We start from the raw sequence: 55,565 nt of genomic DNA on the forward strand, positions 1-55,565 counted from the left end.
ACCTCCGACGGCGATGAACTCACTCTCGGCGCCCCGACGAACGGCCTGCGATACGTGGTCGCGGTGCGCGGCGGCATCCTCGTCCCTCCCGTGCTCGGGAGCCGATCCGCCGACACGCTCGCGGGGCTCGGACCCGCCTCGCTCCGGCAGGGCGATGTCGTCGAGGTCGGCGAGCACGCACCGCACGCGGTCGACCCGCATCCTCTGCCGCGCCCGCTCCCGGCATCCGGCGACCTCGTCGAGCTCGACATCACGCTCGGCCCTCGTGACGACTGGTTCACGCCGCAGGCGCTGCACACCCTCACCGGTCAGGAGTGGACGGTGACTCCGCGCTCGGATCGCGTCGGCATCCGCTTGCACGGCGAGGTCGCGCTCGCCCGGGCCATCGCGGGAGAGCTGCCCAGTGAGGGAGCGGTCACGGGCGCGATCCAGGTGCCGGCCGACGGGCAGCCGGTGCTGTTCCTGCCTGATCATCCGCTCACCGGCGGCTATCCGATCATCGGCGCGCTCACCGCCGGCGCCCTCGATCTCGCAGGTCAATTGCCCCCGGGCGCGCGCGTGCGATTCCGCGTGCGCCCGGCGCAGCGATAGCCGATCGGCTGATGCCCGACGGGCCGCGCGTGCCTAGGCTGACGATGATGGACACGATGGACGGCGTTCGCGGCATCCTCGCCCCGGTGCGATTCGGGCGGATGCTGCAGCTCGTGCTGCTCGCCCTGATCGCCGTGTGCGGCATCCGCTACGTGCTCCGACACGACGAACCGACGATGATGGCGATCGTCCTGTCCGGCGCCGTCGTCCTCGCTGCGGTCGCCGCGGTGCAGAGCCTCGTCCCGCGGCGCGGCGCCTGGCCCGCCGTCTGGACGCTCGTCGCCGCAGCGGCCTGGATCATGCTCACGCTCATCGCACCCTCGTTTGCCTGGTGCGCCGTGCCGCTCGCGTTCGCGGTGCTGCAGATCCTGCCGTTCTGGCCGGCGAGCGGCATCGTCGCGGGCATGACGGCGGTCGTGATCGTCGCACAGCTGCGGCTGGCCGCCGATCCTGACCCCACGATCGTCGCCGGCCCGATCGGGATCGCCGTCGCCACGGCCATCGCATACAGGGCTCTCGACCGCGAGGCGCGGGCGCGGCAGCAGCTCGTCGACGAGCTGACAGCCACGCAGGCCGATCTCGCCGCGGCCGAGCACCGGGCGGGTGCTCTGGCCGAGAGGGCGCGGCTGTCGCGCGAGATCCACGACTCGGTCGGTCAGGACCTCTCGAGCATCAACCTGCTGCTGCAGGCAGCGCAGCAGCAGTGGCAGGCGCAGCCCGATGAGGCGCGTGCGCAGGTGCGCTCGGCAGCGGACGCGGCGCGCGAGGGGCTCGACGCGGCGCGCCGCGTCGTGCGCGATCTCGCGCCTTCCGAACTCGACGGCGCCGCTGGATCATTGCCGGCGGCCATCGAGAAGGTCGTGGCGGATGCCGTCGGCATCGACGCCTCGTTCCGCAGTCACGGCGCCGTGGGCGAGGTGCCGCTCCCGGTCGCGGCGGCGCTGATCCGCACGGTCCAAGGGGCGCTCGCCAACGTCGCCGAGCACGCGCACGCCTCGCGCGCGGTCGTGAGCCTCACAGCTCACCCCGACGAGCTGCGGCTCGACATCCGCGACGACGGCGTGGGCTTCGACGCCGGTCCGCGGGGGCTGCGGGCGCGCGTGGCCGAGCGGCGTGCGGCCGGGCGTGGCCGCGGTCTGGCCGGGATCGAGGAGCGCATCGCGGTGCTGGGCGGCACGTTCGAGATCGAGAGCGCGCCGGGCGAGGGCACGACGCTGTCGGCCGTGTTCCCGGCATCCGCTCTGGTCGTTTCCGGCTCCGACTCCTCGGTGTTCGGCGAAGGAGAGGGAGACGGATGACTCTGCGACTCGTGCTCGTCGACGACCACCCCGTGGTGCGCGCCGGCCTTCGGGCGCTGATCGAGTCGAGCGACGACCTGCAGGTCGTCGGCGAGGCCGGTGACGCGGCGGCCGCGCTCGCGGTGATCGCCGAGACCGGGCCCGACGTCGTGCTGATGGATCTCAGCCTCGGCGACGGCGTGGGCGGCATCGAGGCCACCAAGCGCGTGAAGGCGCTGCCCGAGCCGCCCGCCGTGCTCGTGCTGACGACGTACGACACCGAGTCCGACATCCTCAGGGCGCTGGACGCGGGGGCCGCCGGATACCTGCTCAAGGACGTGCCTCCGCAGGACCTGTTCGCGGGCATCCGCTCGGTGGCCAGAGGGCAACCCGCGCTCGCGCCGTCCGTGGCCGGCGTGCTGATGCGCAGGGCGTCGTCGCCTGAGCCCCGCATGACCGAGCGGGAAGTCGAGGTGCTCGAGCTGCTCGCCGACGGGCTCGGCAATCGCGAGCTCGCCAGAGCGCTGTTCGTGTCGGAGGCCACCGTGAAATCGCACCTGTCGCACATCTACACCAAGCTCGGCGTCGACACGAGGGCCGGAGCCGTCGCCGCCGCGATCGAGCAGCGCATCATCCGGCGCTGAGGCTGTTCTTCCGCTTCGGCCGGGAGCGATGCTGCGCGTCCAGTCGTCGTGCCCCGATCCTTGAGCGGGCGAAGCGAGATGAAACGCCACCAACGTACGCTGGTGATCGCGCGGTGCGGGCCGTGTCGTCGAGGAGGGTGTGGTCATGCAGGCTGGGTGGTATGACGATGGTTCGGGTCGTCAGCGGTGGTGGGATGGGGAGCGGTGGACGGATGATTTCGCTCCCGCACAGGGGGCGGCGTCGGGGGTGGCGGCTTCTCCGGTGACGTCTTCTCCTGCTGCGGGTGCGCCTGTTCTCGGCTTTATCGGTCTGGGGTTGGCGGTGCTGGGTACCGTGCTCGCGTGCATCCCCGCGGTGTTCGGTGTCGGGGTGGCGGTGTTGCTGATCGGGTTCGTCGTGTCATTGGTCGGATTGTTCCGCAGGGGTACGGCGAAATGGCCCTCGATCGTCGGGATGGTCCTCGCGGTGGTCGGTGGGGCGATCGGCACGATCGTGCTGGTGGTCTCGCTGCTCGCGAACCTGCCATCACCGACGGATCCCGCCATCCCTACCGACGCACCCTCGACCTCCACACAACAGCCGACCGACACCCCCACCGCGAGCGCGGGGCGGCCGTCACCAGAGGAGATCGCGGATGGATTTGCCGCCGGGGTGCGCGCTGGCGGTGTCACCGAATATGACGACATGCTGACTTCTACCCATGCGTCGGTCAATTCCTCTACGACTCCGACCTGTCCGACGAAACGCTTCGGATCATCGCCGCTGGCGAGATCGTGACGGGTTCTGAGCGTGACGCGGTCGTGGAGGCGTCCTATGAGGCGACGTTGACCTGCGACCCGAACGGTGATGGTTCCAACTGAACCGCCGCCGGCGCCGTCAAAGGCTGGTCACCCTATGGGTAGTCCTCCCCATGCGGTGAGGGCGGGTTCGAGATTAGGCTTGTGACGAGCAGGTTTGTCAGAGGGGGGCGCCATGCCGAGAATTCCGATTCCGATTCCGATTCCATTGTTGGATCCGGTCATTCCGCTGATCAACTTCGTCGTGATGAACGAGGTTCAGGCGGCACAGCAGGTGAAGCTGGTGGAGGACGCGTACGCGGCGCTGGGGGCCTCCAGGAAGGCGCTGGAGGCGATCGCCCAGGGCCAGACCGCCACGGTGTGGACCGCCGACGGCAAGTCGGTGGAACTCGCCGCGATGCTGACCGCCCGCTACAACGCGACGCTGGCGTGGGGCGCCGCGCTTGAGGCGCAACTGGACAGGGCGAAGGAGAATCTCGTCCTCGCGATCGATTCGACGACGAAGTTCGACGAGGAGTCGCAGCAGCGGTACATCGATCGGCTGAACAAGGCTGACTCGGATTCCGCCTACGGCACGACGAGCGCCTGAGGCTGGAGAGGCAACGAACATGGGGCAGAACAAGGAACGTCTCGACCGGTTGCAGGCTAACCGAAAGAGCTTCTACGTCGAGGTTGCGCTTGACAAACAGGCCAAGCAGAGTCTCGCGGCGGCGGAAGCAACGAACGAGGCATCGGAGAGCGCCCTAAAGGCGGCGCACGCCCAGGGCTTCGAGGGAGAATACGGCGACCGTGCGTCAGAAGCGCTGACCACCCTCCACAAGGAGATCGACAGGTTCGCGGCGCATCAGGCGGCGTTGAGCAAGGCGATCGATGCGGCGAATCAAGCCTTGCAGGCTGCGGCGGCCAGTACCGGCGAACTGCCTGATGCCGGGTTGACGCAGGACCAGCAGGACACGGTGACCACGGCGCAGAACACGAACAGCCCTGTGCACGTGTCGCCTGGAGTGTTGATGACGCCGGCCGATGCGAAGCAGTATTACCTGGATCAGGCGGCGCTCGCGCAGGAGGAGGCGGCCGCGAAGGTGACGGCCACCCTCGATGCCACCCTGCAGGACATCATGAATTCGATGCCCGTGTCGGACTACGACGAGCCCGAGCCCACGCCCGATCCTTCGGGGGATGACGGCACGGGTGGAAACCGGCAGGTCGACGGCCCGGGTGTCAACGGCGGCGGCTCCGGCGGCGGCTCCGGCGGCGGAGGGGCAGGAACGGGATCCGGTGGGGGCGGCAACGGCGGCGGCGGGGGAACGATCATCGATCCACCGCTCATCCACCGCCCGCCGTTCGTCGACCCGCCCTACGTCGACCCGCCTTACGTGAACGACCCCCGCGTCCCCGACACGGACGGCACCGACCCCAACGTCGACGGCAGCACTGACGGCGTGGTCCCCGGTGGAGGAACCGGCGGTCCCGGTGGCGGTATCGGCGGCGGAGGTGCCGGCGGTAACGGAACAGTCGGCGGCGGGATGAACGGTGTTGTCGGCGGTGGAGCCGCTGGTCTGGCCGCGCGTCTGGGCGGACGCCCTGGCCTGGTCGCCGGTGGCGTGGGCGTGGGTGCTGGTGGCGTCGGCGGTGTCGGTTCGGCATCCGGTGCAGGCTCGGCCGGCGTCGTGGCTCAGCAGGGTGCGGCGAATGGCGGACGCGGCGGAGCCGTGGCCGGTGGCGCTGCAGGCGGGGGTGCGGGTGCCGGACGCAACAGCAAGCGCAATCGTCGCCGCGGGCAGGATCTCATGGCATTCCAGGTTGAACCGGACGACGAGACCGCGCCCGACCTCGGCGCTGCGGGCGATGCGGGGCGTTCGTCTTCCGACGGACGCGAACAGCTCACCTGGTAACTGGTCGTCTCACTTCTTCAGGTGAACAAGGATCCGGACCTGATGCCCGGTGAGGCCTGAGGCCCGGGCCTTTGAGGCGTCGTGCCCGCGGAGGATCGTTTCGTGGACGCGTGTCACGAGGCGGTGATGCCGATGCGAGATCCCGTTCGGGTGGCATACCACCGTCGTAGGCTGGTGTCCGCGCGGTCGGAGCCGTGTTGATGAGGAGGGTGTGGTTATGCAGGCTGGGTGGTATGACGATGGTTCGGGTCGTCAGCGGTGGTGGGATGGCGAGCGGTGGACGGATGATTTCGCTCCCGTGCAGGGGGTGGCGTCGGGGGTGGCGGCTTCTCCGGTGACGTCTTCTCCTGCGGCGGGTGTCGGCGTGTCGCCGGTTCTCGGTTTCGTGGGTCTGGGACTGGCGGTGCTGGGCACCGTTCTCGCGTGCATTCCCGCGGTGTTCGGTGTCGGTGTGGTGGTCCTGCTGGCCGGGTTCGTGGTGTCGCTCGTGGGGTTGTTCCGGAAGGGGGCGGTGAAGTGGCCCTCGATCGTCGGGATGGTCCTCGCCGTCGTCGGCGGAGCCATCGGCACGATCGTGCTGGTGATCTCGCTGCTCGCGAACCTGCCGGGGCCGGTCGATCCGGCCATCCCCACAGACACGCCCTCGACGACGTCCACCGAGCAACCGACCGACACGCCCACCACGGGAACGAGCGCGGGGCGGCCCTCACCCGAGGAACTCGCCGCGGGGTCGAAGGAGACTCTGCACGCAGGCGGAGTAACGAGCTATGACGACATGCCGGACTTCTATCCATGCATGGGGCAGTTCTTGTACGCCTCCGACCTCTCGGATGAAACGCTCCGGCTTCTGATATCGGGAGAGGACCCGCTCCCTTCCGAGCGGGAAGCAGCGCGACAAGCGATCGAGGACGGAATCGACACGTGCGACCCGAGCGGCGAAGGCGCCCAGGGATGACGACTCATCCTGAGTTGTCCCGACCTCGGCGCCGCGGGCGATGCGGGGCGTTCGTCTTCCGACGGACGCGAACAGCTCACCTGGTGACCAGGCGGCTCACGGCGTCGTGAAGAGGACACGGGCACGGACCTGACGCCCCTCCAGCGGTCCGCACCCGTGGGTCTATGAGGCGCCGAGACTGCGGAGGATGTCGCCGCCGAACAGCGAGAACGCCGTGAACCCGGCGGAGAGCAGCAGCACACCGGCGGTCGCGGCGATCGCGATCACCGAGACGCCGCCGCCGCCGAGGCGCTGCCCGCGCAGCCCCACAGAGACACCCGCACGCGCCGCGAGTTCCCCGGCGTCGTCGTCGCGGTACAGCTCGGTGCGCGCCGCGAAGCGGCGGTGGAACTCCTCAGCGATGACCACCGCGGCGGCCATCGTGTCTGCACGATCGAAGCGGGTGCGCGCAGGCAGATAGACGTACAGCCGATCCGAGACCAGCTCGATCTCAGCCCCGGAGCCGAGGTCGAGCACGCGTGCCATGAGGTCGGGCGTGAAGATGTACAGCGCATCCTGCTGGTAGCCCTCGGGCACGATCAGGCGGAACACCGTCGCGAACTCGCCCTCGAGTTCCATGCGGGCGGCTCCGCGGCCGAGGCCCAGAGTGGGGATGATGCTGCGCCGGCGGTTCGCCAGCACGATGTGCGGCACCGACGACGGCAGCGGCAGCTCGATGAAGGCGAACGGACGCTGGATGGTCGCGCCCTCCTGCCCCCGCGCGACGGAGTGATGCATGCCGAGTTCGAACGGCATCCGCTCGTCGTCGCATGCGACCACTGCGCGCTCCTGCCCGCGCGCCACACGCGCGAACGCTGCGCCGGGGCGACGGGTGTTCTCCAGGAGGTCGGCGTACGCCCATCCGTTCTGCCAGGCGAAGGCCGCCACCTTGGCCCTGCGCCCGAGCCCCACGGCGTACCAGGCGAATCCGACGGCCGCGAGCACCGTGTATCCGACCACGAACACGCCGAGGATCGGAGCCACCGCGAGGATGTCACTGCGCCCGAGGAACCAGAGCCCCGCGAGCATCGCGACAGCGAAGAGCAGCACCGCGACGAGCACGACGATGAAGCGCCGGTGCAGCGGCATCCGCACGATCCGCTCGTAGGCGAGGATGTCGCCGAGCCTCGCATTCCGGCGCAGCGGCTCGAGGTCGACCGCTACAGGCTCCACGACAGCGTCGCCCACGGGCCGTTGCGCTTCGCGGTGGCCGCGGCCTGGAAGTCGACGCATCCGTCGCCGAACTTGTCGAAGGCCTTCTCGTCGACCTTGCCGTCGCTCCAGTGCATCACGCGACCGGCGATGTAGCTGAGGCCGAAGTCCGCCCACGATGAGAACGCCGGCCGGCCCTCGACGTTGATGCGATGGATGATCTCGCGCGCTTCCGCGACGTCGCCGTGACCGAGGGCGACGCCCCACGTCGTCATGCCGACGGCCTGGCCGAGGGCGTAGCCGTCGAGCGTCTTCACGAACAGGTCGGGCGTCACGATGTCCTTGCCGACGCGCTTGCGGATCAGGCCCTCGGTGTACTCGATCGACGTGACGAACGTGCGGGCGTCGCGCTTGTCGCCGCCCTCGGCGACGATCGCGTTCAGCCACTCCTTCGTTCTGGGCACTCGACCGAGCTGCTCCGCGAGCTGTGCGCGCACGGCGAGATAGAGCACCCACATCTCGCGGCGGCGGCGCACGGTGACGAGGCGTTCGATGTTGTCGAGCCAGTCCTGACGCGTGTGCACGCTCCACTGGTCGACGAGCACCTTCTTCTCGCGATCGCCCAGGATCGATGCGGTCGGGTCGTTCCAGTGGCCCGAGGGCAGGTTCACGATCTGGAGCAGGCCGAGGGCGATCTCGTTCGCCTCGGTGTCGGTCGTGGAGTACCTCTCGTCGGCCTTCACCTTGAAGCCGGGCATGAGCCACACCACGATGAAGAACAGGGCTACGACGCCCACGATCACCCACACCCACCACTGCGAGATGAGCCACTCGATGATGGAGAAGACGTTGTTGAAGTCGACGCGAGCGGCGGCGCGCATGAGGGCTCCTGGGGCTGAGGATCTGGCGATCGGCTTAGATTGAACGAGTATTCAGTGAGTAATCTATAGGGAACAGGCCCGTTTCGCGAAGACCGTCGTCCGCATCGCAGAGGAGGATGCCGCATGGCACGCTCTGACGAGCAGAATCGTGTCGCGCGCGAGAAGGCGCGGGAGAACATCCTGCAGGCTGCGATCATGCTGTTCGCCGAACGGGGTGTTGCGGGGGCAAGCATCGCCGAGATCACGAGTCGCGCCGGCGTCGCACAGGGACTCGTGAACTATCACTTCGGAGGCAAGGACCAGCTCGTCTCGGCGGTGATCGACCGCTGGTTCGACACCCTGCTCTCGTTCGCTCGCGTCGAGGGCGGACCTGATGAGGCGCTTGCCGCGGTGATCGACGGAGCCCTCATGGCCACGGCCTTCGCCGTGCCGCTGCAGCGAGCGGTGCTCGCGATGCAGCAGCAGCCGGCAACCCACCGGCTGTTCGCCGAGTCGGAGCAGCGGCACGCCGAGGGCGTCGCCGCAGCAGAGGATGCCGTGCGCGACCTCTTCCGGGCGCGCGGCGCCGCGGACCCCGCACTCGAGGAGGTCATGCTCCGCAGCGTCCTCGAGGGCGTGTTCGTGAAGTTCGCCGTGTTCGGCGACACCTACCCGCTCGAAGACGCGCGGCGCTGGGTGCACCGGCTGTACGGACTGCCCGAGCCGCAGGATCCGCTTCCGCTGTCCGCTCCGCCCCGTCGCGGCGAGCCGAGACCCCGTGCGTCGGGCGCGGCGCGTGCGGAGGCCGGCGGGCCGCTGTGAAGCCGGCGCGTGCGGCTCGCTGCGCGTTCATAACTCAGGAAGAATCGTCGGTCCGGTGCGGAGACTGCGTGAGATCGGCGCCATCTGCTTCGCTGATCCTGAGTTGTGAACGCAGCCGGCGCGCAGGCCGCATGCGCAGAGATCCCGGATGCTGCCGCTTCTGCATCCGGGATCTCCATCGTCACTCAGACGGGGTCGCCGCCCAGGGGGCCGACCGCGGGGATGGGGCCGCCGTCATCCGCTCCGGTCTTGCGCCAGCGGGCGATCGCGTTGCCCAGGTGGTAGATCAGCAGAGCCGCGACCGTGCCCACGACGATCGCGCCGAGCTGGAAGTCTCCCCAGCCCATCGCGAACCCGGCGATCGCGATCACGAACGACACCGCGACCGTGTACTGGTTCACCGGGCGGGAGAAGTCCACGCGGTTGTCGACCCAGATCTTGATGCCGATCACGCCGATGAGGCCGTAGAGCGCGGTCGTGACGCCGCCGAGCACTCCGGCGGGGATGGTGTTGAACACGAAGCCGACCTTGGGTGAGAAGGCGAGCAGGATCGCGACGATGCCGGCGACCCAGTACGCGGCGGTCGAATACACGCGGGTCGCGGCCATGACGCCGATGTTCTCGCCGTAGGTCGTGGTGCCCGATCCGCCGAAGGCGCCGGCGATCGTGGTCGCGACGCCGTCGGCGACGAGTGCGCGGCCGGTGCTCTTGTTGATCGACGGGTCGTTGGTCATGGTGGCCACGCCGCGCACGTGCCCGACGTTCTCGGCGATCAGCACGAGGACCACCGGGAGGAACATCGGCACGAGCTTCCATGCGGCAGGGTCGGTGATCGCGGCGAGGTGGAACTGCGGCAGGCCGACCCAGGCGACGTCCTCGATTCCGTCGAACTTCAGCTGGCCGGTGAACGCGGCGACGATGTAGCCGACGATCACGCCGAGGAAGATCGAGATGCGGCCGAGGAACCCGCGGAACAGCACGCTGAACAGGATCACCGCGATCAGCGTGACTGTGGCGAGCTCGGGCTGCAGCTTGAAGTTGTTCCAGGCGGCCGGCGCGAGGTTGAAGCCGATCAGCGCGACGATCGCACCCGCGACGACCGGCGGCATGAGCCGGTCGATCCATCCGGTGCCGACGGCCTGAACGAGGAAGCCGATCGCGGCAAGCAGCACGCCCACCGCCGCGACGCCGACCAGAGCCTGTGTGATCTGCTCGGGGGTCTCGAGGGTGTTACCGCCGTTGAGCGCCGTGATCGGAGCGAGGAACGCGAATGATGAGCCGAGGTAGCTGGGCAGGCGGTTGCGGGTGAGCAGCAGGAACAGCAGCGTGCCGACGCCCGAGAAGAGCAGCGTCGTCGTCACCGGGAATCCCGTGATGATCGGCACGAGGAACGTCGCGCCGAACATGGCCACCACGTGCTGGGCGCCGATCGCGATCGTGGCCGGCCAGCTCAGCCGCTCTTCGGGCGTGACGACCTGTCCGGGTTCGACGGTGTGTCCATCTCCGTGGATCTTCCACAGGGGCATGCGGGCTCCTCAGGTTCGGGGGTGTGGGAGTGCTTCCGCCACACTACCGATTCCTGAGTGTTACCTGGGCGTGCTTCGACGGGCTCAGCAGCCCGGGGTCAGGCCCCGAGGCGCTCGATCAGCTCGAGGTAGCGGGCGGCGGTGCGCTCGACCACGTCCTTCGGCAGTGCCGGCGGCTCGCCCTGCTTGTCCCAGTTCGCGGCGAGCCAGTCGCGCACGATCTGCTTGTCGAAGCTGGCCATCCGCTCGTTCGGAGTCGTTCCGTTCGCCCAGGCTTCGGCGTCCCAGTACCGCGAGGAGTCGCTCGTGAGCACCTCATCGGCCAGGCGCAGGGTGCCGTCGGCATCCGTCCCGAATTCGAACTTCGTGTCGGCGAGGATCAGGCCCTTGTCCTCCGCGATGGCCGCGGCGCGCGTGTAGATCGCGAGCGACGCCTCGCGCAGCTGGGCGGCGCGCTCCGCGCCCACGAGCTCGACGGTCTTCTCGAACGTGATGTTCTCGTCGTGCTCGCCCATCGGCGCCTTGTAGGCCGGAGTGAACAGCGGCTCGGGAAGGCGGTCGCCGTTCTGCAGGCCGGCGGGCAGCGGGATGCCGCACACGGTGCCGCTCTCCTGGTACTCGACCCACCCGGACCCGGTGATGTAGCCGCGCACGACGCACTCGATCGGCAGCATCTCGAGCGATTGCGCGAGCATCGCTCGGTCGGCGACGGATGCGGGCAGCTCGCCCTCGGCGAGATGGTTCGGCACGTCCGAGAGCTGCGTGAACCACCAGCGGCTGAGTCGCGTGAGCAGGGCGCCCTTGTCGGGGATGCCGGGTGAGAGTACGAAGTCGAACGCGCTCACCCGGTCGGAGGCGACGACGAGGATGCGGGTGTCCTCCGCATCCTCCGAGGCGTACAGGTCGCGGACCTTGCCGGAGTAGACGTGCCGCCAGCCGGGGATGCTCAGTGCTTCGCTCACACAGCCATTATCGCGGTGCCGCATCCCACAATCGCACCAGCATGTCGGCGAACCTCTGCCCTTCGGCGTCGCGGCCGACGCCGATCGGTTCATCGAGGACCAGCGGATCGGCCGCGGTGAACCATTCCACCGAGCCATCGGCATTGATCCACGTGTGCCAACCGCGTTCGAGAAGCAGGGGCTTCATCGTGCTCGCGAAGGCCGAGATCGTGGCCTCGTCCGAGTTCGAGAACTCGAACCGCGCCGTCGGCTCCTGCTCATCCGCATCGGTCTCGCGGACGTCGACGGCGTCGATGCCGGGCAGCGAGTACGCCGCTTGCGCGATCGCGAGCGAACCCGGGAAGTCAGCCGGTCGATCGAAGACGCTGAACTCGGTATCGGCTGTGGACAGACCGAAGCCGCTCAATGAGCGGAACTCGGGGAGGTCGCCGATCGCGTCCAGGACGGTCTCGGCGTCTGCCGCCGCCGGCACCGTGACGTTCACGTAGTTGTTCGAGGTGCGGATCGCGGTGGAGACCTCGAGGTCGGCCAGCGCATCGGTGACGACGCTCGCGGCCTCTGTGGGCTCCGACATCGTCGTCACACCGCCTTGCACGTCGATCGCCAGGTCGGCGGGCGTGGAGAGGGATGAGACGAACTCCTGGAGCGCCGAGACGTCATCGTCGCTGGCGGTGCGCACGTGGAGCTCGTCGGGTGTGACGGCGGCCCCGGACAGCGTGAACCGCGTGCGGATCATCTCGTAGGCGGTGAGAGCGGGCATGATGTCGGGCGCGTCGCCGTCCCAGGACATGTCGTCGATTCCGAAGCCGGGCGACCCGGTGATGGCGTGCGCATTCGACCGGCCGTCGGTCACGCCGAGGCGCCGCACGGCGGAGGCTGCTGCCAGATACCCCTGTGTGAGCATCTCCGGGCTGTCCACCGAGACCAGCACCCGCTCGTCACTGAAGGCCAGCCCGACCTCCATACGTTGAACGTGGGGGACGGCCATGAGGTCTCGGGCGACCTCGAGGTGCTTCGTACCGCTCTCCTCGTCCTCGTCGACGCCCACGGTCACGGCGCCGGCGGTGAGGGATGAGTTCCACCCGACATTCGCGGAATGCGAGCGCATGTACTCCGAGAAGGCCGCGGCGAGCTCGTCGACCTCGGCATCCGACAGATCGGTCTCGGCCGTCACATGAGCGTCCACGCTTCCCATGAACGGCAGATCATTGTGGGCGCCGGTCTCGATCGAGGCGACCCCGTCGACGTCGGCGAAGTCCCGCTCGAACGCGTCTGCAGCGCTCGATCCTGCGTCAACCGGACCGCATCCGGTCAGTGCGAGCATCAACGCCGCGGCGACAGCGAGCGAGACGGCGCGCATCGTGGATGGGTGCGGCCGGCCCTTCCCGTTCTTCTTCATCGTCGTCCCCCCGGATCCGGCGTGCTGGATCCGACGATACCGGGAAGCCCGATGCCGTGGGCGGCCTGGACGCGGGCTGTGGACTGATATAGTCCATATGGACTAAACGGAATGGACTACTGATGAAGAGCTCTCGCGACCAGCTCACCCCGATGGGGGTCATGGTGCTGGCGCTGCTCCGCGAAGGCGACATGCATCCCTACGAGATGGTGCGCCTGATGCGCGGACGCCGCGACGACCGGCTTCTCACCATCACGAACGGGACGCTGTATCACACGGTCGCGCGGCTTCAGCGGGCCGAGCTGATCGCTGAGGTCGGCGTCGAGCGCGAGGGCAACCGACCCGAGCGCACGACGTACACCCTGACCCGCAGCGGCGCCGAGAACCTCGTCGGCTGGCTGCGCCGCGAACTGACGAGCATCGACCGGCCGTCCGACTTCCGCATCGCGCTCGCCGAGGCCCACAACCTCGAACGCGACGATGCGATGCAGAGCCTCCGCATCCGCCGGGCCGCCCTCGCCGACGCCTGCGCGCAGCTCAGCGACGGGCTCCGCGATGCACGCGAGAAGAGCGTGCCGGAACAGGTGCTCGTCGAGTTCGAGCGTCAGGAGGTGCTGCTCGACGCCGAGCTGCGCTGGCTCGACTCCCTTCTCTCCCGTCTCGAGGCCGCCGCGTTCCCCTGGGGTCCGCACGCCTTCGAGAACACCGACCGCTACCTCGCTCAGCGAAAGGCCGCCCAGCAATGACCGATTCCCCCTCGACGGCGCCCTCCGGACCGCCTGCCACCACGAACACCGGCTCTTTCCTGCATCCGAAGAGTCCCTGGCCCGCCCTGTGGGCGATGGTCATCGGCTTCTTCATGCTGCTGGTCGACACCACGATCGTCTCGGTCGCGAACCCCGCCATCAAGGCCGCGCTCGACCCCGACACGAACAACTTCGACAACGTCGTGTGGGTCACGAGCGCCTACCTGCTCGCCTACGCCGTGCCGCTCCTGATCACCGGACGCCTGGGCGACCGGTTCGGCCCGAAGAACATCTATCTCATCGGTCTGGCGACGTTCACACTCGCCTCGCTGTGGTGCGGCCTGTCGTCGACACTCGAGATGCTGATCGTCGCGCGTGCGGTGCAGGGCCTGGGGGCCGCGTTCATGACGCCGCAGACCATGGCCGTGATCACCCGAACCTTCCCGCCCGAGCGACGCGGCGCGGCCATGGGCCTGTGGGGCGGCACCTCGGGCGTCGCGATGCTCGTCGGCCCGCTCGCGGGAGGCTTTCTCGTCGACGGCGCCGGCTGGGAGTGGATCTTCTTCATCAACGTGCCGGTGGGCATCATCGGCTTCGTGCTCGCGTGGATGCTGGTGCCGCGGCTCGAGACCCACTCGCACCGCTTCGACATCCCGGGAGTCTTCCTCAGCGCGATCGCGCTCTTCCTGATCGTCTTCGGCCTGCAGGAGGGCGAGAAGTACGACTGGGGTGTGATCTGGGGTCCGATCTCGGTATGGGGACTCATCATCGCCGGCGCCGTGGTGCTGGGTGTGTTCCTCTGGTACCAGTCGCGCACCAAGAGCGAGCCCCTCGTGCCGATGGAGCTGTTCCGCGACCGCAACTTCTCGTGGTCGAACATCACGATCGCCGCCGTCGGCTTCACCGTCACGGCGCAGTCGCTGCCGCTCATGTTCTTCCTGCAGACCGGCCGCGGGCTCACCCCGACCGAGTCGGCGCTGCTGCTGATCCCGATGGCCGTCGCCGCAGGCGTGCTGTCGCCGTTCGCGGGCAAGCTGCTCGACCGCGTCGACCCGCGCCTGATGCTCGTGCCGGGCCTCACACTGGTCTCGATCGGACTCTTCCTGTACGCGGCGATGATGAACACCGAGACCGATGTGCTCTGGATGCTCATCCCCTCGGCGATCATCGGCATCGGCAATGCGGGCATGTGGGGTCCGCTCGCGACCACGGCCACCCGGAACCTGCCCCGGCACCAGGCCGGCGCCGGCGCCGGAATCTACAACACGACGAGGACGATCGGCTCGGTGCTGGGCTCGGCCGCGATCGCGGTGTTCATGCAGAGCCGCATCGAAGCCGCCCTGCCGGGTGCATCGGACATGGGCGCGAGCTTCGGCGGCGGGTCGCTGCCGGATGCCGTCGCGGGCCCCTTCTCTGACGCCATGGCGCAGTCGATGCTGCTTCCCGCAGGGTTCATCCTGCTCGGGGTCATCGCCGTCCTGTTCCTGCGCAGGCCGAAGGCGGTCGGCCGGCCGCATGCGGATGCCGAGCCCGTGATCATCGCGGAGTAGCCCGACCCTGCGGTCGTTCCCGTCGTCAAGCCTGGTCGTCGTCGAAGCCGGATGACGACAGAGTTCGCGACGGGAACGACGAGGGGAACCGGCGGGCCGAGTTGGCGAGTCGGCGGAGGGCATGATCTCATCGGGTGATGACCACTGCGCTCATCCGACCCACCGCCGACCTCTATGACAGCTGGGCCGCCGCCGTGAACGAGTTCGACGGCGTGCACATCGACGGCTCGGGTCTGCAGGCGCCGGTTGTTCCCGGCCGGGTCACTCTCGACGCGCTCATCCGGGATGCCGCGGTGCTCGCCGACACGACGGTGGCACCGCCCGAGGACCGCGTGCACAACGACCTCTACTGGATCGTCGACGACCGCGAGGTCGTGGGCTTCCTGTCGTTCCGGCACACCCTCAACGACTGGCTCCGCGAAGCCGGCGGGCACATCGGCTACGCAGTGCGCCCATCTCGTCGCCGCCAGGGATACGCCTCCGCGGCGCTCGCGCTCGCACTCGACCGCGCGCGAGAGATCGGCCTCGAACGGGTCTTCATCACGTGCGACGACGACAACGTGGCATCTGCGCGCACGATCGAGCGCGCCGGAGGCGTGCTGCAGGACATCAGCGACCAGACCGAGCGCGGCCACTCGCTGCTGCGCCGGTACTGGATCGCGCTGTGACGGCATCCGCTCGGCATCCGTCGGTCTGACTCCGGCCCGCCTCGTTTCCGCTCCGGCCCCAGCCCTGGTCGGCTTTCGGCCGGAATCACGACCAGGTTTGCGACGGGAAAGGGCCGGCCGAGGCGGAGGATAGGGTTGATCATCGGCGGCCGACCGGTCGCCTGATCCGATCCGAGGAGCATCCGTCGTGATCCGAAACCCCTCTTCCGCGATCGCGCGTCTGCGCAGAGTGAGCCGTGTCGCCGGCGCCGCCACGATCACGGCGTTCCTCGCCGTCGGTGCGATCCTCGGCGTCTCGACGAGCGCGACCGCCGCCGACGAGAAGTACATCATCGGCACCGACACGACCTTCGCGCCGTTCGAGTTCACGAACTCCGACGGCGAGCTCGTCGGCATCGACATGGACCTGCTCCGCGCGATCGCGAAGGATCAGGGCTTCGAGGTCGAGATCCGCCAGCTCGGATTCGACGCGGCCGTGCAGGCGCTGCAGTCCAACCAGGTCGACGCCGTCATGGCAGGCATGTCGATCACCGACGAGCGCAAGAAGACGTTCGACTTCAGCGATCCCTACTTCACCAGCGGCATCCAGCTCGGCGTGCTCGACTCCAGCGACGTGCAGTCGCTCGACGATCTCGACGGCAAGACCGTCGCGGTCAAGACCGGCACGCAGGGGCAGACCTTCGCCGAGGAGAACCAGGAGAAGTACGGCTTCAAGGTCACGCCCTATCAGGACACGACCGACATGGTGGATGCGGTCAAGGCCGGCCAGGCCGTCGGCTACTTCGAGGACTTCCCGGTGCTGGCGTACGGCATCCAGCAGGGATCGGGCTTCCGCCTCGTGGGCGAGCCCGAGCTCGGCGGCGAGTACGGCTTCGCAGTCAACAAGGGCCAGCACCCCGAGCTGGTCGAGATGTTCAACAAGGGCCTCGCGAACCTCAAGGCCTCGGGCGACTACGACAAGATCGTCGACACGTACCTCAGCGGCGAGGCCTCGGATCAGCCGACCGACATCATCTCGGTCGCCGTGAAGTACTGGCCTGCGCTCATGAACGGCCTCTGGCTGACGATCCTCGCGACGCTCGTCGCCCTCGTCGCCGCGTTCGTTCTCGGCATCGTGTTCGGTTTCGGCCGCATCTCGGGCTTCTTCCTGTTCAGATGGCTCGCGACCGCGTACGTGTTCGTGTTCCGCGGCACCCCGATCCTGGTCCAGGCGTTCTTCGTGTTCTTCGCGATCCCGCAGCTGTTCCCCGGTCTCACGTTCAACCCGTTCGTCGCCGGTGCGATCACGCTGTCGCTCAACACCGGCGCCTACATGACCGAGATCATCCGCGGCGGCATCCAGGCCGTCGACCCCGGCCAGAACGAGGCCTCGCGCTCGCTCGGCCTCGGCCATTGGAAGACCATGCAGAAGGTTGTGCTGCCGCAGGCGTTCCGCATCATGATCCCGTCGTTCGTGAACCAGGGGATCATCACCCTGAAGGACACCTCGCTGATCAGCGTGATCGGCCTGGCCGAGCTGACGTTCCAGTCGCGGCAGATCATCGCCTCGACCTACCTGTCGGCCCAGGTGCTGACGATCGTCGCCGTCATCTACTTCGTCGTGATCACGCTGCTGACGCTGCTCGCGAACCGCCTGGAGAGGAAGTTCAACGCATGAGCAAGATCGTCGTGAAGGATCTGCACAAGGCCTTCGGAGACAACGAGGTGCTCAAGGGCATCGATCTCGAGGTGGGCGACGGCGAGGTCGTCGCCGTCATCGGCCCGTCGGGCTCGGGCAAGTCCACGCTGCTGCGCTGCCTCAACAAGCTCGAGGAGCCCACCTCGGGTCATGTGATCGTCGATGGCGTCGACCTCACAGACAAGAGCGTCAAGCTCGACGAGGTTCGCCAGCGCATCGGCATGGTGTTCCAGCACTTCAACCTGTTCCCGCACATGACCGTGCTGGAGAACATCACCCTGGCTCCGATCGAGCTCGGACGCATGTCGAAGGCCGAGGCGCGCGATCGCGCCCTGTCACTGCTGGACCGGGTGGGTCTGTCGGAGAAGGCGGATGCCAGGCCGGCATCCCTCTCGGGAGGTCAGAAGCAGCGCGTCGCCATTGCGCGTGCGCTCGCGATGGACCCCGAGATCATGCTGTTCGACGAGGCCACGAGCGCTCTCGACCCCGAGATGGTCGGCGAGGTGCTGCAGGTCATCCGCGACCTCGCCGAGGGCGGGATGACCATGGTGCTCGTGACGCACGAGATGGGCTTCGCCCGCGAGGTCTCGGGCCGCACCGTGTTCATGGACGGCGGTGTGGTCGTCGAGGAGGCGCCGCCGGCCGAGCTGTTCGGCGCGCCGAAGAACGAGCGCCTGAAGGACTTCCTCTCCAAGGTGCTCTGAGCTCGGCATCCGCTGTTGCCGCCTGCTTCTCGTGCACTCGCCGAGTGCACGAGAAGCAGGCGTTGCGAAGCCGTGCAGTCGGCGAGTTCCCGTGCCGTCGACGGCGCCCGCGCCGGCAGGCCTAGTCGGCGACGCGGGCTGCGATGTCTGTGCGGTAGTGCGAGCCGTCGAGGCTGATCTTGGCGATCGCCTCGTACGCGCGGTCGCGCGCGGTGCGGAAGTCTGATGCCACGGCCACCACGTTGAGCACGCGGCCACCTGTCGCGATGAGCGAGCCGCCCGGTGCATCGGGGGAAGCCGTCGCGGCATGAACGAGGCGCACGCCGTCGACGGCTGCGGCATCCGCGAGACCCTCGATCGGGCGACCCGTCTGCGGCGCCTCGGGATACCCCTCGCTCGCGAGCACGACCGTGATGGCGACCTCGTCGCTGAAGACCGGCTCGGGCTGGTCCTCGAGGGTGCCGGATGCCGCGGCGAACAGCAGCTCCGACAGCGGGGTCACGAGGCGCGGCAGCACGATCTGCGTCTCGGGATCGCCGAAGCGCGCGTTGAACTCGATCACGCGCACGCCGGCGTGGGTGAGGATGAGGCCCGCGTAGAGGAGGCCGATGAAGGGGGTGCCCTCGGCATCCAGCTGGCGGATGACGGGGAGCGCGACGTCGCGGGTGACCTCGTCGACGAACGCCTTCTCGCTGCCGAACTGCTCGTCGAGCCACGGCAGCGGCGAGTACGCGCCCATGCCGCCGGTGTTCGGACCCTCGTCGTCGTTCAGAGCGCGCTTGAAGTCCTGCGCGGGGCTCAGCGCGCGCACGGTGTCGCCGTCGCTGAGGAAGAACAGCGAGACCTCGGGGCCTGAGAGGAACTCCTCGATCAGCACGGGACCGGCGGGCAGGTAGTGCTCGGCGTGGGCGAGCGCCTCGGCGCGGTCTGACGTCACGATGACGCCCTTGCCCGCCGCGAGACCGTCGGCCTTGACCACGTAGGGGGCGCCGAGCTCGTCGAAGGCCTTCTCCACCTCGGCCACGCCGGCGGCGCGGACCGCGCGTCCGGTCGGCACGCCAGCGGCATCCATGATCCGCTTCGCGAACGACTTCGACCCCTCGAGCTGCGCCGCGGCCTTGCCGGGGCCGAACACGGGGATGCCGTGCGCGCGGAGCACATCGGCGACGCCCGCGACCAGGGGCGCCTCGGGGCCGACCACGACGAGGTCGATCGCGTGCTCGTTGGCGAATGCGGTCACCGCGGCACCGTCGAGCGGATCGACGGAGACGGGGGTCGCGTCCTGCGCGATGCCGGCGTTGCCGGGTGCGACGAAGATGTCGTGCTCCGACTGCTCGGCGCGCAGGGCGAGGATGATCGCGTGCTCACGGGCACCGGAACCGAGGACGAGGATCTTCACCTGTCCAGACTACCGAGGTCGGCCGGCGTGGTGTCGGTTCATAACTCCCCACGAATGGGCGCGCGGGAGGCGGAATCGGCGGTTTTCGGGCGTCGCAACCCAGGTTTCGAGGAGTTGTGAACGCTCAGGCGCTCACAACCCAGGACGAACGAGACGGAAGGTGCCGGATTCGGCCTCCAACCGCGCCGACGAGGGCGCGAGCCGCCTGAATCGCTGACTACTGGGGGCTCAGAGCTCGATCGGCCGCTCCACCGAGCGGTCCCACGGCCGCGTCCATCCGGCGGCGTCGAACAGCCCGTCGAGCACCATCGCGGTGAAGCCCCACACGATCGTGCCGTCGACGTCGAACGCCGGTCCCTTCCAGGTGCGGCCCATGCGGGTGATGGTCGAGGTGAAGCGGATGCTCGGATCGAGCAGCTGCGCGACGGGAACGCGGAACACCTCGACGGTCTCGGCATGATCGACCGCGACCACGCGCGACGGCGACCGCCACCAGCCGAGCACGGGCGTCACCCTGTGATTGCTGGCGGCCAGCGGCAGCTCCGACAGGGTCGCGAGAACCTCCACGCCGGCCGGGTCGAGCCCGGTCTCCTCCTGCGCCTCGCGCAGCGCCGTGGCGACGGCATCCGCGTCCTGCTCCTCCCTGCGCCCGCCCGGGAACGACACCTGGCCGGGGTGCGAGGAGAGGGTGGCCGCGCGGCGCTGCAGCAGGACGTCGAGATCGCCCGCGACCGTGAGCTCGTCGGTGCGGGCGGGGATGCTGTCGAGCTTCCCGAACAGCACGAGCACCGACGCCTCGTGCGCGCTGCCGACCACCGGCGGGAAGGGCGCGGCCCAGCCGGAGCTCCGCCGCGCAGCCGCGATGAGCTCGGCGCGCGCTCCGCGCAGGGTCTCGGCATCGGCAGTCATCGTTCCGAGCCTATGCCCGCTGCGGCCGGATCGGGCGAGTGCGTACGCTGGGTTCATGCCTCCGAAGAAGATCGACATCGTCGACGGTCGCACGGCCCTGGCGGCGGTGCGCGCTGCGGATGCCTCCGGCGAGAAGCCCCAGCGCACCGACCTCGCGACTGCGGTGCGCTACCTGCTGCAGCTGCTCGACGAGAAGGCGCCGGGCAACAGCGTCGAGGTGCGGGTGCCGCCGTTCGGGGCTGTGCAGGTCATCCAGGGTCCTCGGCACACCCGCGGAACGCCACCGAACGTGGTCGAGATGGACGCGACGACCTGGATCGCGGTCGCGACGGGCACGGAGGAATGGGCGGATGCCGCGGCATCCGGTCGTGTCCATGCATCAGGAACCCGCGCCGATCTCACCGGGGTCCTGCCGCTGCGCCCCTGACGGCGGCGCGGCCCGCGGGCAACGGTGGGACAATGGATGCATGGCTCCCGCAGACTCCGCTCAGACCGTCGAAGCGACCGTGCGCAAGGTTCCGCGCTACGGGGTCTTCATGGGCATCGGAGTCGTGGTCGGCGTGATCGTCGCCGGCATCCTGACGCTCGTCGGCAGCTACGAGCCCTCGGAGGTCCTCGACGTCGTCTATCCGGCGGGGCAGGTGTTCGGATTCCTCCTGCTGTGGACCGCGCCGATCGGTCTCGCCCTTGGCGGCGTCGCCGGGCTCATCGCCGAGCGCCTCGCGCGACGCAAGGATCGCGTCGTCCGCGTGCAGCGCGAGCGGATCATCGAGAGCGACTGAGTCAGGCCAGCTCTCCGATGACGGGGCGGATGGCCCCGTCGAACGCGACGATGTCGCGGCGCAGCCCGTCGGTCACAGCGACCGTGAGAGCGCCGACCCACCAGATGCCGCGCTGTGAGAACGGCAGCACCTGCACATTCAGCTCGAAGGAGTGCGCGCGGCGGCCGACCTCGCGCTCGAACTCGGCGATCGCGCTGGCGTAGGCGCGATAGGAGTCGCCGCCCGTGTGGCTCTTGACCGACGACACGTAGCGATCATGGGCTGCTCGCGCGTACTGCAGCGCGGATGCCGCGTGCGGCGCGATCGCGGCGGCCAGCTCTTCCGCTCCTGTCGCGGGCAGCGCGACGAGCGTGTCGAACCCGTCGACGAGCTCGAGCGGAACGCCGGACGGATGCGCGCGAGGCTCGACCGTCATGTCCCAGTAGTCGAGCCACTGCGCTTCGATCTCCGGGGTCGCCTCGACGGCGTCGGGCGCGCGGACGGGCAGATCGCGCAGGCTCGGCAGGTCGGCGGGCGCACGGATGCCGAGCGCCTGCCGCAGCGCGAGCGCGACGAGCACCGGAACGCCCGCGTCTTCGCGGATCAGCCACTGCGGCTTCTCGGACATGAGCCCATCGTATTTGGCCGGGCATCCTCGCGCTCATCATCTCCGCGCTCGCCGACGCGTTCTGCTCACGCACCGCCGGCCCGGCATCCGCTCTCCGTCTTCTCGGAGATCGGGCAGGCGGCGGGACGGTAGGATCGTGGGGTGGCTGCCTCCCCCACCAATCCCTATTCCGAAGCCGGCGTCGACACCGCTGCAGGTGATCTCGCCGTCGAGCTGATGAAGTCCTCCGTGCGCGCGACGCACGGCCCAGAAGTGCTCGGCGGTGTCGGCGGATTCGCCGGCCTCTTCGACGCCAGCGCGCTGCTCGGCTATCGCCGTCCGCTGCTCGCCAGCAGCACCGACGGCGTCGGCACGAAGGTCGCGATCGCGCAGGCGATCGACAAGCACGACACGATCGGGCAGGACCTGGTCGGAATGGTCGTCGACGACATCGTCGTGGTGGGCGCCAAGCCCCTGTTCATGACCGACTACATCGCGTGCGGCAAGGTGTTCCCCCAGCGCATCGCCGACATCGTGCGCGGCATCGCCGGGGCGTGCTCGGCCACCGGCACCGCGCTCGTCGGCGGCGAGACCGCAGAGCACCCCGGCCTGCTCGGCCCGCGCGACTACGACGTGGCGGGTGCCGCGACCGGTGTCGTCGAAGCCGACGCGATCCTCGGCGCCGAGCGCGTGCAGGACGGCGACGTCGTGCTCGCCGTGCAGTCGAGCGGTCTGCACTCCAACGGCTACTCCCTCGTGCGCCACATCATCACGAACGCCGGCATCACCTACGCCGATCAGGCCGCCGACTTCGGTACCACCTGGGGCGAGGCGCTGCTCGAGCCGACCCGCCTCTACACGCTTCCGCTGCTGCGTCTCATCGACGCGCTCGGCGGGGGAGTGCATGCACTCAGCCACGTCACGGGCGGCGGCATCGCTGCGAACCTCGCCCGCGTGCTTCCGCAGGGCAGCTGGGCCGAGGTCGACCGCAGCACGTGGTCGCCGAGCCCCGTCTTCCGCGTGCTCAGCGACATCGCCGGCTCCGCGCTGGAATCGGCGGAGGGAACGTGGAACCTCGGCATCGGATTCCTCGCGGTGATCGCCGCAGACAAGAAGGATGCCGCGATCGCCGCGCTCGCCGCGGAGGGCATGCCCGCCTGGCAGGTCGCGACGGTCGGCGTCGGCGCGCGCCCGGCCGGAGAGTTCGAACAGGGCGCCAAGGGCGTCGACGGCGGAGCGGTGCGCCTCGTCGGCGCATACGCCTCCCACTGAAGAAACGGATGAAGTAGACACTCCATGTGCGGCATCGTCGGAATGGTCGGAACGGCCCCGGTCAACCAGGACATCTACGACGCTCTCCTCCTGCTGCAGCACCGCGGGCAGGACGCGACGGGCATCGCAACCGCCGAGCCGAACGGCGTCATGCACAACGCGAAGGCGCAGGGCATGGTCCGAGAGGCCTTCCGCACCCGCGACATGCGCGCCCTGCTCGGCAACGTCGGACTCGGCCACGTGCGCTATGCGACGAAGGGCACCGCGTCGAACGAGGAGGAGATGCAGCCGTTCTACGTGAACGCGCCGTACGGCATCATCCTCATCCACAACGGCAACCTCACGAACACGCGCGAGCTCACCGCCGACATGGCCAAGCGCGACCGCCGCCACCTGAACTCCTCGAGCGACACCGAGCTGCTGCTCAACGTGCTCGCCGGCGAGCTGCAGAACACGACCTCGACCGTCGATCTCGACCCCGAGCGCATCTTCGAGGCCGTCGCCCGCACGCACCAGCGCATCGAGGGCGCCTATGCCGTGATCGCCGTGATCGCCGGATATGGTCTGCTCGCGTTCCGCGACCCCTTCGGCATCCGCCCGCTCATCCTCGGCCGGCGTCGCTCCGCGGTCGAAGGGTCGGAGGGCAGGGACGAGTGGGTCGTCGCAAGCGAATCGCTCGTCCTCGAGAACGGCGACTACGAAGTCGTCCGTGAGGTCGAGCCCGGCGAGGCCGTGTTCATCACGAACGACGGCGAGCTGTTCACCCAGCAGTGCGCCGAGAACACGACGCTCGCGCCGTGCGCGTTCGAGTACGTCTACCTCGCACGACCCGACTCGGTCATGAACGGCATCTCGGTCTACGAGTCGCGCCTGCGCATGGGCGACCGGCTCGCCGACACCATCGCCAAGCACGTGCCGATGGACGAGATCGATGTCGTCATGCCGATCCCCGATTCCTCGCGCCCCGCCGCGATGGAGGTCGCCCGCAAGCTCGGCATCGAATACCGCGAGGGCTTCTACAAGAACCGCTATGTGGGCCGCACCTTCATCATGCCGGGCCAGGCTGTGCGCAAGAAGAGCGTCCGGCAGAAGCTGAACGCGATGTCGACCGAGTTCAAGGGCAAGAACGTGCTGCTCATCGACGACTCGATCGTGCGCGGCACGACCTCGAAGCAGATCATCCAGATGGCGCGGGATGCCGGTGCGAAGTCGGTCACATTCGCCTCGGCGGCGCCCCCGGTGCGGCATCCGCACGTCTACGGCATCAACATGCCGTCGCGTCATGAGCTCATCGCCCATGGCCGCACGATCCCCGAGATCGCCGCGGAGCTCGGCGTCGACCACCTCGTGTACCAGGAGGTCGACGACCTCAAGGCCGCGATCACCGAGGGCTCTGGCGTGACCGACCTCGACATGAGCTGCTTCGACGGCCGCTACGTCACCGGCACTGTGAGCGACGAGTACCTCGCCTGGGTCGAGGAGTCGCAGTCCTCTTGATGTCTGGGTCCCTGAGCTCGTCGAAGGGCCGACCGCTGTGGCAGGGCCGGGCGCTCGCGCTGCTCGGCATCATCCTCGTCGCGTTCTCGCTGCGCTCAGCGGTCGCGTCGCTCTCGCCGGTGATCGACCACATCTCCGAAGACTTCCCGATCTCCTCGGTCGTCGCCGGGCTCATCGGCGCGGCGCCGCCTGTCTGCTTCGCCGTGTTCGGGCTGCTCACGCCGCTGTTCGAACGGCGGTTCGGCCTCGAGCGCGTCGCCGTCGCGGCGATCAGCCTCATCGCCGCGGGTCTCGTGCTGCGCAGCCTGTCTGTGGACTCGTGGTCGCTGCTGGCGGCGACCACAGTGGTGTTCGCCGGTGTCGGCTCGGGCAACATCCTGATGCCGCCGCTCGTCAAGAAGTACTTCCCCGATCGCCTCGGTCTGATGATGACCGTGTACTCGACGACCATGGCGGTGTCGACATTCGTGCCGCCCCTCGTGGCCGTGCCGATCGCTGATTCCGCCGGGTGGCGTGTCTCGCTCGGGCTGTGGGGAGCCTTCGCCTTCTTCGCGCTGATCCCGTGGGTGACGATGCTGCTGGCCGGACGCACGGATGCCGTCGCAGCGCCGGGGGCGCTGGTCAAGCCGTCGTTCGACGAGAAGGCCGGCGACGACCGCGACGCCGGCGAGGTCGCGACCGGTCCGATCGTCACGAGTCCGGCGAACCCCAAGGTGTTCGGGCGGCTGTGGCGGCTGCCGATGGCCTGGTCGATCGCTCTGGTGTTCGGAGCCTCCTCGACGCTCGCCTACGTCTCCTTCGCCTGGCTTCCCGCGATCCTGATCGACGTGGGGGGAGTGTCTGCCTCCGATGCGGGACTGCTGCTCTCGCTGTTCGGTCTCATGGGCATGCCCTGCTCGCTCCTCGTGCCCGTCTTGATCGTGCGCTTCCAGGCGACCAGGCCCGTCTTCTTCTTCGGGATCGCCTGCGGCCTGGTCGGTCTCGCCGGGCTGCTGTTCGTGCCGACCGTGGGCCTTCCCCTCTGGGTCGCGGTGTTCGGTCTGGCGCCGATGCTGTTCCCGCTGAGCCTGGTGCTGCTCAGCATCCGCTCCCGCACGCCCGAGAGCGCCGTCGCGCTCAGCGGGTTCGCCCAGAGCATCGGCTACGCACTGGCTGCCGTGTTCCCGCTGCTCATCGGCGTGCTGCACGAGGCGACCGGCAGCTGGCAGGTTCCCCTGCTTCTGCTCGTCGGCGTCCTGATCGCGGTGATCCCCGCCGGATGGATCGCCGGACGGCGTCGCACGATCGAAGAGGACTGGGAGCGCCGATACGGGCGCTGGTGACGCACACCCGCATCCGTCCCGCCATCCGCCTGCTAGGGCATCCGTCCCGCCCCTTCCGGCCTCAGCCGAGGTAGGAGATTCGGCGGAGGAAGGACGCTTCTGCGGGGAATCCTCCTACGCTCGCGTTATCGCCTACCTCGGCGGACGGTCCGGCGGGAGGGCGGGTACGACACCCCGGCGCCTTCCGGGTACGACGAAACCCCCCGCGCGCTGCGCGGGGGGAGACGAGCAGGAGAGGCGGTCAGGCCTTCTCTAGTTCGTCCTCGTCTTCGTCGGCATATTCATCGGCCCACTTGTCGACGTACTCGGGTTCCGAGTCGTCGCTCGGGTGCCCGAGCTCTCGTTCCAGTGCCGAATAGTTCACAGACGGACTGAACGACTTGAGTTCGCGGGCGATTTTGGTGTGCTTCGCCTTTTGACGGCCACGGCCCATGCGCGAGACCCCCTCACGAGTCAGCAGCCGGGTGGTGGAGCCCGGCGCGTTTCAGGACACCGGCGTGAAGCCGGTAAGAGTAGCATTCAGAATAGCACGCGGGTAAGACCCTCTTGCTGTGTGGCCCGACTGGTGAAGGGAGCGATTCTCATGACCGACAACCCCTCTGCGTCGAGCGAGGAAGCTGCACAGAACGCGGCACTGCAGAAAGCGGTGATCGTCGGGCTGCAGCCCGATCAATCGCAGCACGTGCTCGATGAAGCGGTCAAGTACGCGCGACTTCTCGGGGTGCCCCTCGTGGTGGTTCACGTCGACGTCACCCGCTTCGTCACGTACGAAGACCCTGACGGCTACGTGCATTCCGCGCCGATCGACATCAACTTCGAAGCCGGAGCCGCCGAGTTCGAGGCTGTGCAGGCCACGGCATCCGCAGTCCTCGACGGCACGGGCATCACCTGGACCGCTCGCCAGCTCGTGGGCGACCCCGCCCTGGCGATCAAGCAGCTGGCGAACAAGCTCGACGCGCAGCTCATCGTGGTCGGCACGCGCAAGCGCGGCATCGGCGAGTCGATCAGGGAGTTCTTCACCGGATCGGTCGCCGCGCGCCTGGCGCACCGTCAGCATCGTTCGGTGCTCGTCGTGCCGCTCGAGGAGCCGGTGCCCGACACGCAGAAGGACATCTGGGTCGAGTGACCGGCGCCCTCAGCGACCGGGCTTCTGAAGGGCGGCGAGGGCGGCGGTGACGCCCTTCGCGGCGGCGTCCAGGCCGTCTTCGAGATCGGAGACGACGGATGCCGGCAGCGCCCCGCCGCGCGCGACGTGAGTGCGCAGATCGGTGCGGACCCTCGCGCGGAACGCGTTGATGACGGCATCCGCTCTGTGGAGCTCCTCGCGGCTGACGATCCGCTCGTCGTCGGCGGGAGTTCGCGGCCGGCTCTTGGAGGCCGTGCGATCATCACGGGCAGCGCTCGCGAGATCGGCGCGAAGGCTCTTCATCGCCTCCTGCACGCTCTGGCGAACCTCGTTCGCGATCAGGCGCACCGAGTCGGTGAGCCCGGCTTCGATACCCGCGAGCTCGCCTTCGCGGGCGGTGACCTCGGCGCGGCCGGCATCCGTGATCGTGTAGATCGTGGTGCGGCCGTCGACGGTCTTGGTGACCAGGCCCTCCTCCTCGAGCTTCGCGAGGCGCGGGTAGATCGTGCCTGCACTGGGCGTGTAGGTGCCGCCCGTGCGGTCGGTGAGCGCCTGGATGATGCCGTACCCATGCTGCGGAGATTCGGCGATCAGCGACAGCAGGTACAGGCGGAGGTCGCCGTGGGAGAAGACCGCGGGGCTCATGCTTCCTCCCATTCGGGGTCGTTCACGATCGACTCGGGAGCGCGGCGCAGCACGGTCACGCCGCCCGACACCGAGTTTGCTCGCAGATCGACGAAGCGTCCGGCGAGCTCACCTGTGGAGCCGGTGAAGTTGCTCGGGCCGCTGGACCCGCGCTCGACCCCGTCGACCAGGATGCGTCCGCTCATCGAGCGGATCACGTAGTTCGCAGCGAGGGACTCGTCGAGGCGCACCGTGATGCCGCCCGACACGGAGTTCACGTTGATCGCGTTCACGTCTCCGGCCGCATCGATCATGGTCGTGCCCGACACGATGTCGACGGTCGCCTTGCGGATCGTGCCCGTGGCGGCGACGTCGCCCGAGACGCTGTTGGCGTTGATGGATCCGGTCAGGCCGCGCACCTGCACGTCGCCCGAGACCGTGTTGATCGAGAGGTCTCCGATCAGGGTGTCGACGATGATGTCGCCCGAGACGGTGCTCAGGCGGGCGTCGTTGCGGATGCCGGAGACGAGAGCGCCGGCGCTGACCACGCCCAGGTTCAGGGCGATCGAGCGGGGGACCGCCACGCTGACCTCGGCCTTGGGGCCGCCGGCGCCGAAGTTGCGGAACACCTCGAGGAAGTTGTCCCAGCCCAGCTGCGGGTGGTCGATCTCGACCTGCCCGTCGACCGATTCGATGCGCAGGTCCTTGGTGGTGACGCCGTGCACCTCGATGCGGATGCCGGGTTCGTCGTGAGCGATCACGTCGACCTGCCCGCCGACGAGTCCGATCTTCAGACGGGTCGCGTTCTCGATGTCGATGACGCGTTCCTCGCCTGGGGCGATGAGCCACTTCTCGGTCATGTTGCTTCTCCTTGTTCGGAATCGCGCTATATCGCGTTCCTTCCACTGTAACACGATATAGCTCGATGCCGTCAAGGTGCATCTCGACCGGGGCGGATGCGGGTTGTCAGGCGAGCGGCGGCGTGTGCCAGATGCGGTCGATGTAGTCGCGGATCGACCGGTCCGACGAGAAGAACCCCGTGCGGGCGACGTTGAGGATCGCCGAGCGCGTCCACGCCTCCTGATCGGCGTAGGCGTCGTCGACCCGCTCCTGCGCCGCGATGTACGAGGCGTAATCGGCGAGCACCATGAACCGGTCCTCATAGAGCAGGTTCGACACGATCGGCTCGAACACGGAGCGGTCTCCGCGGGAGAACGCGCCCGATGCGATCAGGTCGATCGCGGCCCGGAGCCCGGCATCCTCCTGATAGAACTCGCTCGGCCGGTAGCCGCGCGCCGCCGACTCCGACACCTCGGGCTCGCTCATGCCGAACAGGAAGAAGTTCTCGTCGCCGACGAGCTCGCGGATCTCGACGTTCGCCCCGTCATCGGTCCCGATCGTCAGAGCGCCGTTGAGGGCGAACTTCATGTTGCCCGTGCCCGAGGCCTCCTTGCCGGCCAGGGAGATCTGCTCGGAGAGGTCAGCGGCCGGTATCACGCGCTCCGCGAGCGTCACGTCGTAGTTGGGCGGGAAGATCACCGTGAGTCGCCCGTCGAGCCTGGGGTCGCTGTTCACCACCGAACCCACCGCATTGATGAGGTGGATGATCCTCTTGGCCATCGTGTACCCGGGCGCCGCCTTCGCGCCGAAGATCACCGTGCGCGGCTGCACCTCGGCCGCGGGCACGCGGCCGGACACCACGCCCTCGTACGTCGACACGACGTGCAGCACCTTGAGCATCTGCCGCTTGTACTCGTGCAGGCGCTTGACCATCACGTCGAGCAGGTGGCCGTCGCTCACCTCGAAGCCGTCGCGAGCCCGCAGCACCTCGTGGAGCCGGCGCTTGTTCGCGGCCTTCACCTCGCCGAAGGCCGCGCGGAACCCGGAATCCTCTGCGAACGGCTCCAGCTCGCGCAGGCGCTCGAGGTCCGTGAGCCACCCGTCGCCGATCGCCTCAGTGATCAGACCCGAGAGCTCGGGGTTGGCCAGGCGAAGGAACCGGCGGGGCGTGACACCGTTGGTCACGTTCGTGAACTTCTCGGGGAAGAAGTCGTCGAAGTCGCCGAGCACCTTGTCGCGCAGCAGCTGCGAATGCAGCTCGGCGACGCCGTTGACCCTGGCCCCCGCCACCGTCGCGAGGTACGCCATCCGCACGGAGCGGACCGGATGCTCGGCGATGATCGACATGTTGCGGATGCGCATCTCGTCGTCGCCGTAGCGGGCGCGCACGGCATCGAGGAACTCCTCGTTGATCCGGTAGATGATCTCCAGGTGGCGCGGCAGCAGTCGGCCGAGCAGGTCGACGGGCCACACCTCGAGGGCCTCCGGCAGCAGCGTGTGGCACGTGTACGCGAAGCACTGCCGCGTGATCGCCCACGCGGCATCCCACTCCATCTTCTTCTCGTCGACGAGCACGCGCATGAACTCGGGCACCGCGATCACCGGGTGGGTGTCGTTGAGCTGGAAGATGACGCGGTCCGGAAGCGCCGAGAGGTCGAAGCCCTCGGCGAGCATGTTGTCGAGGAAGTCGTGGATGGATGCTGCGACGAAGAAGTACTGCTGCTGCAGGCGCAGCTCCTTGCCCTGCGGCGTGGAGTCCTCGGGGTAGAGAACCTTCGAGATGTTCTCGGCGAACGTCTGCGCGCGCACCGCCTCTTCGTAGTCGCCCGAGTTGAAGATCCGCAGGTCGAACGCGTTCGTGGCCACCGCGCTCCACAGCCGGAGGGTGTTCACTCGGCCGTTCTGGAATCCGGGGACCATGTAGTTGTAGGGCACGGCCTGCACGTTCCACCCCGGTACCCAGCGCGACCGCGTGACGCCCTCGTCGTCGTAGGTCTCGGTGCGACCGCCGAACGCGATCGTCTGCGCGTCCTCGGGGCGGGCGAACTCCCACGGCGAACCGAGCGAGAGCCAGGAGTCGGGCTGCTCGACCTGCTGGCCCTCGACGAATGTCTGGCGGAAGATGCCGTACTCGTAGCGGATGCCGTAGCCGATGCTCGGCACGCCGAGCGTCGCGAGCGAGTCGATGAAGCAGGCGGCGAGCCGGCCGAGACCGCCGTTGCCGAGTCCGGGCTCCACTTCGTGCTGACGCAGGTCGTCGAGCGAGATGCCGCAGGATGCGAGCGCCTCCTCCGCGATGTCGGCAAGACCGCCGGCGAGGAGGTTGTTGTCGAGCTGGCGACCCAGGAGGTACTCGGCCGAGAGGTAGCAGACGCCTTTCGACTGCGACTGCTTCTGACGGCGGAGGTCTTCGAGCCATCGCGCCATCAGGTAGTCGCGCACCGTGTGCGCGAGTGCGAAATAGCGGTCGTTCGCACTCGACGCCGACAGCGCGACGCCCCGATCGAAGTTGAGACTGTGCAAAAAGTCGGCCACGAAGGCGTCGGCCGAGCTCTCCGGGGCGGTCACGGGGGCGAGAGCGAGAGGATGCGTGGCACTGGTGTTTTCGGGCACGTCTCGACCGTAGCGAGACACGATGTTCGCCGCGTTACGAACGCACTACGAAATCACCTCTTGACCTTGACGCAGCGTCAACTTCTACGGTGGAGATATCCACAGAGCATCCGAGGGAAGGAGGAGGAGATGTCAGCCAGGGACTGGTCGATCCAGGAGATCGCCCGACTCGCCGGAACCACCAGCAGGACGCTGCGTCACTACGACGACATCGGTCTCCTGCCGCCATCGCGCATCGCGCACAACGGCTACCGGCACTACGACGAGCAGGCGCTCGTGCGACTGCAGCGGATCCTGCTGCTGCGCGAGCTCGGACTCGGGCTGCCGCAGATCGCCGAGGTGCTCGACCCTTCGACAAGCTCAGGGACCCAGGGGGCGAAGGCCGAGGCATCCGCGCTCGAGACCCATCTGGCACTCCTCCGTGAGGAGCAGACCCGGCTGGCGCGGCAGATCGCGTCGGTCGAATCCACCATCGCAGCATTGAGAGGAGGTGAAGAACTCATGGCAGAGAACATGTTCGACGGCTTCGACCACACCCGGTACAAGGAGGAGGTCGAAGAGCGCTGGGGCAAGAAGGCCTACGCCGACAGCGACCGCTGGTGGCGGGGGATGACGGATGCTGAGCGCGCAGACTGGCAGCGTCGCGTGTCCGACCTCGGACGCGACTGGATCGCCGCCGCCGAGAGCGGCATCGATCCCGCATCCGACGAGGCCCAGGCCATCGCCCGCCGTCACGTCGAGTGGCTCACGGGCATCCCGGGGACGCCGGCGGCCGCACCCGGCGGCGACGTCAGGGGCTACGTGATCGGCCTCGGCGAGATGTACGTGGCAGATCCGCGCTTCGGCGCGAACTACGCGACGTCCGCCGGCGGCACGCACGGTGCGGAGTTCGTCCGAGACGCGCTCCGCGTGTACGCGGAGGCGAACCTGTAGCAATTCGACAGGCTCAGGGACCCAGTGGGTTGCTGAGCCTGTCGACGCATCCATAGCCGACCGCCGCACCCGCGCGCAAGAGCCGGAGCGGATGCCGCGCGTGGGCGTAGGGTCAGGACATGGCCCGCCGCTGGAGACGCACAGACGCGGCGCGACTGTTCATCGCGGCCGCTGCAGCGTACGGCGCGAACGTCGCCCTCGGAACCGCGGTCGCCGTGCGGCTCATCGACACGCGGCGATTCCGCTGGGTCCACCACGTGCTCTACATCATCACGTGCGTCGCGACCGGCGCGGCGCTGAGCGCCGCCTTCTGGGCCCGGCCGGTCGCCGCGACCCGTCGGGCCGCGGCCTTCCTCGCTCCGGCGATCGGGCCGCTCGCCGTGATCCCGTACGCGGGCACGCGAACCCGACGGCATCCGCTCGTCGCGCTCGCCGCGGCGCCCTTCATCGTCGCGGGGCTCGTCGCCTCGCGCCTGCCCTCCGACCGGAAGTGACCGCATGGAACTGCTCGACGCCATCCGCCGCCGCAAGACCACGAACGGGCCGTTCCTGCCCGACCCCGTGTCGGAGGAGCATCAGCGTCTGCTGCTCGAAGCCGCAGGTCGCGCACCCTCGCAGCTGAACAGCCAGCCCTGGCGCTTCGTCGTGATCGAGAACCGCGACACGATCGAGGCGATCGCGCGCATCTCCGGCGAGAGCATGACCGAGGCGATGTCGAACGGCACGTTCTTCGAGCGCTACAAGCCCTACTTCCGCTTCAGTCAGGCCGAGATGGACGAGAAGCGCAGCGGGATGCTGTTCGACAAGCTGCCCGCGGCGCTCCGGCCGTTCACGGGACAGGTCTTCACGAAGCGCGGGCAGAAGCTCATGAACGCGTTCGGAGTGCCGAAGACGCTGGGCGAGGAGAACCGCCGGCTGGTCGCGGGCTCCCCGCTGCTGCTCGGCGTCATGCTCGATCGCAGCGAGTACCGGCCCGGTCAGCTCTCCTCGTTCTACTCGGTGTTCAGCATGGGCGCCGCGATGGAGAACATCTGGCTCACCACGGTCGAGCTCGGCATGGGCATCCAGTTCATCTCCTTCCCCATGGAGGTGCCGGGCCGCTGGGACGAGATCGTGCGGATGCTACGGGTGCCGGACGACCTCGAGCTCATGGCCGTCTATCGGCTGGGCTACGTGCCCCCGGAGCAGCGCCGGCCCGCGATCGACTGGACGAGCAGCGAACGCCGACTCGTGTCGCAGTACGTCTTCCGCGAGACCTGCGAGACGGCGCAGGACGGATGGGACGCCGCGCGTCCCTGACCCCGCTCACTCGGCTGTCGTTCGCGGCAGCCGGCGCAGATCGTGCACCGCGGGGCCCTCGAGACGCCGGCCGTCGGCCGCGAAGCGCGAAGCGTGCAGCGGGCAGTCCCAGGTGCACTCCGCGTCGTTCCAGTCGAGAACGCCGCCCAGGTGCGTGCAGACCGCGTCGACCGCGCGGGTCTCGCCGTCGACGGTCGAGATGCCGACCGGACGGCCGGCGCGGTTCGCCACGACACCCTGCCCCTCGGCCGGCCGCGGCACCGGAACGGGCCTGCGCTCGGCATCCGTCCACCCCGTGGAGAGGGCGGCGGCGACGCGCCCGCCCTCGGCCGCTCCGCGCGCCAGATCGGCCGGCACCGTGAGACGCGTGCCGATCGCGGTCATCCATGACGGGCGGTCACGTCGCTGCGTGCCGAGGATCTCGGCCGTGAGCCGCAGCGCGGCCGCCGGCGCGTTCGTGAGCCCCCATTTCGCGTAGCCGGTCGCGAAGCGGATGCGGCCGAGGCCGCGAGGCATCGCCCCGACGAAGGGGATGAGGTTGTGCGACTCGTAGTCCTGCGCCGACCAGCGGTGCGTCTCTTCGGCGTCGGGGAAGTGCTCACGCGTCCACGACACGAGGTCGTCGATCGCCGCGGTCTCGCCATCGGAGCGCCCGACCGGATGTCCGCCTCCTCCGACGACCAGCTGTGCAGCGTCTGCAGGGCCGTCGGCTGCCGCGACCGGGCGGATGGAGCGCGTGAGGCCGTCGACCGAGATGAACGTGCCGTCCGGAACGGGGGCCGAGGTGCGGAACGAGACGCAGTAGGAGCGCAGCCCGCGCACCTTCATGAAGTACAGACCGCGATCGAGGATGGGCGTGCCCGTCGCGAGCACGATGTCGTGGGCGAACAGGGGGCCGGCGGTCGTCTCGACGCACGGCTCGGGAAGCGCATGGGCACCGGTCGCCCGCACATGATCGTGCAGGGTGCCGCCCGCGGCGAGCAGCTTCCTGGCGAGTGCCTGCGTGACCCGCACCGGATCGATCGTCGCCTGCTCGTCGAGAGCGATCGCGCCGAGGGCGGAGAACGGAACGTCGAGGTCGGCCTGCTCGAGCACGCGCGCATCGAGGCCGGCCTCGCGTGCGGCGGAATGCTGGCGGCGCAGGGTCTCGAGACCGGAGCGTCCCTGTGCGTAGCTGTGGTCGGTGCGGCGCGCGTACGGGATGCCGGCGCCCTCCGCGAATCCGAGGAGCCACTGCATGCCGTCCCGGTTGGCGTCGACGTACGCGCGCACGAGCGACGCCGGGTGGTGCCGCCGGATCTCGGCGAGCCGGCTTCCTTGAAGCAGCGAGAGCTTGCCGGTGTTGCCGCCGGTTGCGAGCTCGGCCACCGATCCCGAATCGATCACGGCGACGTCGAGCCCGGCATCCGCCAGCATCACGGCTGTCGACAGTCCCGTGATTCCCGCGCCGACGATGACGACGTCGTGTCGCGCGCCAGGGTCGAAGGGCGAGCCGAGGGGAACGGTCGGTCCGAGTTTCCAGAGCGGAGTCATGGGGCCAGTCAACCCGTCGATCAGGCCTGCGCGCACCGCCTTGACAGGGCGGCCGGGTGCTGGCACGACGCGGCCGTCGAGATCGTGCCGACTACAGTGACAGGGTGAATCTCCGTCGTGTGCTCCTGGTCGTCGCTGGCGGTGCTGCGGGAACCGCCGCCAGGCTCGCGCTCGGGATGCTGCTCGCCGATGCCGGCGTCCTTCCCGTGCTGATCGCGAACGTCGTCGGCGCGTTCCTCATCGGCGTCCTGATGGCGCGGCCGTTCCTCCGCCTCAGCGGCGCCGCACGCGTGGAACTGCGCCTCCTGCTCGGCACCGGAGCGCTCGGCGGGTTCACGACCTACAGCGCGTTCATGACCGGAACCGTGGGGCTGTGGGCGGATGCTCCGCTCCTCGCCGTCGCGTACGCCGCAGGCTCTCTCGTGCTCGGTCTCGCAGCGGCGGCGTCTGGCCTGCGCCTCGGCCGACCCCGTGCGGAACGCCTTCGGACGGGAGCCGCCTCATGAGCCCGCTGCTGTTCCTGGGGGCTGCGCTCGCCGGAGGCATCGGCGCCGCACTGCGCTATCTCGTCGACCTGGGCGTCGCCCGGCTCGCAGGCAGGCGCTTCCCCTGGGGGATCTTCCTCATCAACCTCAGCGGGTCCTTCGCGCTGGGCGTCGTGACCGCGGCCCTCCCCGACCAGACGACTCTGCTCGGCGCGGGTCTGCTCGGCGGGTACACGACCTTCAGCACGGCGATGCTCGACACCGTGGCGCTGTGGCGCGACGGCGAGCGCCCGGCATCCGCCTTCAATGCGATCGCGACCCTTCTGCTGGGACTGCTGGCCGCCGGCCTCGGGCTCGCGCTCGGAACCGCCCTCTGACCTTCCTCAGCCCGCGTTCAGCACCTGACGGCCGACCGCGGTGTCGGTCAGGCGCCAGTCGGTCTCTTTGACCACGTGGAAGAAGTTCACGAACGATGCGCCCGAGTCGCGCGCCCGCTTGATCAGCATCCGCGACCATCCCTCCTGGGTGATCCAGTCGTCGGCTGTGGCCTCGTAGGGCGGGTTCGCCGGCCATTGGAACACCCAGCTGCCCCAGGCGCCGTATCCCGGCCCGCCGGGCTGGAAGTCCGCCGGGTTGTCGGGAGCGGAGGCGGTCTCCGCGATGCCCCAGGGCTTGGATCCTGCGAGTGCCTTGAGTCGCGGCACCGGCCCGTTCGGGTCGGTGAATCCGAAGACGTCGTCCGGGCTCTGCCAGCCGCCTTGACTCATCGGGGTGTACCCCCAGTTGAAACCGTCGAGCGCGAGCGCGTCGACGTAGGCCGAGCCGGGGAAGTACGACTCGAACGGGTAGGGACCGGCGCCGTAGTTCAGCGGATTCCAGAGGAACACGACCTTGGGCGCGATCGCCTGCTTGAGCGCGTAGACGTGTCGCCACATCGCGATGTACTCCGCCGGTGTGTTGCCGCCGGCGGCGGTGCTGCTCGACCACGGGCGGGTCGAGTCGTCCATCTCGGGCGCGAACCGCACGATGATCTCCGCATCCGCACTGCGGCGGGCAGCGTCCGTGAGCCACGACGTCAGGTAGGCGTCGTACTCGCCGGCGGCGATGCGGCGCGGCGCGAACGCCGGCTGCTGATCGGCGGGCCGATTCCAGTCCCACGGCTCCCAGGAGATCAGCAGGGCCGAGCGGCGCGACATGGCGGCGTCCGCGTAGGCGTTCGGGAAGCCGGGCGACTGCACGAAGTCGGCGTAGGTCGAGAGCATCCCGTTCGTCCGGCTGAACGCGGCCTCCTCGGCGGCCATGGTCGGCAGATCGTGCGAGGTCCAGCCGAGGATCATCGTGTGGTCGGCATCGAGGATGCTGGTGGCGGGCGTCGACGGAGCCGGTGACGGCGAGGTCGTCGGTGACGGCGAGGGCTTGGGCTTGGGGGCTGCCATGGCCGTCGACGGCACCGACAGCAGCAGGGCGGCGACGGACAGGCCCGTCGCGATCAGGGCATGCGTGAAACGCGGTCCTGCGACCATGGAACGACCTCCGGAGGGTGGCCTCCGATGGGGGAATGAGGCCGCGGGAGAGACCATTCTCTGCGACGGACGGCGGCCGCGGTAGAGACCATCGGCCAGACTTCGGGAAAGGCCGCGGATACGGCTCACAGCGTTCTCAGAACGTTGAAATGTACAAACGTACATGTACGCACGTACAGAGAGGGGTGACATGAGTGACGCACGACGCAGGCGCGACCCCGAGGCGCGACGTCGCGAGATCATCACGGCGGCAGCCGAGCTGATCATCGAGATCGGCGTCGACGCGATCACGCACCGCAAAGTCGCCTCTCGCGCCGGGGTGCCGCTCGGCGCGACCACGCAGTACTTCGCCACGCTCGACGATCTTCGCGAGGCCGCGGTCCGTGAACTCGCCGCCGAGGTCGACAGCCGCATCGAGGCCACCCGCCGTGCGGTGCTCGCCGACGGAGTGACGCCCGCCGGGCTCGCGCGACTCATCCACGACGGGCTCTCCGACGCCCACGCCGTGCAGGCCGATAGGGCCGTGGTCACCGCGGCCGTCCACGATCCGAGGGTCCGCGAACTCGCACGTCACTGGTCCGACGAGGTGGTCGGATTCATCGCACCCGTTCACGGTCCGGGCCCCGCCAGGGCGGCCGCCGTTTTCCTGGACGGCGTACTCTGGCACGCCCAGATCCACGACGAACCGCTCGACGAGGGCATCATCCGCGACGCCCTCACCGGAATCCTGACTCCAGCCGCAGCATCCGCCTAACCGAGAGAACCGCCTTGTCGAAACTCGCCGTCCTCAGCCTGAAGAACCGCGCGCTGATCGCTCTGATCACGATCGTCGCCGCCGTGTTCGGCGGCCTCGCGCTGACGAACCTCAAGCAGGAGCTCATCCCGTCGCTCGAGCTGCCCAACCTCATGGTGATGACGACCTACCCGGGCGCCTCCCCCGAGGTGGTCGAGAACGACGTCTCCACTCCGATCGAATCGGCCATCCAGGGCGTTCCCGGGCTCGAGGGCACGACTGCCACCAGCACGACGAACGCCTCGATCGTGCAGGCGACGTTCACCTACGGCACGAATCTCGCCACCGCCGAGCAGAAGATCCAGCAGGCGATCAACCGCATCTCCTCGACCCTGCCGGACGATGTGACGCCTCAGGTGCTGTCGGTCTCGATCGACGACTTCCCGGTGATCCAGGTCGCGGTCACCGGCTTCGACGATGCCGAGAACGCGCAGGCCGAGCTGCAGAGCGTCGCGATCCCGAAGCTCGAAGACGTCGCGGGTGTCAACGCGGCGGACATCGTCGGCGGCGTCGGACAGCGCATCACGATCACTCCGGACGTTGCCAAGCTCGCCGCTGCGGGCGAGAGCACGCAGGCGATCAGCTCGGCTCTGCAGCAGAACGGCACGCTGTTCCCCGGCGGGGACATCACCGAAGACGGTCAGACGCTCACGGTGCAGACCGGAGCGAAGATCACCTCGGTCGACGAGATCGCCGCGCTCCCGCTCGTCGGAGCCGATGCGACGATCGGAGATGTCGCGACAGTGGTGCAGGAGTCGGACCCGGTGACGTCGATCTCGCGCGTCGACGGCAAGGACGCGCTGTCGATCTCGATCACCAAGCTGCCGGCGGCGAACACCGTCGAGGTGTCGCACGGCGTGATCGCCGCCCTCGACGACGTCAAGGAGGCGTTCCCCGACGCGAAGTTCACGATCGTGTTCGACCAGGCGCCGTTCATCGTGCAGTCGATCGACACGCTCGCGACAGAGGGTCTTCTCGGCCTCGTGTTCGCGGTGATCGTCATCCACGTCTTCCTGCTGTCGATCCGCTCCACACTGGTGACCGCGATCTCCATCCCGACCAGCGTGCTGATCACCTTCATCGGCCTGCAGGCCTTCGGCTACTCGCTCAACATCCTCACCCTCGGAGCGCTCACGATCGCGATCGGGCGCGTGGTCGACGACTCGATCGTCGTGATCGAGAACATCAAACGCCACTATGTGGGGGATGCCGACAAGGGCGAGGCCATCCGCCTCGCCGTGCGCGAGGTCGCGGCGGCCGTCACGGCGTCGACCATCACCACCGTCGCGGTCTTCCTGCCGATCGTCTTCGTCGGCGACATGGTCGGAGAGCTGTTCCGGCCGTTCGCGATGACCGTGACGATCGCCATGGTCGCCTCGCTGCTCGTCGCGCTCACGATCGTTCCCGTCCTCGCCTACTGGTTCCTGCGACCGGGCAAGCCGCTGCTCGACGCCGAGGGGGCGCGGATCGATCCCGAGCATCCCGACGCTCCTCCGACGTGGCTGCAGCGCGGATACCGGCCCATCCTCGGCTGGACACTCAAGCACTCCGGCATCACGGTGATCCTCGCGGTCGTCGTGCTCGGCGCGACGCTGGCCGCGGCGCCGCTGATGAAGGTGAACTTCCTCAGCGACTCCGGCCAGAACACGATGACGGTCACGCAGAACCTCGGCCCGACCGCGAGCCTCGAAGCGAAGTCGGATGCGGCGATGAAGGTCGAGGACGCTCTGCTCGACATCGACGGCATCACGCACGTGCAGGCCTCGATCGGGTCGAGCGGGTCGGCCCTGCGCGACGCGTTCTCCGGTGGCGCCGGAGTGACGTTCTCGGTGCTCACCGACAGCGACGCCGACCAGGAGAAGCTGCGCAGCGAGGTGCAGAAGGCGATCGACGGGCTGAAGGACGTCGGCGACGTCGCCGTGGCGGCATCCGCCGGGCTCGGCTCGAGCGACATCGAGATCTCCGTGACCGCCTCGAACTCGAGCGACCTCGAGAAGGCGACGGATGCCGTGGTCGCCGAGCTCGACGGGCGCGACGGCATCGGCCAGGTCACGGACAACCTCGCCGCATCGCTGCCGTACCTCGCGGTGGTCGTCGACCGGCAGGCTGCGGCCGAGCGCGGGCTCTCAGAGGTCGCGGTCGGCTCGATCGTGTCGAGCACGATGCGCCCGCAGCAGGCCGGCTCCGTCGAGATCGACGACACCGCACTGACCGTCTACATCGCGGCCCCCGCGCCGCCCACGACCGCGCAGGCGCTCAAGGAGCTGGCGATCCCGACCGCTCGCGGCGTCGTGCAGCTGCAGGACATCGCGGTCGTCGAGGAGCGCAACGGCCCCACGTCCATCACCACGGAGAAGGGCAAGCGCACGGCGACGGTCACCGTGCCGCCGGCATCCGACAACCTCGCGGTCGCCACCGCCTCGGTCTCGGCAGCGCTCGCCGCGGTCGACCTGCCCGACGGTGCATCCGCCGAGGTCGGCGGCGTCGCGACGCAGCAGGCTGACTCGTTCTCGCAGCTCGGACTTGCGATGCTCGCGGCCATCCTCATCGTCTACGTCGTGATGGTGGCGACCTTCAAGTCGCTGCGTCAGCCGCTGCTGCTGCTCGTCTCGGTGCCGTTCGCGGCGACCGGAGCGATCATGCTGCAGATCATCACCGGGGTTCCGCTCGGCGTCGCCTCGCTGATCGGCGTGCTGATGCTGATCGGCATCGTCGTGACCAACGCCATCGTGCTCGTCGACCTGGTGAACCAGTACCGCGAGAAGGGGCTGTCGACGCCCGAGGCGGTGATGGCCGGCGGCGAGAAGCGTCTGCGCCCGATCCTCATGACCGCGCTCGCGACGATCTTCGCGCTGACGCCGATGGCCCTCGGCATCACCGGGCACGGCGGCTTCATCTCGCAGCCGCTCGCGATCGTCGTGATCGGCGGACTGGTGTCGTCGACCGTGCTGACGCTCATCGTGCTGCCGACGCTGTACAACCTCGTCGAGGGTGCCAGGGAGCGTCGCCGAGCGCGCCGGGAGCGAGCCACCACCCCGGTGGTTGAACGAGCCAGCACGCCGGCCGTTGAGCGAGCGCAGCGAGACGAAACGCTCAGAGCCGACGCGGACGCTTCCACGCTGCCGCACGCGCCGCAACTCACCCGCCGACAGCTGCGGGAAAAGGGCGAGTAGCCCCCGACTCGGTTCACAACTCAGGAATCACGGCGCCGCTCGGAGCCGTACAGTCCGGTTCGAACGCCTGGCGCTGATTCTTCCTGAGTTGTGAACGCCGAGCCCGCGGCGCTCGCACGGGGCTCAGCCGAGCTGGATGCCCCAGTGCAGGGTCCAGGTCTCGCCGGGGGCGAGGCGCCGGATGCCGAGGCCGCTGTTCAGCGCGTCTGCCGGCGCCGTCATCGGCTCGATCGCGACGGCCAGCGCCTGGCCCGGGTAGTTCGTCGTCGTGAACACCTGCGCATAGTCGAAGCCCTCGCCCTGCCACAGCGTGAGGGTGCGGCCGTCCGGCGCGGTCAGCGTATGCCGGACCCGGCCGTCGGCATCGCGGTCGAGGTCTGTGAAACCGGTGTCGAGGGTGACGTCTCCCAAGCGGATGCCGTCGCGCAGGGCCGTATCGGCCGGACGGCTGCCGGTGGGCAGCATCCGCTCGTCGGTGTCGAACTGCGTGCGTGCGGGAACCCGCAGGACGAGGTCGTGCGTGTCGACGTCGCCGATCATGACGAACGGGTGGGTGCCCAGCGCGACCGGAGCCGGCGTCGCCGAGCGGTTCGTGATCGTGTGCGTCACCTCGACGCCGTGCTCGTCGAGGTCATAGGAGACGCTCGTGTCGAGCAGATACGGATATCCGGTCTGCGGCACGACGGCGGCGCGCAGGATGACGGCATCGTCCGTCTGCTGCACCTCGTATGCGGTGAAGCGGAGCAGGCCGTGACTGGCGTTGCCGTACTTGGGCTCCGAGATCGAGAGCTGGCGAATGGTGCCCTCGTCGTCCCAGCGCCCGTCGCGCACGCGGTTGGGCCACGGCACCAGGACGACGCCCGAGCACGACGGCGTGGGCTGGTCCTCGGGATACGGGGGAACCAGGTCGACGCCGCCGATGCGCAGGGAGCGGAGCGACCCGCCCACCTGGGCGATCTGCGCGGTGACGTCTCCGCGCTGGAGGTGGATCTGCGTGCCGGTGGGGGAGACGGTGTTCACTCCGTCATCGTACGACTCCGGAGAGTTGCGGACGGTCAGCCGGGCAGTCTCCCAGGTGCGACATGTAGACTCTTCCGGTCGGCTTCGGACACCCGCGCATGGCGCGGACGTTTTTGAGCAAGAAGTGTGAGTCCAGGGGCCGATGGTGAGCGTCGATCGACGTTAATCAACCATCACATGAATGGCCCCGGCCGCAGACAGTCCGGACCCGCGCTCAGCGCAGGGTGCTCGCGCGTGCGCGCAGCGCTGTTCTCGTGCGAGAACTCAGAAGGACACACCCATGCCCAAGAACAAGAAGCCCCGCGGCGGACGTCCCGCCGCCAACTTCGAGCCGCGCTACGGCGCCAAGAAGACCTCGTTCCATGACCGTCACGCCGGTGCTCGCGAGGGTGCTCGCCCCGAGCGCGGCGGATTCCGTGCGGATGCCGGTGAGCGCCGCAGCGCGCCCGCAGCGGGCGGCTATGACCGTCGCCCGGGCAGCCGCAGCGCGGGTCACCGCGGATACCGTCCGGCCGAGGCGGAGACCGGCGCTCCCAAGCAGCGCTGGAGCGCGCAGGAGCGCGCCGGTCGCGATGAGGCCCGCAGCATCCGCAACCGGGCCGAGTCCGGCCGTCGCGAGACGCCGCACCACCGCGACGAGCGTCCCCGCTTCGACGAGCGCTCCGAGCGCCCGCGCTACAACGACCGGCCGACCGCCGGCCGCCGTTTCGACGACCGCCCTCGCCGCGATGATCGCGGCGCCGAGCGCCCGCGTTTCGAGCGCGACGGCCAGCGCCCCACCGGCCCCGGCACCTACCGCGATGACCGCGGCGCCGAGCGTCCCCGGTTCAACCGTGACGAGCGCCCGCAGCGGGATGACCGTGGTTTCGCAGACCGTGGGGACCGTGCGGGCGCCCGCAACGAGCGTCCCCGTTTCGACCGTGGCGCCGAGCGGCCCCGGTTCAACCGTGACGAGCGCCCGCAGCGGGATGACCGCGCCGAGCGTCCCCGGTTCAACGACCGTGGCGCCGAGCGTCGCCGTTTCGACCGTGACGAGCGTCCCCGCCGTGACGACCGCGGCTCGGACCGCGCTCGCTTCAACGACGCCAGCTCCGCCGAGCGTCCTGCTCGTTCCTACGACGCCGACCGTGCGCGTCGCGCATTCGACCGCGACCGGGCTCAGCGCTCGATCGAGGGCGGCCGCGACGAGCGCTCGCGTCCGTCGACTGGCGGCGCATACCGCACCGAGCGTCCTCGCCGTGACGACCGCACGGGTGGCGACAGCCGTCCGAGCCGCAACGACTGGAACGCGAAGCCGAAGGCGGCCTTCGAGCCGACCGACGACGTCGTGCACGAGCGTCTCGAGGCGAAGTCGGTGGCGGCTGTCGAGGTCGACGGTGTGAGCTTCGCCGATCTCGGACTCGGCTCGAACATCGTCGAGACTCTGGCGAACATGGGAGCGGCGAGCCCGTTCGCCATCCAGGCGGCCAGCATCCCGGCCGTCCTCTCGGGCCGAGACGTCCTTGCTCGTGGCCGCACCGGCTCGGGCAAGACCATCGCCTTCGGCGCGCCCCTCGTCGAGAACGTGCTGAAGTCGCAGGCCGGCAAGCGCCGCGAGTTCGGCCGCTCGCCTCGGGCGATCATCCTCGCCCCGACGCGCGAGCTCGCGCTGCAGATCGACCGCACGATCCAGCCGATCGCCCGCAGCGTCGGCCTGTTCACCACGCAGATCTACGGCGGAGTGCCGCAGGGCCGCCAGGTGGGTGCGCTCAAGAAGGGCGTCGACATCGTGATCGGCACGCCCGGTCGCGTCGAGGACCTCATCAATCAGGGCAAGCTCGACCTCTCCGACTGCCGCATCGCGGTGCTCGACGAGGCGGACCACATGTGCGAGCTCGGCTTCGTCGAGCCCGTGCAGCGGATCCTCCGCCACACTGCCGACGGCAGTCAGAAGCTGCTCTTCTCGGCCACGCTCGACCGGGAGGTCGCGGCGCTCGTCGACGAGTTCCTCGTCGATCCGGCCGTCTACGAGGTCGCCGGCGAGGACCAGGACTCGAGCACGATCGAGCACCGCGTGCTCGTGATCGAGCACCGCGACAAGGCCGACATCCTCACGTCGCTCGTCGACCGCGAGGGCAAGACGCTCGTGTTCGCCCGCACCCGCGCTTACGCCGACATGCTCGCCGAGCAGTTCGACGACGCCGGCATCCCCGCGGTGTCGCTGCACGGTGACCTCAACCAGGCCAAGCGCACGCGCAACCTCGAGCGTCTGACCTCGGGTCGCGTGAACGTGCTCGTCGCGACGGATGTCGCCGCGCGCGGCATCCACGTCGACGACATCGACCTGGTCGTCCAGGCCGACGCGCCCGATGAGTACAAGACGTACCTGCACCGCTCGGGCCGTACCGGCCGCGCCGGCCGCTCGGGCCGCGTCGTCACTCTGATCACGCGTCAGCGTCAGCGTCGGATGACCGAGCTGCTGCAGCGCGCCGAGATCGACGCGCCGTTCGAGAACGCACGTCTCGACGACGACCTGATCGAGGAGATCGCCGGTCGCGTTCCGACCGCGGCAGACCTCACTGCCTGATCGTGTCGAAGGCCCCGTCACCGCATCAGCGGGGCGGGGCCTTCGCCGACTTCACGTGCGCCCGCGCGTCAGCGGGGCGGATGCCTGCCGTCGACGTCATGTGCCCTCGGCGAGTGCACGGCACATTGACGCCAGCAGGTCGTGCATTCGGCGAGCGAACGTGAACTCGACGCGCACGATGCGTGCGCCGTGCGCGACGCGGGGGCGGGTCAGGCGAGTTCGTGCTCGTGCACTGCCGTCGTCAGGCTCGTGCCGTTGAGGTCCAGGTAGAGCGTTCCCTCGGTGACGGTCATCGTGATGGTGTTGCGGCGATCGAGCAGCGCGGCGGCCGAGTCGATGAACCCCGGGTCGAAGCTGTAGACCCGGATCTCCGACGAGCGATGGATGCGCTTGTCGGCCCAGGGGGCCATGACCTTCGCGGGGTCCCGATGCGTGTAGACGACGGTCCGCTCGGCGATCCTGCTGCCGTAGTGCAGGCGCTCGGCGTCGGGGGCGCCGACCTCGATCCACGCGGTGATGAGGCCGGTGAGATCGCGCACGAGCACGGCCGGTTCCTCGGTCGATGAGACGGTGCCGCCGAAAGCGATCCCCTCGGCGTATTCGAGGCCGTAGGCGAGCAGACGCGTGAGCATGTAGGCGTCGGTCTCGGACGGATGCTGCGCCACCCGCAGCGCGTAGTCCTCGTACACCCCGCGATCGGTGTCGGCGAGCTGCACGTCGAACGTGTACATAGTCGATCCGATGGCCATAGGGCCCAAGCCTACGGCGCGCGGAGACTACTTCTTCGCCGACTCCTGATCCCACAGGCGCATGCCGATGTGCACGAGTCCCGCGCAGAGGGCGGCGGCGCCGAGCGCCACGACCGCGACGCCGATCGTCGCGGGCATCGCGGCGCCGAAGACGACGGCGCCGAGTCCTCCGAGCAGCATGATGACGACGAATGCCCCGTACATGCGCTTGAGCCTAGTGGCGGGCATCCTGTTCAGAACAGCATGGGCTGCGCGGGGACGGCTGCCGCCACGGGGGCTGCGCGCACCGGCATCCGCCCGCACCCTCTGCCGCTCGCGGGTTCGACCTCGACCTCGTCGTGTCCGTCGAGCCGGTGCATGCGGATCAGCGGCCGCACGCGTTTCGACAGCCACTGACGGTAGGGCTTGGGTGCTTCGGCCGACATTCCCGGGTACAGACCGCGATAGGACGACAGCAGATCGGGGCGGAACTCTCCGAGCCACTGCATGAACCACGGCTTCACGCCGGGCCGCAGATGAAGAGCGCCATAGATCACGCGCACCGCACCCGCCGCCTTGATGCGCGCAAGCGCCGTGTCGATCGCGTCGACCGAGTCGGTCATGTGGGGCATGATCGGCATCAGGAAGACGGTCACCCGGAACCCGGCATCCGTCAGCGCCCGCACCGTGTCGAGCCGCGCCTGGGTGGTCGGAGCCCCCGGCTCGATCGCCTTCTGCAGCTCGTCGTCGTACATCGCGATCGACATCTGGATGTCGACGTGCACGCGCTGGGAGGCCTTCACCAGCTGCGGGATGTCGCGACGGATCAGCGTGCCCTTGGTGAGGATCGACATGGGCGTGCCGGATGCCGCGAGCGCTTCGATGATGCCGGGCATGAGCCTGTAGCGCCCTTCGGCGCGCTGATACGGATCGGTGTTCGTGCCGAGGGCGACCAGCTCGTGGTTCCAGCTGCCTCGGCGCAGCTCGCGCTCGAGCGTCTCGACGACGTTGACCTTGACGACGATCTGCGAGTCGAAGTCGGCTCCGCCGTCGAGGTCGAGGTACTCGTGCGTCCCGCGGGCGAAACAGTAACTACACGCGTGACTGCATCCGCGATAGGGATTGATGGTCCACGAGAACGGCATCCGCGACGCGCCCGGAACCTTGTTCAGCGCCGACTTCGAGAGCACCTCGTGGAAAGTCATCCCGGCGAACTCGGGAGTGGTCACGGTGCGCAGGATACTCGTTCGATCTTCGAGACCGGGTAGCGCCGCCGCATCCGTATCTCCGAGTTTCTGACCCTGCCACCGCATGCTTCATTCGAACATAAAAACGAATCCGAGTCAAGATGGCGATCAGGCGGATACGACACAATGGGTCCATGCATCTTCCGCGGCAGCCCCAGCACGCGCCGCCGCGCTCGCCGATCCACGGACCCGCACTGCCGATCGGCCTCGCGGTCACGGCGATCGGGATTCTCATCGCGATCGCCACGGCGCCCGCGAGTGGCGTGTCCGGTGAGCAGGAGATGCCCGAGCCCAGTGTCGTGCAGGAGGTGCCGGGCGTCGAGCTCGACGCGACCGCCGCAGCCGATCCGTGCTCGGAGCCGGACGTGCAGGCCGCCCTCGCTAACGCCGACGACGCCGCGACGATCGCCGCGTTCGGCGGGGGAGAGAAGTTCCGCGAGGCTGTCGTCGCCGGCAACGCGCCCTGCATCGCCTTGAACGACCCCACGCACGTCTGGGTCGTCGTCAACAAGGCTCGCCCGCTCGACCCGATCGACTTCACGCCGCAGCCGCTCACCGCGGCGCCGTTGCAGATCACGACCGGATCCGGCCAGGCGCGATCCGACGTCGCGGCCGCGATCGGCGAACTCGCGGCGGCGGCCGCAGCCGACGGAGTGGGGCAGATCGGAGCGAACAATGGCTATCGCTCGTACGACCTGCAGGTGCGCACCTACGCCTCGCACGTGCGGGCGGAGGGCCAGGACCATGCGGATGCCGCATCCGCCCGGGCCGGACACAGCGAGCATCAGACGGGTCTCGCCCTCGACCTCGTCGCGTGCGCCCCCTGCGGGGGCATCGAGGCGTTCGGCGCGACACCGCAGGGGGCCTGGGTCGCCGAGCACTCGTGGGAGTACGGCTTCATCGTCCGCTACGAAGACGGCTCGACCCCGATCAGCGGATACATGCCCGAGCCCTGGCACGTCCGCTACATCGGAGTCGAGCTCGCGGAGGCCTATCACGCGGGCGGATTCCACACCCTCGAGGAGTTCTTCGGCCTGCCGGCCGCCCCCGATTATCTGCAGTGAACAACAGCGGGCCGCGGCATCCGCCTCTCGCGGTACTGAGTCTCACGAAATGTGGAATCAGTTCCCAGTCCGACATAGAATCTCGGGAGCAAGGACGCACGAGACTCATCGGAGGACCCCCATGGAACGCGACATCTACGAAGAGGACCACGAGGCGTTCCGCGACCTCGTCAAGGACTTCGTGAAGCGCCACGTCACGAACGAGGCGATGGAGAAGTGGGATGCCGCGGGTGAGATCGACCGCGACACCATGCTGGCTGCAGGCGAGGCAGGACTGATCGGCCTCTCGGTGCCCGAGGAGTTCGGCGGTGCAGGGATGCTGCAGGACTACCGCTTCCGCACCATCGTGATGGAAGAGGTCATCGCCGCCGGCGCCGGATCGCTCGCCGGGGCCTTCGGCATCCAGGACGACCTCGCTGTGCCGTACCTCGTGCACATGGGCACGCAGGAGCAGAAGGAGAAGTGGCTGCCCCGTATGGCCACAGGCGAGGTCCTCGGCGCTCTCGCGATGACCGACCCGGGCGCCGGCTCCGATCTGCGCGGCATCAAGACCAACGCCAAGAAGGTCGACGGCGGATACATCCTCAACGGCGCGAAGACCTTCATCTCCTCCGGCACGACGGCCGATGTCGTCGTCACCTTCGTCAAGACCGGCGAGGGCAACCGTCCGGACGCGTTCAGCCTGCTGCTCGTCGAGAAGGGCATGGAGGGCTTCGACCAGGGCAAGAAGCTCCGCAAGATGGGCTTCCATGGCTGGGACACGGCCGAGCTGAGCTTCACCGACGTGTTCGTCCCCGAGGAGAACCTCATCAGCGGCAAGGAGGGCCAGGGCTTCATCCAGCTGATGCTGAACCTGCCTCTCGAGCGCCTGTCGATCGGCGTCGCCGCGGCGGCCGCCGCGCAGGCAGCCCTCGACTGGACCGTCGCCTACACGAAGGACCGCGAGGCCTTCGGCGAGCGCATCGCGGACTTCCAGAACACGCGCTTCCGCCTCGCCGACATGTCGGCCACGACCGAGGCGATGTGGGCGTACATCGATCGCGCGCTGCTCGCGTACAAGGACGGCAGACTCTCGGCCGAAGACGCCGCGAAGGTCAAGTTCTGGGCGACCGAGCGCGAGTGGGAGGTGCTCGACATGGGCGTGCAGCTGCACGGCGGCTACGGCTACATCATGGAGTACCCGATCGCCCGTGCGTTCACGGATGCCCGCGTGCACCGAATCTACGGCGGCACGAACGAGATCATGCGCGACCTGGTCGGCCGCCAGATCGTGGGCAAGCGCTGACAGCAGTCGCCGAAGGGGCCTCGGATGCCGGATCCGGGGCCCCTTCGGCGTTCGCGCCGGCGCGCGTTCACGCGGTCGCGTTCGCGCCGGCGTGCGAAAAATCGGAGATCCTGCGCGACACGCCGGAAGCGGATGCCGCGGCGCGGCGTGTCGACGAGATCCTCCGACTTTTCTCACACCGAGGGAGGGGCCGGGGAGGCCGGCGGCGGTGTGACGGCCGGCTACGGGTGCGAACGCCGCCCGCCGACGCCGGCCCTGCGCAGGCGGTCGGCGATCAGGATGCCGAGGGCCGTCGCTCCGACGCAGCTCGTGAGCGTGACCGCGAAGAAGACGACCTGATACCAGAGGCCGAACATGCCGAGATCGAACGACGCCCATGCCATCACGGGATACACGACGCTGACGATCAGCGCGCCGATGTAGTGCATCCAGGTGCCCCAGTAGCGCCACATCACGAAGAGGAACGGCAGCTCGGCGAACGCCGCCCACCACAGGTTGGTGAGAACGCTGCTGAATCCGTAACCGGAGAACGGCACGATCACGAGGCCCGCGAGCAGGCCGACCAGCATCCCGACCAGTGGGCGCCGCAGCAGGCGCAGCGCGCTCACGGAGGGCAGCAGCCACAGCCCGGCCATCGCGACGCTCACGATCGGCAGGACGGGGAACAGGAGAGTCGACAGCCAGTTCGCCGGGGCGAGCAGCAGCCCTCCCGCCACCCCGAGCGCGGCGCACGTGAGGAGGATCGCCGTCGGGAAGCGGAAGCGCCCCGCGCTCGCGGGAAGCGCGCTCATGCGTGGTTCGTTCTGCGCCTGGGTCTCGGCGTCGCCGGCGACAGCATCCGTCCCGCTCATGCGAGGGGCTCCGCTGCGGCCTCGCGTGCGGCCTTCGACGCGGGGGAGGCGGCGCCGATCTTCCAGTATCCGCAGAAGCTGACGGTGTGCTTGTCGACTCCGCGCTCGCCGACGAGGTGCTTGCGCACGCCCGAGGCGAGCGACTGCTCGCCGGCGGCGTATGCGTGGAACGGCCCATCGGGCAGCGCCGTGTTCGCCAGGGCTGCGAGGGCGAGCACTCCGGGGGCTGTGCCGTGCGGGCGTGTGATCCACGTGACCTCGACGCCGTCAGGATGCGGGAACGTCAGCGCGTCGTCGTCGGAGGGCGCCTCGATGATCGCGGTGCCCACCGCTGCGGGCGGAAGCGAGGCGCAGATGCCCGCGATGGCGGGGAGCGCGGTCTCGTCGCCGACCAGCACGACGCGGTCGGTGCCGCGCTGCGGGTTGAACGTGAGTCCTTCGTCGATGATCAGCACGTGCTCGCCGGGCGTGCAGGTCTCGGCCCACCGAGACGCGGGGCCCGCCGTGCCCTCGGCTGCCGAGCCGTGCAGCACGAAGTCGACGTCGATCTCGGCCCCGGCATCCGCCGTCGCCGCACGATATGCGCGCACGGTGTAGTTGCGCATGACAGGACGCTCGCCGTCGGGAATGCGCAGGAACTTCAGGTATCCGAACATGCTGTTCGCCTTGGCGGGAACACGCTCGAGCCCGGCGTCGCCGCCGATCGGCAGGAACAGGCGGAACCACTGGTCGAAGCCCATGGGGCGGAACCTCTCGATCTCGCCGCCGCCGAGTGTGACGCGCAGCCAGTGCGCCGAGAGCCGCTCGGTGCGCAGCACGGTGAGGTGGATCAGCTCGGCTGATTCGGGTTTGACCATTTTGCTGAATGCCATCGGGCGCCTTTCAGAGGTTCCAGGAGAGGAGGAAGATCGTTGCGGATGCTGCGAGCACCACGACGATGAACACGACGTCGCGCGTGCGGAACGGCACCAGATGCCGTTCGGTGCGGGTGGGATGGGCGCCGAAGGCTCGTGAGTCCATCGCCAGGGCCACCCGTTCTGCGTGCCGGATCGCCCCGGCGAGCAGAGGCACGATGTAGCCCCAGCCGCGCGCGATCCGGGCGAGGGGGCCGCGTCCGCCGTGGTGCCCGCGCACGCGGTGGGCGGCGCGGATCACGGAGAGCTCGTGCCCGAAGCGCGGCACGAACCGGAAGGCGGCGAGAGCCGTGTAGCCGATCCGGTACGGCACCCGCAGCTGCTGCACGCTGGCCCGTACCAGGTCGGGGCCGGTCGTCGTGAGCCCGCCGATCAGTGCGAGCGCGACGATCGAGCCCAGTCGCAGCGCGGTCGCGAAGCCGATCGCGAGAGCGCCGGAGTAGAGCGTCCAGCCTCCGATCCGGAGAAGCGGGATGCTGTCGTGCACGTGCTGCGAATCGACCCAGACCGAGAATCCGAGGCCGATCAGGAGCATGCCGGCCGGAAGAGCCGCGAACAGGATTGCGGCGAGGCGGCCGGTGAGGCGCGCTCCGAGAAGCAACACGGCGTAGGCGAGCACCAGGAACGCGGCGGGAGTGGCGAGATCGCGCGCGAACACCAGCAGGATCATGGCCGGCGCGACTGCGGCGATCTTCGAGATCGGGTTCAGGGCATAGAGGAACTGCCAGGGCGAGGCCGCGGCGAACCGCGCGTACGGGTCGAAGACGGTCACGAGAGCTCCGCCTGCATACGCTGCAGCGCCGGAAGGCGCAGACCGGCTTCGGTGAACGTCCGCTCGCGACGGAACAGCTCGTCTGTGGGGCCTGCGTCGTGCACGCGGCCGTCGGCGAGGATCACGGTGTGGGTCGCATGCTCGGCGACGAGCTGCAGGTCGTGAGTGACGATCACGATCGTCGTGCCGTCTCTGCGCAGGTCGTCGAGAAGGCCGAGGAGCTCGGCGGCCCTGGCGCGGTCCTGTCCGAACGTCGGCTCATCGAGGGCGAGCACCTGCGGTCGCGTGATCAGCGCGGTGCCGACCGACAGACGGCGCTTCTCCCCGCCGGAGAGGAGGAACGGATGCCGGTCGGCCTTGTCTTCGAGTCCGAAGCGGGCGAGCATCTCGCGGACGTCCTCCTCGAGCCGGGGCCCCCGAGCGTCGAGCCTGGGCCCCTGAGCATCGAGCCTGGGCCCCTGAGCCTGTCGAAGGGCGCCGTGCGCGAGCTCGTCGAACACGGTATGGGCGATGAACTGGTGCTCGGGGTTCTGGAACACGAAGCCGATGCGCGCCGCGAGCTCGCGCGGCGACGCCCTGGCCGGATCGAGCCCGGCGATGTCGACCTGCCCCTTCGGCGGAGGCACGACGCCGGCGAGCGCCTGGATCAGCGTCGTCTTGCCCGCGCCGTTGGTGCCGACGATCGCGGTCAGGCTGCCGGCCGCGACATCGAGGTCGAGTCCGTGCAGGATCTCGCGTCGCCCCTTGCGCACCGTGAGGCCTCGTGCGCGGATGACCGGACTCATGGTCGTCGAGCGAGCGAAGACGCGTTTCGTCTCGGTCGCTGCGCTCCCTCGCTCAACGAGCGGTTGTGTCAGCTCGGTCGCTGCGCTCCCTCGCTCACACGCCGGTGCAGTTCCACTGGTCGTTGAGCGAGCGTAGCGAGACGAAACGTCTGCGTCCGGGGCTGTGGAAGGGGCGGAAGCGAGCGCCGCCCCCAGCTCGGCGGCGGTGAGCGGCAGCGGGTCGAGGACCACTCCGGCATCCCGCATCCGCAGCGCCTCGAGCGTGGCGGCCGGAAGCCACACGCCCATGGCGACCAGCTCGTCGACGTTGTCTCTGAGCACCGAGGCGGCGGGCCCGTCGAACGCCAGGCGACCCGCACGGTCGAGCACGATCACCCTGGTCGCGAACCCCATGGCGGCATCGAGGTTGTGCTCGACGAGCAGGATCGCGCGGTCACCGGCCGAGACCACGTCGGCGAGCGCGTCGTACACATCGTCGATGCCCTGCGGGTCGAGATTCGCGGTCGGCTCGTCGAGCACGATGAGAGGAGAGCCCATCGCGAGAGCGCAGGCGATCGCGAGCCGCTGGCGTCCTCCGCCGGAGAGCACGTCGGGGTTGTCGGAGCGCCGCTCCCACAGTCCGATGCGGTGCAGGGCGTCTTCCGTGCGGCGCTCGACCTCGGCCAGGGGCAGCAGCAGGTTCTCGGGGCCGAACGCGACCTCGTCGTACACGGTGCCGGTGACGATCTGCGCATCCGGGTCCTGGAAGACCATCGCGATCTGCGTGCTGAGAGCGGGCGTCGGCGTGGTCGCGGCGTCGAGAACGCCGACCTCGACCGTGCCGGTGAGCGTTGCGGGAACCGCATGGGGGATGAGTCCGTTTGTCGCGAGCGTGAGCGTCGACTTGCCCGAACCCGACGGCCCGAGCAGCAGCACGACCTCTCCGGCATGGATGTCGAAGGAGAGGTGCGCGGGCGAGGGGTCCACCGCATCGGCGTGGGTGATGGACAGATCACGCACGCTCAGCAGGGGCACGGATGTGCGCACGGCAGCCTCACTTCGACTCGCGGGCGCTCGCTCAGCACAAGCCACAGGCTCGGCGACCCCGGGACCCGAGGGAACGAACCCTCTTAACTTAGCTGAGCCTTACCTATTTCGCCACGTGCGCCCGACGCCGCCCACGACGCGAGCAGCCGCATCCGCTCTGCCGACGGCGAGCCCGGCTCGGCGCTGTAGATCAGCATCACGTTTCCGGGCTCCGCCGTGATCGCGAGCTCCTCGTAGGCGAGCACGAGCTCGCCCACGAGAGGATGCTGGAACCTCTTCGTGCCTGTTCCGTGCGTGCGGACGTCGTGTGCGGCCCACAGCTGCCGGAATGTCTCGCTGTGCGTCGACAGCTCTCCCACGAGATCCTGCATGGCCTTGTTGTGGGGGTCGCGACCGGCCTCTGCACGCATGACGCCCACGCACATGTGCGCCATGAGGTCCCAGTCGGGGTAGAACTCGTGCGACGCCGGGTCGAGGAACTGGAAGCGGGCCAGGTTCGGCATCCGTCCTCCTTCGCCGACGACCAGCGTGTAGAAGGCACGGCCGAGCGCGTTCATCGCGAGGAGGTTCTGCTGCGGATCCCGAACGAACGCGACCGCGTCGGTGATCGCGTCGAGAGCCCAGTGCAGGCTCGGCCGGGGTGCGGCGGCCTTCACCGCGCGTCCGCGGGAACGCCCGCTCGTGGGAATGCCGTCTGCGGCCCGTGCGAGGTCGAACAGGTGCGCGCGCTCCGCGTCGTCGAGCTGCAGGGCGCGCGCGAGCGCATCGAGGACGGATGCCGAGGCGCCGGCGATCGCGCCGCGCTCGAGCTTGGCGTAGTACTCGACGCTGACGCCTGCGATCGCCGCGACCTCGCTGCGGCGGAGCCCGTCGACGCGGCGGTTGCCGCCGGCGTTCAGCCCGACCGCCTCTGGGGTCACCCTGGCCCGGCGGGACATGAGGAACTCCCTCACCTCTGCTCGATTGTCCATGCACAGCAGGCTAGACCGCCTCCCGCCGCCGAGGGGCGCCCTGTCGGTACACCCTTTCGCAGGGACTCCCACGCCGACGCGGATGAGCGGATGCTGGATCGCATGAACACCTCGACACGATCGTTCGCACGGCGGATCCTTCCGACGCTGCTGCTCCTGCTGACCGTGTTCGGCCCGATCTCGATGGACCTGTACCTGCCGGCGCTCCCCGCGCTGACGCTCGAGCTCTCGGCGGCGACCTCGGTCGCACAGCTCACGGTCACGGCCTGCCTCATCGGCCTCGCGGCCGGCCAGCTGATCGCCGGTCCGCTCTCCGACCGGTACGGGCGCCGCGGCATCCTGCTCATCGGCATCGTCGCCTACATCGGCACCTCGCTGCTGTGCGCGGCGAGCCCCTCGATCGAGCTGCTGATCCTGGCGCGGCTGGTGCAGGGGCTCACCGGCGGCGTGGGCATCGTGATCGCCCAGGCGGCGGGGCGGGATGTCTACACGGACGGCGCGCTGATCCGCTTCTACGGGCGGCTCACCGTGGTCGGCGGCTTCGCGGCGATCGTCGGGCCGCTGATGGGCGGGCTGCTGAACGGCATCACGGACTGGCGCGGACTCTTCGTCTTCCTCGCCGCGATCGGCGCCGTCATCCTCGTGATCACTCTCGTGGCGTTCGATGAGACGCTGCCCGCGGAATCGCGGACGACGGGCGGCCTCGGGCACATCCTCCACGACTTCCGCGTGCTGCTGCGCGACCGGGTGTTCCTCGGTGCCATCCTCAACCAGGGCTTCCTGTACGCGGCGCTGTTCGCCTACCTCTCCGGGGCCACCTTCGTGCTGCAGGACATCTACGGGCTCTCGCCGCTCGCCTACGCCCTCGCCTTCGGCGCCAACTCGGCCGGTTTCATGGTTCTCGGCTTCGTGTCAGGGCGCACGGCCGGCCGCTGGCTGCGCGGCACGCTGAGCGTCGGCGTCGTCGTGGCGGGCGTCGGCGCACTCGGCCTTCTCGCCTCCGGCCTGAGCCGGATGCCGCTGTGGGTCGTGCTCGTGTCGCTGTTCCTTCTCGCCGGGGGCGTGGCGGTCAGCTCCCCGCCGGCCACCACGATCGCCCTGATCGAGTATCCGCAGATCGCCGGCACCGCCTCTTCGCTGCTCGGCATGGTGCGGTTCGGGTTCGGCGGCATCGCGGCTCCGCTCGTCGGCGTGGCGGGGGCGACCAGCATCCTTCCGCTCGGCATCGTCACCGTGGCATCCGTCGTTCTCGCCGCCCTCGCGTTCGTCTTCCTGATCCGGCCGGCGCGCGCCGCGCAACCGGCAGCGTCCGAGACCATCACCACCATCCACTGAGAGGATCCGTCATGCGCGGAGTAGTC

General features: G+C 69.0%; 54 protein-coding genes and 2 pseudogenes (2 of these 56 cut by a window edge). 33 read left to right on the top strand and 23 right to left on the bottom strand.

Features of this window, described 5'->3' with window-relative positions; all coding sequences use genetic code 11:
• The 9 genes and pseudogenes from RS84_RS06270 to RS84_RS19420 form a co-directional block, all read left to right on the top strand.
• Window positions 1–591 carry the final stretch of an urea amidolyase family protein gene (locus RS84_RS06270; protein ID WP_045256894.1) on the top strand. 1,014 nt of this gene lie to the left of the window's left edge, so 591 of the gene's 1,605 nt are visible here — the last part of the coding sequence; its start codon lies off the left edge, out of view; the stop codon is at window positions 589–591.
• A 47-nt stretch (window positions 592–638) separates the two neighbouring features.
• The gene (locus RS84_RS06275; RefSeq protein WP_235281402.1) at window positions 639–1,889 is read left to right on the top strand and encodes a sensor histidine kinase; all 1,251 of its coding nucleotides are present in this window, start codon (window positions 639–641) and stop codon (window positions 1,887–1,889) included.
• Window positions 1,886–2,512: a response regulator gene (locus RS84_RS06280; RefSeq protein WP_045256896.1), complete on the top strand. Its 627-nt coding sequence runs from the start codon at window positions 1,886–1,888 to the stop codon at window positions 2,510–2,512. Before RS84_RS06275 ends, RS84_RS06280 begins: the two co-directional genes overlap by 4 nt.
• A 145-nt stretch (window positions 2,513–2,657) precedes the next feature.
• Window positions 2,658–2,741, top strand: a pseudogene (locus RS84_RS19690) (DUF2510 domain-containing protein); the annotation flags it as partial.
• A 33-nt stretch (window positions 2,742–2,774) separates the two neighbouring features.
• On the top strand, window positions 2,775–3,290 hold the full coding sequence (locus RS84_RS06285) for a hypothetical protein (RefSeq protein ID WP_235281411.1): 516 nt from the start codon (window positions 2,775–2,777) through the stop codon (window positions 3,288–3,290).
• Between the two features lie 195 nt (window positions 3,291–3,485).
• On the top strand, window positions 3,486–3,899 hold the full coding sequence (locus RS84_RS06290; protein WP_152641769.1) for a hypothetical protein: 414 nt from the start codon (window positions 3,486–3,488) through the stop codon (window positions 3,897–3,899).
• A gap of 19 nt (window positions 3,900–3,918) precedes the next feature.
• A complete protein-coding gene (locus tag RS84_RS19280) occupies window positions 3,919–5,205 on the top strand; it encodes a hypothetical protein (protein WP_045256899.1) in 1,287 nt (428 codons plus the stop codon).
• Window positions 5,206–5,422: 217 nt separating this feature from the next.
• Window positions 5,423–5,500: pseudogene (locus tag RS84_RS18900) on the top strand (DUF2510 domain-containing protein); the annotation flags it as partial.
• Between the two features lie 39 nt (window positions 5,501–5,539).
• Window positions 5,540–6,160 (top strand): hypothetical protein, encoded by a 621-nt coding sequence (locus tag RS84_RS19420; protein WP_200891991.1) that lies wholly within the window; start codon window positions 5,540–5,542, stop codon window positions 6,158–6,160.
• 162 nt (window positions 6,161–6,322) lie between these two features.
• On the opposite strand, the gene RS84_RS18625 is transcribed toward RS84_RS19420, so the two are convergent.
• On the bottom strand, window positions 6,323–7,387 hold the full coding sequence (locus tag RS84_RS18625; RefSeq protein WP_052676243.1) for a hypothetical protein: 1,065 nt from the start codon (window positions 7,385–7,387) through the stop codon (window positions 6,323–6,325).
• Window positions 7,360–8,232 carry a DUF1266 domain-containing protein gene (locus tag RS84_RS06310; RefSeq protein WP_045256901.1) on the bottom strand — a complete coding sequence of 291 codons (873 nt, stop codon included), beginning with the start codon at window positions 8,230–8,232 and terminating at the stop codon, window positions 7,360–7,362. The genes RS84_RS18625 and RS84_RS06310 overlap by 28 nt, the downstream gene beginning before the upstream one ends.
• Before the next feature lie 123 nt (window positions 8,233–8,355).
• Here RS84_RS06310 and RS84_RS06315 point away from each other — a divergent pair, with 123 nt between their 5' ends.
• Window positions 8,356–9,033, top strand: a complete 678-nt coding sequence (locus RS84_RS06315) for a TetR/AcrR family transcriptional regulator (RefSeq protein ID WP_045256902.1) — start codon at window positions 8,356–8,358, stop codon at window positions 9,031–9,033.
• A gap of 185 nt (window positions 9,034–9,218) precedes the next feature.
• Here the strand turns inward: RS84_RS06315 and RS84_RS06320 are convergent, their stop codons facing one another.
• The 3 genes from RS84_RS06320 to RS84_RS06330 form a co-directional block, all read right to left on the bottom strand.
• Window positions 9,219–10,559 (bottom strand): uracil-xanthine permease family protein, encoded by a 1,341-nt coding sequence (locus RS84_RS06320; RefSeq protein ID WP_045256903.1) that lies wholly within the window; start codon window positions 10,557–10,559, stop codon window positions 9,219–9,221.
• Window positions 10,560–10,657: 98 nt separating this feature from the next.
• Complete coding sequence (locus RS84_RS06325) at window positions 10,658–11,545, bottom strand: phosphoribosylaminoimidazolesuccinocarboxamide synthase (RefSeq protein ID WP_045256904.1); 888 nt, start codon at window positions 11,543–11,545, stop codon at window positions 10,658–10,660.
• Entirely contained in the window at window positions 11,529–12,920 is a 1,392-nt protein-coding gene (locus RS84_RS06330) for a hypothetical protein (RefSeq protein ID WP_045256905.1), read from the bottom strand. The genes RS84_RS06325 and RS84_RS06330 overlap by 17 nt, the downstream gene beginning before the upstream one ends.
• Window positions 12,921–13,042: 122 nt before the next feature.
• Here RS84_RS06330 and RS84_RS06335 point away from each other — a divergent pair, with 122 nt between their 5' ends.
• The 5 genes from RS84_RS06335 (at window position 13,043) to RS84_RS06355 (ending at window position 18,266) form a co-directional block, all read left to right on the top strand.
• Window positions 13,043–13,666: a PadR family transcriptional regulator gene (locus RS84_RS06335; protein WP_045256906.1), complete on the top strand. Its 624-nt coding sequence runs from the start codon at window positions 13,043–13,045 to the stop codon at window positions 13,664–13,666.
• Window positions 13,663–15,216, top strand: a complete 1,554-nt coding sequence (locus RS84_RS06340; protein ID WP_045256907.1) for an MFS transporter — start codon at window positions 13,663–13,665, stop codon at window positions 15,214–15,216. Before RS84_RS06335 ends, RS84_RS06340 begins: the two co-directional genes overlap by 4 nt.
• Before the next feature lie 137 nt (window positions 15,217–15,353).
• Complete coding sequence (locus RS84_RS06345; protein WP_045256908.1) at window positions 15,354–15,884, top strand: GNAT family N-acetyltransferase; 531 nt, start codon at window positions 15,354–15,356, stop codon at window positions 15,882–15,884.
• A 187-nt stretch (window positions 15,885–16,071) separates the two neighbouring features.
• Entirely contained in the window at window positions 16,072–17,541 is a 1,470-nt protein-coding gene (locus tag RS84_RS06350; RefSeq protein ID WP_052676244.1) for an amino acid ABC transporter substrate-binding protein/permease, read from the top strand.
• Window positions 17,538–18,266 (top strand): amino acid ABC transporter ATP-binding protein, encoded by a 729-nt coding sequence (locus RS84_RS06355; protein ID WP_045256909.1) that lies wholly within the window; start codon window positions 17,538–17,540, stop codon window positions 18,264–18,266. Before RS84_RS06350 ends, RS84_RS06355 begins: the two co-directional genes overlap by 4 nt.
• Before the next feature lie 121 nt (window positions 18,267–18,387).
• On the opposite strand, the gene purD is transcribed toward RS84_RS06355, so the two are convergent.
• Window positions 18,388–19,665 carry a phosphoribosylamine--glycine ligase gene (purD, locus tag RS84_RS06360; protein ID WP_045256910.1) on the bottom strand — a complete coding sequence of 426 codons (1,278 nt, stop codon included), beginning with the start codon at window positions 19,663–19,665 and terminating at the stop codon, window positions 18,388–18,390.
• 228 nt (window positions 19,666–19,893) lie between these two features.
• The gene (locus tag RS84_RS06365; protein WP_045256911.1) at window positions 19,894–20,574 is read right to left on the bottom strand and encodes an NUDIX hydrolase; all 681 of its coding nucleotides are present in this window, start codon (window positions 20,572–20,574) and stop codon (window positions 19,894–19,896) included.
• Between the two features lie 55 nt (window positions 20,575–20,629).
• Here RS84_RS06365 and RS84_RS06370 point away from each other — a divergent pair, with 55 nt between their 5' ends.
• The gene (locus RS84_RS06370; RefSeq protein WP_045256912.1) at window positions 20,630–21,001 is read left to right on the top strand and encodes a sterol carrier family protein; all 372 of its coding nucleotides are present in this window, start codon (window positions 20,630–20,632) and stop codon (window positions 20,999–21,001) included.
• 40 nt (window positions 21,002–21,041) lie between these two features.
• Entirely contained in the window at window positions 21,042–21,356 is a 315-nt protein-coding gene (locus tag RS84_RS06375; protein WP_045256913.1) for a hypothetical protein, read from the top strand.
• A gap of 1 nt (window position 21,357) precedes the next feature.
• On the opposite strand, the gene RS84_RS06380 is transcribed toward RS84_RS06375, so the two are convergent.
• A complete protein-coding gene (locus RS84_RS06380) occupies window positions 21,358–21,963 on the bottom strand; it encodes a hypothetical protein (protein ID WP_045256914.1) in 606 nt (201 codons plus the stop codon).
• Between the two features lie 141 nt (window positions 21,964–22,104).
• Between RS84_RS06380 and purM the strand changes: the two genes are divergently transcribed.
• Genes purM through RS84_RS06395 form a run of 3 tightly spaced genes read left to right on the top strand, consistent with a single transcriptional unit; the run spans window position 22,105 to window position 26,033 of the window.
• Window positions 22,105–23,214: a phosphoribosylformylglycinamidine cyclo-ligase gene (gene purM / locus RS84_RS06385; protein WP_045256915.1), complete on the top strand. Its 1,110-nt coding sequence runs from the start codon at window positions 22,105–22,107 to the stop codon at window positions 23,212–23,214.
• Window positions 23,215–23,238: 24 nt separating this feature from the next.
• The gene (purF, locus tag RS84_RS06390) at window positions 23,239–24,711 is read left to right on the top strand and encodes an amidophosphoribosyltransferase (RefSeq protein WP_045256916.1); all 1,473 of its coding nucleotides are present in this window, start codon (window positions 23,239–23,241) and stop codon (window positions 24,709–24,711) included.
• Window positions 24,711–26,033 (top strand): MFS transporter, encoded by a 1,323-nt coding sequence (locus RS84_RS06395; RefSeq protein WP_045256917.1) that lies wholly within the window; start codon window positions 24,711–24,713, stop codon window positions 26,031–26,033. Before purF ends, RS84_RS06395 begins: the two co-directional genes overlap by 1 nt.
• 241 nt (window positions 26,034–26,274) lie before the next feature.
• Here the strand turns inward: RS84_RS06395 and RS84_RS06400 are convergent, their stop codons facing one another.
• Window positions 26,275–26,466: a DUF3073 domain-containing protein gene (locus RS84_RS06400; protein ID WP_045256918.1), complete on the bottom strand. Its 192-nt coding sequence runs from the start codon at window positions 26,464–26,466 to the stop codon at window positions 26,275–26,277.
• Between the two features lie 150 nt (window positions 26,467–26,616).
• On the opposite strand from RS84_RS06400, the gene RS84_RS06405 reads away from it, so the two are divergent.
• Window positions 26,617–27,159: a universal stress protein gene (locus tag RS84_RS06405; RefSeq protein ID WP_045256919.1), complete on the top strand. Its 543-nt coding sequence runs from the start codon at window positions 26,617–26,619 to the stop codon at window positions 27,157–27,159.
• 9 nt (window positions 27,160–27,168) lie between these two features.
• Here RS84_RS06405 and RS84_RS06410 read toward each other — a convergent pair whose 3' ends face one another.
• From RS84_RS06410 to RS84_RS06420, 3 genes are all read right to left on the bottom strand, one after another.
• Entirely contained in the window at window positions 27,169–27,804 is a 636-nt protein-coding gene (locus RS84_RS06410) for a PadR family transcriptional regulator (protein WP_045256920.1), read from the bottom strand.
• Window positions 27,801–28,643: a DUF4097 family beta strand repeat-containing protein gene (locus tag RS84_RS06415; RefSeq protein WP_045256921.1), complete on the bottom strand. Its 843-nt coding sequence runs from the start codon at window positions 28,641–28,643 to the stop codon at window positions 27,801–27,803. Before RS84_RS06415 ends, RS84_RS06410 begins: the two co-directional genes overlap by 4 nt.
• 106 nt (window positions 28,644–28,749) lie before the next feature.
• On the bottom strand, window positions 28,750–31,191 hold the full coding sequence (locus RS84_RS06420) for a glycogen/starch/alpha-glucan phosphorylase (RefSeq protein ID WP_414738812.1): 2,442 nt from the start codon (window positions 31,189–31,191) through the stop codon (window positions 28,750–28,752).
• Window positions 31,192–31,365: 174 nt separating this feature from the next.
• Here RS84_RS06420 and RS84_RS06425 point away from each other — a divergent pair, with 174 nt between their 5' ends.
• From RS84_RS06425 to RS84_RS06435, 3 genes are all read left to right on the top strand, one after another.
• The gene (locus RS84_RS06425) at window positions 31,366–32,169 is read left to right on the top strand and encodes a MerR family transcriptional regulator (protein WP_045256923.1); all 804 of its coding nucleotides are present in this window, start codon (window positions 31,366–31,368) and stop codon (window positions 32,167–32,169) included.
• A 119-nt stretch (window positions 32,170–32,288) separates the two neighbouring features.
• Window positions 32,289–32,663: a hypothetical protein gene (locus RS84_RS06430; protein ID WP_045256924.1), complete on the top strand. Its 375-nt coding sequence runs from the start codon at window positions 32,289–32,291 to the stop codon at window positions 32,661–32,663.
• Between the two features lie 4 nt (window positions 32,664–32,667).
• Entirely contained in the window at window positions 32,668–33,468 is an 801-nt protein-coding gene (locus RS84_RS06435; protein ID WP_045256925.1) for a nitroreductase family protein, read from the top strand.
• A gap of 6 nt (window positions 33,469–33,474) precedes the next feature.
• Here the strand turns inward: RS84_RS06435 and RS84_RS06440 are convergent, their stop codons facing one another.
• On the bottom strand, window positions 33,475–35,001 hold the full coding sequence (locus RS84_RS06440) for an FAD-dependent oxidoreductase (protein ID WP_045256926.1): 1,527 nt from the start codon (window positions 34,999–35,001) through the stop codon (window positions 33,475–33,477).
• Window positions 35,002–35,105: 104 nt separating this feature from the next.
• Here RS84_RS06440 and RS84_RS06445 point away from each other — a divergent pair, with 104 nt between their 5' ends.
• Entirely contained in the window at window positions 35,106–35,507 is a 402-nt protein-coding gene (locus RS84_RS06445; RefSeq protein ID WP_045256927.1) for a CrcB family protein, read from the top strand.
• Entirely contained in the window at window positions 35,504–35,863 is a 360-nt protein-coding gene (locus tag RS84_RS06450; protein ID WP_045256928.1) for a fluoride efflux transporter FluC, read from the top strand. Before RS84_RS06445 ends, RS84_RS06450 begins: the two co-directional genes overlap by 4 nt.
• 6 nt (window positions 35,864–35,869) lie before the next feature.
• Here the strand turns inward: RS84_RS06450 and RS84_RS18630 are convergent, their stop codons facing one another.
• Window positions 35,870–37,009 (bottom strand): hypothetical protein, encoded by a 1,140-nt coding sequence (locus RS84_RS18630; protein ID WP_052676245.1) that lies wholly within the window; start codon window positions 37,007–37,009, stop codon window positions 35,870–35,872.
• Between the two features lie 190 nt (window positions 37,010–37,199).
• On the opposite strand from RS84_RS18630, the gene RS84_RS06460 reads away from it, so the two are divergent.
• Window positions 37,200–37,763: a TetR/AcrR family transcriptional regulator gene (locus tag RS84_RS06460; protein ID WP_045256929.1), complete on the top strand. Its 564-nt coding sequence runs from the start codon at window positions 37,200–37,202 to the stop codon at window positions 37,761–37,763.
• Between the two features lie 14 nt (window positions 37,764–37,777).
• On the top strand, window positions 37,778–40,975 hold the full coding sequence (locus RS84_RS06465; protein WP_045256930.1) for an efflux RND transporter permease subunit: 3,198 nt from the start codon (window positions 37,778–37,780) through the stop codon (window positions 40,973–40,975).
• Between the two features lie 123 nt (window positions 40,976–41,098).
• On the opposite strand, the gene RS84_RS06470 is transcribed toward RS84_RS06465, so the two are convergent.
• Window positions 41,099–41,995 carry an aldose 1-epimerase family protein gene (locus RS84_RS06470; protein ID WP_045256931.1) on the bottom strand — a complete coding sequence of 299 codons (897 nt, stop codon included), beginning with the start codon at window positions 41,993–41,995 and terminating at the stop codon, window positions 41,099–41,101.
• 280 nt (window positions 41,996–42,275) lie between these two features.
• On the opposite strand from RS84_RS06470, the gene RS84_RS06475 reads away from it, so the two are divergent.
• Entirely contained in the window at window positions 42,276–44,561 is a 2,286-nt protein-coding gene (locus RS84_RS06475) for a DEAD/DEAH box helicase (RefSeq protein ID WP_045256932.1), read from the top strand.
• Between the two features lie 209 nt (window positions 44,562–44,770).
• On the opposite strand, the gene RS84_RS06480 is transcribed toward RS84_RS06475, so the two are convergent.
• Genes RS84_RS06480 through RS84_RS06485 form a run of 3 tightly spaced genes read right to left on the bottom strand, consistent with a single transcriptional unit; the run spans window position 44,771 to window position 46,602 of the window.
• Entirely contained in the window at window positions 44,771–45,310 is a 540-nt protein-coding gene (locus RS84_RS06480; protein WP_045256933.1) for a YaeQ family protein, read from the bottom strand.
• A gap of 27 nt (window positions 45,311–45,337) precedes the next feature.
• Window positions 45,338–45,514 carry a hypothetical protein gene (locus tag RS84_RS19285; RefSeq protein ID WP_160298162.1) on the bottom strand — a complete coding sequence of 59 codons (177 nt, stop codon included), beginning with the start codon at window positions 45,512–45,514 and terminating at the stop codon, window positions 45,338–45,340.
• A gap of 29 nt (window positions 45,515–45,543) precedes the next feature.
• Window positions 45,544–46,602 carry an Rv2578c family radical SAM protein gene (locus RS84_RS06485; RefSeq protein WP_045256934.1) on the bottom strand — a complete coding sequence of 353 codons (1,059 nt, stop codon included), beginning with the start codon at window positions 46,600–46,602 and terminating at the stop codon, window positions 45,544–45,546.
• A 68-nt stretch (window positions 46,603–46,670) separates the two neighbouring features.
• Here RS84_RS06485 and RS84_RS06490 point away from each other — a divergent pair, with 68 nt between their 5' ends.
• Together RS84_RS06490 and RS84_RS06495 are read left to right on the top strand one after the other, a co-directional pair.
• Complete coding sequence (locus RS84_RS06490; protein WP_045256935.1) at window positions 46,671–47,600, top strand: M15 family metallopeptidase; 930 nt, start codon at window positions 46,671–46,673, stop codon at window positions 47,598–47,600.
• Window positions 47,601–47,721: 121 nt separating this feature from the next.
• A complete protein-coding gene (locus tag RS84_RS06495; protein ID WP_045256936.1) occupies window positions 47,722–48,885 on the top strand; it encodes an acyl-CoA dehydrogenase family protein in 1,164 nt (387 codons plus the stop codon).
• 221 nt (window positions 48,886–49,106) lie between these two features.
• On the opposite strand, the gene RS84_RS06500 is transcribed toward RS84_RS06495, so the two are convergent.
• The 5 genes from RS84_RS06500 to RS84_RS06520 all read right to left on the bottom strand — a co-directional run bounded on the left by RS84_RS06500 (window position 49,107) and on the right by RS84_RS06520 (window position 54,204).
• Window positions 49,107–49,736, bottom strand: coding sequence for an ECF transporter S component (locus tag RS84_RS06500; protein WP_235281403.1), 630 nt, complete (start codon window positions 49,734–49,736; stop codon window positions 49,107–49,109).
• Window positions 49,733–50,608 carry a siderophore-interacting protein gene (locus RS84_RS06505; RefSeq protein WP_045256937.1) on the bottom strand — a complete coding sequence of 292 codons (876 nt, stop codon included), beginning with the start codon at window positions 50,606–50,608 and terminating at the stop codon, window positions 49,733–49,735. Before RS84_RS06505 ends, RS84_RS06500 begins: the two co-directional genes overlap by 4 nt.
• Before the next feature lie 10 nt (window positions 50,609–50,618).
• Window positions 50,619–51,422, bottom strand: a complete 804-nt coding sequence (locus RS84_RS06510; RefSeq protein ID WP_045256938.1) for an energy-coupling factor transporter transmembrane component T — start codon at window positions 51,420–51,422, stop codon at window positions 50,619–50,621.
• Complete coding sequence (locus RS84_RS06515) at window positions 51,419–53,233, bottom strand: ABC transporter ATP-binding protein (protein WP_045256939.1); 1,815 nt, start codon at window positions 53,231–53,233, stop codon at window positions 51,419–51,421. The genes RS84_RS06510 and RS84_RS06515 overlap by 4 nt, the downstream gene beginning before the upstream one ends.
• Window positions 53,234–53,316: 83 nt before the next feature.
• Window positions 53,317–54,204, bottom strand: a complete 888-nt coding sequence (locus tag RS84_RS06520) for a helix-turn-helix transcriptional regulator (protein ID WP_082062072.1) — start codon at window positions 54,202–54,204, stop codon at window positions 53,317–53,319.
• A gap of 102 nt (window positions 54,205–54,306) precedes the next feature.
• Between RS84_RS06520 and RS84_RS06525 the strand changes: the two genes are divergently transcribed.
• Window positions 54,307–55,539 carry a multidrug effflux MFS transporter gene (locus RS84_RS06525; RefSeq protein ID WP_052676260.1) on the top strand — a complete coding sequence of 411 codons (1,233 nt, stop codon included), beginning with the start codon at window positions 54,307–54,309 and terminating at the stop codon, window positions 55,537–55,539.
• 11 nt (window positions 55,540–55,550) lie between these two features.
• Window positions 55,551–55,565, top strand: the 5' end (the start) of a protein-coding gene (locus tag RS84_RS06530) for a zinc-binding dehydrogenase (RefSeq protein ID WP_045256942.1). It continues 1,011 nt past the right edge of the window; the window shows 15 of its 1,026 coding nt (coding positions 1–15); its start codon is at window positions 55,551–55,553; the stop codon falls past the right edge of the window.

The sequence above is a fragment of the Microbacterium hydrocarbonoxydans genome (genome assembly GCF_000956475.1).
Classification (GTDB): domain Bacteria; phylum Actinomycetota; class Actinomycetes; order Actinomycetales; family Microbacteriaceae; genus Microbacterium; species Microbacterium hydrocarbonoxydans_A.

What these genes read in the sequence shown, in the direction of transcription:
- RS84_RS06490 (WP_045256935.1), top strand. Translation starts at nt 46,671, where the DNA reads ATGCATCTTCCGCGGCAGCCCCAGCACGCGCCGCCGCGCTCGCCGATC.
- RS84_RS06410 (WP_045256920.1), bottom strand. Translation starts at nt 27,804, where the DNA reads ATGAGCCCCGCGGTCTTCTCCCACGGCGACCTCCGCCTGTACCTGCTG.
- RS84_RS06355 (WP_045256909.1), top strand. Translation starts at nt 17,538, where the DNA reads ATGAGCAAGATCGTCGTGAAGGATCTGCACAAGGCCTTCGGAGACAAC.
- RS84_RS06485 (WP_045256934.1), bottom strand. Translation starts at nt 46,602, where the DNA reads ATGCGGTGGCAGGGTCAGAAACTCGGAGATACGGATGCGGCGGCGCTA.
- RS84_RS06340 (WP_045256907.1), top strand. Translation starts at nt 13,663, where the DNA reads ATGACCGATTCCCCCTCGACGGCGCCCTCCGGACCGCCTGCCACCACG.
- RS84_RS06425 (WP_045256923.1), top strand. Translation starts at nt 31,366, where the DNA reads ATGTCAGCCAGGGACTGGTCGATCCAGGAGATCGCCCGACTCGCCGGA.
- RS84_RS06505 (WP_045256937.1), bottom strand. Translation starts at nt 50,608, where the DNA reads ATGGCATTCAGCAAAATGGTCAAACCCGAATCAGCCGAGCTGATCCAC.
- RS84_RS06430 (WP_045256924.1), top strand. Translation starts at nt 32,289, where the DNA reads ATGGCCCGCCGCTGGAGACGCACAGACGCGGCGCGACTGTTCATCGCG.
- RS84_RS06395 (WP_045256917.1), top strand. Translation starts at nt 24,711, where the DNA reads ATGTCTGGGTCCCTGAGCTCGTCGAAGGGCCGACCGCTGTGGCAGGGC.
- RS84_RS19280 (WP_045256899.1), top strand. Translation starts at nt 3,919, where the DNA reads ATGGGGCAGAACAAGGAACGTCTCGACCGGTTGCAGGCTAACCGAAAG.
- RS84_RS19285 (WP_160298162.1), bottom strand. Translation starts at nt 45,514, where the DNA reads ATGTACGGGGCATTCGTCGTCATCATGCTGCTCGGAGGACTCGGCGCC.
- RS84_RS06480 (WP_045256933.1), bottom strand. Translation starts at nt 45,310, where the DNA reads ATGGCCATCGGATCGACTATGTACACGTTCGACGTGCAGCTCGCCGAC.
- RS84_RS06275 (WP_235281402.1), top strand. Translation starts at nt 639, where the DNA reads ATGGACACGATGGACGGCGTTCGCGGCATCCTCGCCCCGGTGCGATTC.
- RS84_RS06370 (WP_045256912.1), top strand. Translation starts at nt 20,630, where the DNA reads ATGCCTCCGAAGAAGATCGACATCGTCGACGGTCGCACGGCCCTGGCG.
- RS84_RS06330 (WP_045256905.1), bottom strand. Translation starts at nt 12,920, where the DNA reads ATGAAGAAGAACGGGAAGGGCCGGCCGCACCCATCCACGATGCGCGCC.
- RS84_RS06280 (WP_045256896.1), top strand. Translation starts at nt 1,886, where the DNA reads ATGACTCTGCGACTCGTGCTCGTCGACGACCACCCCGTGGTGCGCGCC.
- RS84_RS06315 (WP_045256902.1), top strand. Translation starts at nt 8,356, where the DNA reads ATGGCACGCTCTGACGAGCAGAATCGTGTCGCGCGCGAGAAGGCGCGG.
- RS84_RS06460 (WP_045256929.1), top strand. Translation starts at nt 37,200, where the DNA reads ATGAGTGACGCACGACGCAGGCGCGACCCCGAGGCGCGACGTCGCGAG.
- RS84_RS06475 (WP_045256932.1), top strand. Translation starts at nt 42,276, where the DNA reads ATGCCCAAGAACAAGAAGCCCCGCGGCGGACGTCCCGCCGCCAACTTC.
- RS84_RS06290 (WP_152641769.1), top strand. Translation starts at nt 3,486, where the DNA reads ATGCCGAGAATTCCGATTCCGATTCCGATTCCATTGTTGGATCCGGTC.
- RS84_RS06375 (WP_045256913.1), top strand. Translation starts at nt 21,042, where the DNA reads ATGGCTCCCGCAGACTCCGCTCAGACCGTCGAAGCGACCGTGCGCAAG.
- RS84_RS06325 (WP_045256904.1), bottom strand. Translation starts at nt 11,545, where the DNA reads ATGCGGCACCGCGATAATGGCTGTGTGAGCGAAGCACTGAGCATCCCC.
- RS84_RS06500 (WP_235281403.1), bottom strand. Translation starts at nt 49,736, where the DNA reads ATGAGCGGGACGGATGCTGTCGCCGGCGACGCCGAGACCCAGGCGCAG.
- purF (WP_045256916.1), top strand. Translation starts at nt 23,239, where the DNA reads ATGTGCGGCATCGTCGGAATGGTCGGAACGGCCCCGGTCAACCAGGAC.
- RS84_RS06450 (WP_045256928.1), top strand. Translation starts at nt 35,504, where the DNA reads ATGAGCCCGCTGCTGTTCCTGGGGGCTGCGCTCGCCGGAGGCATCGGC.
- RS84_RS18630 (WP_052676245.1), bottom strand. Translation starts at nt 37,009, where the DNA reads ATGGTCGCAGGACCGCGTTTCACGCATGCCCTGATCGCGACGGGCCTG.
- RS84_RS06310 (WP_045256901.1), bottom strand. Translation starts at nt 8,232, where the DNA reads ATGCGCGCCGCCGCTCGCGTCGACTTCAACAACGTCTTCTCCATCATC.
- RS84_RS06435 (WP_045256925.1), top strand. Translation starts at nt 32,668, where the DNA reads ATGGAACTGCTCGACGCCATCCGCCGCCGCAAGACCACGAACGGGCCG.
- RS84_RS06380 (WP_045256914.1), bottom strand. Translation starts at nt 21,963, where the DNA reads ATGTCCGAGAAGCCGCAGTGGCTGATCCGCGAAGACGCGGGCGTTCCG.
- RS84_RS06400 (WP_045256918.1), bottom strand. Translation starts at nt 26,466, where the DNA reads ATGGGCCGTGGCCGTCAAAAGGCGAAGCACACCAAAATCGCCCGCGAA.
- RS84_RS06320 (WP_045256903.1), bottom strand. Translation starts at nt 10,559, where the DNA reads ATGCCCCTGTGGAAGATCCACGGAGATGGACACACCGTCGAACCCGGA.
- RS84_RS06335 (WP_045256906.1), top strand. Translation starts at nt 13,043, where the DNA reads ATGAAGAGCTCTCGCGACCAGCTCACCCCGATGGGGGTCATGGTGCTG.
- RS84_RS06345 (WP_045256908.1), top strand. Translation starts at nt 15,354, where the DNA reads ATGACCACTGCGCTCATCCGACCCACCGCCGACCTCTATGACAGCTGG.
- RS84_RS06440 (WP_045256926.1), bottom strand. Translation starts at nt 35,001, where the DNA reads ATGACTCCGCTCTGGAAACTCGGACCGACCGTTCCCCTCGGCTCGCCC.
- RS84_RS06405 (WP_045256919.1), top strand. Translation starts at nt 26,617, where the DNA reads ATGACCGACAACCCCTCTGCGTCGAGCGAGGAAGCTGCACAGAACGCG.
- RS84_RS06495 (WP_045256936.1), top strand. Translation starts at nt 47,722, where the DNA reads ATGGAACGCGACATCTACGAAGAGGACCACGAGGCGTTCCGCGACCTC.
- RS84_RS06365 (WP_045256911.1), bottom strand. Translation starts at nt 20,574, where the DNA reads ATGACTGCCGATGCCGAGACCCTGCGCGGAGCGCGCGCCGAGCTCATC.
- RS84_RS06520 (WP_082062072.1), bottom strand. Translation starts at nt 54,204, where the DNA reads ATGGACAATCGAGCAGAGGTGAGGGAGTTCCTCATGTCCCGCCGGGCC.
- RS84_RS06525 (WP_052676260.1), top strand. Translation starts at nt 54,307, where the DNA reads ATGAACACCTCGACACGATCGTTCGCACGGCGGATCCTTCCGACGCTG.
- RS84_RS06415 (WP_045256921.1), bottom strand. Translation starts at nt 28,643, where the DNA reads ATGACCGAGAAGTGGCTCATCGCCCCAGGCGAGGAACGCGTCATCGAC.